Genomic DNA, 56,570 nt, shown 5'->3' on the forward strand with positions numbered 1-56,570 from the left:
CACGCGCTGAAGTTCAACACGGATATCCGCACGGTGGACGACTCCAAGGTCGAGCTCCGCGGCGACAAGAAGATCGTCGTCACCAAGAAGGGCGACGAGACGAACGAGATCGAGGCCGAGGCCATCATCGTGGCGACGGGCGCGCACTTCCGCCGCCTGGGCTGCGAGGGCGAGGCCGAGCACATCGGCCAGGGCGTCAGCTTCTGCGCCGTCTGCGACGGCGCCTTCTTCGAGGACCTCGAGGTCGCGGTCGTGGGCGGCGGCAACACCGCCGTGGAGGAGGGCGCTTACCTCACGAAGTTCGCGTCCAAGGTCTACATCATCCACCGCCGCGACGAGTTCCGCGCCGACCGCGCGGCCATCGCCCAGGCGCTCTCCAACCCCAAGATCGTCCCCGTTTGGAACAGCGTCGTCGAGAAGATCGAGGGCGACGGCATGGTGGAAAACCTGGTCCTGAAGAACGTCAAGACCGGCGAGGTCTCCAACCTGGCCGTCTCCGGCGTCTTCATGTTCGTGGGACAGGCCCCCGATGACGACTGCGTGCGGGGGCTGGTGAAGGCCGAGAAGGGCGGCTGGATCATCACGAACGACCACATGGAGACTTCCGTGGAGGGGATCTTCGCCGCGGGCGACGTCCGCAGCAAGTACCTGCGTCAGGTCATCACCGCCGCCGCCGACGGCTCCGTCGCCGCCATGGCGGCCTCCGCCTACATCAACGAGCAGGTGCACCTGCGCTCCACGCTCCTGGAGCCGGAGCACGTCAAGGCCTTCTTCTACTCCAGCATCGACGAGAAGCAGGCGAAGCTCTCCAACGCCGCAGAGGCCGAGGCCAAGGCCCGCGACGTCAAGATCCCAGTCATCGACGGCTATCGCAACTCCCTCATGGCGGACAAGCTGGAGGTCACCGCCAAGATGCCCGCGGTGGTCGAGCTCAGCAAGGGCAAGGTCGTCAAGGTGACGACGGTCACCTCCGAGGCGGACCTGAAGAACGCCCTGTAGCGCACGCCAAAGTCCTCCGCGGCCTCCTGCAGGGAGGCCGCGGATTTTAATGCGTCCGGCGGAAGACGGCAGGTTGCCCGGTCCATCCCGTGCAGGGGACGGGGGCAAAGAGTAAAAATTCTCTCCCGAACGGCCGACAATAATTACCAGGAGGGATATCGCCTATGGAAAACAGGAACAACGCACATTTTGCCTATCAGGCAACGCAGATATCGACGGCGACGAAGGAACAGCTCCTGCTGATCACCTACGACATCGGCATCAAGGCCTGCCGCATGGCGGAGGCGGCTCTGACGGGCGAGGAGTCCGAAAAGGACCTGAGCGCGGCCAACCGCGAGATCATTCGGGCCCAGGAGGTCATCCGTGAGCTCATGGTGACGCTGAACACGGAGCGGGGCGGCGAGATGGCCCAGGGACTGATGCGCCTCTACGATTACATGTACCAGCTCCTGGTGGACGCCAACGTCAAGAAGGAGCCGGAGAACCTGCGCACCGTGCGCACGATGCTGGAGGAGCTGAAGACCGCCTGGGAGGGCGCGCTGGTCAAGCTGCTGCAGGAGTATCAGGCCGCCCACCCGGAGGATGAGGACCTGAAGAACGCCCTGGCGGAGCTTCAGGGCACGGGGGCGTCGGGCGCGGAGACGCCGGCCCGACCCGGAACCGCCCCCACCACGCTCCCGCCACGAAAGGCGGGTGGGGTCAACCTTGCCGGCTAACCTCGTCCGCGACGCAAAGGGCCTGCTTGCACAGGAGATTCAGCTGTACAGGACCCTGAGGGCGATGGTTTCCCGTGAACAGGAGGCCATCGTCCTCAACGAGGACATGGAGGAACTGCTGCAGATCCTTCAGGAAAAGGACGACGTTATCGCCCGCCTCCAGCTTCTGGCGGACTCCTGGGGCGACCTCCTGGGCTCCGCCGGGATCGACGGGCCGGCCGGCACGGAGGGCTTCTGGGAGCGCTTTCGGGCCCTCTTCCCCGACGACCGCGAGGTGTCCGCGATGCTGGACGAGGCCCGCGACGCGGCGGAGGACCTCATGAAGGCCGGGGACGAGTCCAAGCGCCTGCTGGAGCGGTACTCCGCCGGGCTGCGGGAGCAGCTGACCTCCATGGCGAAGGGGCGCTCAGCGGCGACGAGCTACGAACGGATGGGAGGGGCGTTCCTTTGACGCGCTCAAGGGCCTTGAAGCGCGGCCTCTGCCGCCTCCTCCTGCTCGTCCTCGCCCTGGAAGCCCTCGTGCCCGCTCCGGCCCCCGCCGCCGCGAAGCCCAGGAGCAAAAGCGGCGCTGCGGCCCCACAGACGGTCGCGTCCGGGGACATCTTCGACGACCCCGACCTGGAGAAGGAGCGGGCCATCGGGCGAAGGGCGCTGGAACAGATCGAGCGGCAGTGGCCCCTGGAATCCAACCCCGCCGCCATCGCCCGCCTCACCATGATCCTCAACCGACTGGAACCCCACATGCAGCGCCGCATCCCCTACGAGATCCGCCTGGTGAAGACGGAGGCGCTCAACGCCTTCTGCCTGCCCGGCGGCTTCATCTTCTTCACTTCGGGTCTCCTGGACCTCCTGAAGACGGACTCCGAGATCGCGGCGGTGATGGCCCACGAGATGAGTCACGCGGACCGCAAGCACAGCCTGCGCATGGCGGCTGAGGCCAACAAGGTCTCGATCGCCGCGCTGGCCGTGATGCTCCTGAGCGGCGGGGCCGGGGCGCCCATCCTCCTGGCTCAGGTCGCGCAGCTCGCCATCACGAACGCCTACTCCATAGAGCTGGAGACGGAGGCGGACCGTCTGGGGCTGGAAGCCCTCATCGCCTCGGACTACTACTCCCCCACGGGGATGGTGACCCTGATCGAGAAGTTCATGGACCAGGACCTGCGACAGCCCATCCGTGACTACGGCATCTACATGGACCACCCCACCTCCAGGCGGCGTCTCGAGGCCGTCCTGAAGACGCTTCGTGAGCGCGGGATTCCCGTGCGCCGAAAGTACCCCCTGGGGCTCCTCAGGACCGGCTTCCAGGAGACGAAAGACCGGATCGACCTCACCGTTGACGGCCTGCCCGTGTGGGGCGGCAAAAAGACGCTGGCGGCGCGCGAGGCCCTGACGAAAGCCCGGGAGGCCCTCGACGCCGACCTCCAGCTGGAGCTTGCCCCCTACGACCTCCACCTCGTCGGGGACGCCCTGTACGTCGGGAACCACCTGCTGGCCAGGCCGACGGAGGGGATGGACGGCCTGGACGGCTTCCGCGAGAAACTGCTGGTCGCCCTGAACGCGGCCCGCCGAAAGTCCCCGTCGGCAAAGTATTTTCAGTGAACGTCCTGTCATCGAAAGGAGCGCCCGTTCCGGGGCTCCTTTTTGACGGCCCGCGCTCCGGCACGAAACGGTTCTTCTCGAAGTTTCAATAAATTGATTTGCATTTTCGCCGCCGTTTACGGTATACTTCTCTAAAATGGTCGTGTGCCGTAGCGCATTATCGTGGAAGGAGATGCTGCTGCATGTCGGGTAACTGGAAGGATACGCTTACGGATCAGCTTTGCGATGCGTTTCTGACGCTCAAGACGCAGGAGGAGGTTTACGATTTCCTGGAGGACGTGGCCACGATCAGCGAGCTCAAGGCGCTCTCTCAAAGGCTCGAGGTGGCTCGTCTGCTTAAGGAATCCAAGACCTATCCCCAGATTGCCCAACAGACGGGGGCGAGCACCGCGACGATCAGCCGGGTGAAGAAGTGTCTTGACTACGGCACGGGAGGCTATAACGTCGTCCTGGAGCGGATGCAGAAGTAGCCGCACCGGGGACGGACGACGGAAGGGGGCTTCGCGCAACGCGCGAAGCCCCCTTCCGTCGTCCCCTCACCCCGTCCCTTCGGCTGCGCCGGAGGGCTCCAGCCGGAGGAGGCGTCCCCCAAGCGCCGCTTCCGCGTCCACGCCGTGCACGACGGCGATCAGCGTGCGCCCCGCACGGGCGGCCCGGATAAAGGCGGCCGCGCGGTGGAGGTTCACCCAATCCAGACCGCTGAAGGGCTCGTCCAGCAGCACCAGTTCCCCCGGCGCCATGAGCGCCCGCACCAGGGCCGCGCGCCGCGCCATCCCTCCCGAGAGCTCCCTCGCGGGGACGTCGGCGCTCTCCCTCAGCCCCACCGCATCCAGTGCACGCAGGACGTCCTCCCGCGGAGGCGGACGCCGGCAGCCCAGGGCCACGTTCCGCGCGGCGGACAGGTCCGGCAGCAGGCGGTCCTCCTGAAAGAGGGCCGACCGGGCGTCGGGCAACCCCGATATTTCCCCCGAATCCGGCCGCTCCAGCCCCAGCATCATGCGAAGGAGCGTCGTCTTGCCCACCCCGTTCTCCCCCGCCAGCACGGTGATCTCCCCCGCTCGGAACGTCAGGTTCAGGCGCCTGAACAGCACCCTTCCGCCAAAGGACTTCGAGAGCCCTCTCACCTCCACGTCCCTCATCGGCCGCCCATCCGCAGCAGCCGGTAGAAGAGGGACAGCGCCAGCAGGGACAGCCGCTCCGCGGCCGCCCCCAGTAGCATGACGACGGCGGCCCAGGCGAAGAGCTCGTCCGTCGCCAAAAAGACCTTTGCCCTGTAAAGCGCCTCGCCGATGCTGCCGGGAGGGACGCCGATGACCTCCGCCGCGATGCCGGCCTTCCAGGCCATCCCCGCGGAGAGGCGGAGCGCGCCCTCCAGGTGGGGCCGGGCCGCGGGCAGGAAGAGCCAGCGCCATTGCCTGAGCCCGCTCCAGCGAAAGACCCTGGCCATCTCGATGAGCTTCGCGTCGGCGGCCCGGACGCCCGTCAAAAGCGCCGTGCAGAGGATGGGGAACGCCACGACGACCACGACGGCCAGCGCGATGCCGCCGCTCGAGAACAGGATGAGGAGCAGGATGGCGACGGCCGCGATGGGCACACTCTTCATGAAGGCGAGGAAGGGGGCCACGAGGAACTCGGCCGTCCCGGAGTAGAAGCAGAGCGCCGCGGCGGGCGACGCCGCAAGCAGCGCCAGTAGGAGGCCGCCCAGGACGTGCGCCGCCGAGGAGGCGAGGGCACTCCAAAAGGCCCCGGTGCGCGCGAGGCGCAGGAGGGCGCGCAGCGCGTCCGACGGCGCGGCGACGGCGATCCCCTCCGAGAAGCGGAGGGCCAGCGCGTGCCAGACCGCGAGGAAGAACAGGAGGGAGGCAACCCGGCGGAGGGACCGCCTATCGGGCATAGTAGAAGGTTTCGTCCGGCAGAACGCCGCCCACGGACCTCGGGTCGGCGTCGAACAGCACCTTGAGGTATCCGCTTAGCGCCCTCCGCATCTCCGCTCCCGCAAGAGCCGTGATGCCGCAGCGGGGAATGGCCCGCTCCGCGATCCCCGCGTCCTCCAGGACCTCGTGCTTCACGATGAAGCGCGCGGCCTCCGCCGGGTGCGCGTTGACCCACTCCGCGGACGATCGAGCCTCGCGCAGGAAGGCCGCAACCTCCGCGCCGTGGGAGTCCACGTAGTCCCGCCCCGCCGCGTTGACGGCCATCACCAGCTCGGAGCCCAGGTCAAGCCGCCGCCACTCCTCCGTCAGGTCCAGCGCTTCCCGCAAGCCCTTCACCTTCATCGCAGCGGCCTCGACGAAGGGATGCGGCAGCAGGGCCGCGTCCCCCTTCCCTGCGGCGAGGCCTGCGACGACGGCAGCGTGTTCGCTGAGCCACTCGACCTTGCAGTCCGTCCCCGGCTCCAGGCCGTTCGACCTCAAGAGGAAGTTCAGCACGTACTCCGGGGAGGCCCCCCGGCCCGACGCCAGGATGGTCCTGCCCCTCAGGTCCCCCATGCCGTGGATCGCGTCCCCCTTCTCGACGACGGCCAGCACCCCCAGCGTGCTGGCGGAGAGGACCCGCACGCCGCCCTGCGTCCTGTTCCACAGGATCGCCGCCATGTTGGAGGGCATGGCCACGACGTCCGCAGCCCCCTGAACGAAGCGGGCCATCAGGTCCTCCGGCGAGACGGCGAGCTGAAACTCGTACCGGTTCTCCGTCCGTCCCGCCTCCGCTTCCTCCATGAGCCTGGCGAGCCCCATGCCCGTCGGCCCCTTGAGGCAGAGGACCCGAACAGGCCTCTCCCCTCCCGCCTCCGCCCCGTGCGCGGGCGCCGCGAGGAGCGGGGCAAGCACCGCGGCAGCGACGAACAGACCGGCGAAGGCGCGAGCCCACGCAAAAAATCCCATTGCCACCCTGCGTTTCATCGAAACCTTCCGCTTCATTAAAACTTCCTCCGTTTCTCCTCAGAATTTTTTCCTGCGGTTTTTGCTATAATAATCCTACAGCACCTTTTAAATCATTTTTTAAGGAAACAGGGTTAATCGGTTTTAATCTGCATTTAACCCGCCTCCTGAGCGACCTCCCCGAAGGGCGCGTCGTCCGTGCACCGGGGACGCGTCCCAAGTCGTCGCGTCAACGCCGACTAATCCTGTCCTTCCTTAAAAATCATTATACCGATTCAACAGGAATTTCGCGACGCGCTGAAGGCAGGAATCCGTTCCACAATTCTGCAACGCCAAAGGTAAGGGAGTGATCGTTTTGAGTCGTCTCAGCATCATCACGAGCAACCAGGCTCAGGCGACGGTCGAGTCCCTCTACAAGGACCTCGAACGCCGGATCATCGCGAGCCCGCCGGGGCTCTGTCCGCTGGACCTCGCCAGCAGCTTTCTGAAGCTCTGCGCCGCACAGACCTGCGGCAAGTGCGTCCCCTGCCGGGTGGGGCTGCCGCAGCTCGAGCGCCTCATCGAGGACATCCTGGACGGAAGGGGGACGCTGGACACCATCGGCCTGATCGAGCGCACGGCGGAGGCCATCTACGACTCCGCGGACTGCGCCATCGGGTTCGAAGCCGCCTCCATGGTCCTGAAGGGGGTCCGTGGGTTCCGCGACGACTACGTGGAGCACGTCACCAAGGGGCGATGCACCTTCGGGCTCTCGCAGCCGGTGCCCTGCGTCTCGCTCTGCCCCGCCCACGTGGACGTCCCGGGCTACGTGGCCCTCGTCGCCGCGGAGCGCTACCAGGACGCTGTCCGCCTCATCCGGAAGGACAACCCCTTCCCCACCGTGTGCGCCATGGTCTGCGAGCACCCCTGTGAGCGGCGCTGCCGCCGCAACATGGTGGACGACTCCGTGAACATCCGGGGCCTGAAGCTCTACGCGGTGGAGCACGCGGGGGAGGTCCCCATCGAGAAGAAGGCCCCCGGCACGGGCAAGCGGGTGGCCATCGTGGGCGGCGGCCCCAGCGGCATCACGGCGGCCTACTACCTCGCCCTGATGGGACACGAGCCGGAGATCTTCGAGCAGCGAAAACACCTGGGTGGCATGCTGCGCTACGGCATCCCCGCCTACCGCCTGCCGCGCGAGGCGCTGGACGGCGAGATCGACGCGTTGCTCTCCGCAGGGGTCAAGGTCCACCTGGAGACCCCCATCGGGCCGGACTACCCGCTCGAAAAACTGCGCCGCGAGTTCGACGCCGTCTACATCGCCATCGGCGCCCACATCGACAAGCCCCTCGACATCCCCGGCGAGGACGCGAAGGGCGTCATCTCCGCCGTCTCCATCCTGCGCCGGATCGGCGACGACGACTATCCGGACCTGAAGGGCAGGGACGTGGTGGTCATCGGCGGTGGCAACGTGGCCATGGACTGCGCGCGGTCCGCGCTGCGGCTCGGCGCCAGGAGCGTGGACATGGTCTACCGCCGGCGCAAGGAGGACATGACGGCGCTGGCCGAGGAGGTCGAGGCCACGGAGGTCGAGGGCTGTCAGATCTACGAGTTGGCGACGCCCCTGCGCGTCGAGGTGGACGAGGCCGGACACGCGAAGGCCCTGTGGATTCAGCAGCAGATGATCAGCGCCATCAAGGGCGGCCGCCCCACCCCGCGGCCTGCGAGCACCGAGCCGACGCGCCTGGCCTGCGACCTCCTGATCGTGGCCGTGGGACAGGGCATCGAGTCCAAGGAGTTTGAAAAGGAGGGCGTGGCCGTCCGAAGGGGGAGCATCGCCTCCCTGGACAGCGAGGAGGTGTCCGGGATGCCCGGCATCTTCGCCGGCGGGGACTGCGTCTCCGGGCCGGCCACCGTCATTCGCGCCATCGCCGCGGGCAAGGTCGCTGCGGCCAACATCGACGAGTATCTGGGCTTCCAGCACGTCATTCAGGTTCCGGTGGACGTCCCGACGCCCGCGCCCCACAACAGGACGCCCTGCGGCCGCGTGAACCTGCGGGAGCGTCCCGTCCCGGAGCGCATTCAGGACTTCGAGAAGGTGGAGTGCGGCATGAGCCTCGAGGAGGCCCGGCAGGAGTCCCATCGCTGCCTGCGCTGCGACCACTACGGATTTGGGGTTTTCAAAGGAGGCCGTCAGCTGAAATGGTAAACGTCACGATCAACGACAAGGCGATTCAGGTCCCCGATGGAACGACGATCCTGGAGGCCGCTCAGATGAACCGCATCGCGATCCCGCACCTGTGCTTTTTGAAGGGCCTCAACGAGATCGGAGCCTGCCGCGTCTGCGCCGTGGAGGTCGAGGGACTGGAGAAGCTGGTCCCCGCGTGCAACAACGCGGCCGAGGAGGGCATGGTCATCCGAACGAACACCCCCAAGGTTCGCCAGGCCCGCCGCGTCAACGTGGAGCTCCTGCTCTCCCAGCACAACGCGCGCTGCGCCGAATGCACGCGGTCCGGCAACTGCGCCCTGCAGACCATCGCCAACGACCTGGGCATCCTGACCTCGCCCTACCACGAGGACCAGCCCGACTTCAAGTGGGACACGAGCTTCCCCCTCATCCGCGACGCGCAGAAGTGCATCAAGTGTATGCGCTGCGTTCAGGTGTGCGACAAGATTCAGGACATGCACGTCTGGGACCTCTCCAAGACGGGCTCACGAACCACGGTGGACTGCTCCGGCAACAAGACCATCACCGAGGCCAGCTGCACCATCTGCGGTCAGTGCATCACCCACTGCCCCGTGGGGGCCCTCTACGAGCGCGACGACACGAAGGAGGTCCTGCGCGCTCTGGCGGACCGCGACAAGATCGTCGTCGCCTCCCTGGCGCCCGCCGTCCGCTCCTCCTGGGGCGAGGCGCTGGGCCTCACGCACGAGGAGGCCAGCGCAAACCGCCTGGTCGCGGCACTACGCGCCATCGGCTTCGACTACGTCTTCGACACGGACTTCTCGGCGGACCTCACCATCATGGAGGAGGGCAGCGAGTTCGTCCAAATGCTGAAGGACGCTCCGGCCGAGCGCTTCCCCCTCTTCACCTCCTGCTGTCCGGGGTGGGTGCGCTTCGCCAAGATGGAGTACCCGGACCTGGTCCCGCTGCTCTCCAGCGCCAAGTCCCCCCAGCAGATGTTCGGCGCCATCCTGAAGTCCTGGTACGCGAAGATCCTGAACGTCGAGCCGGGCCGAATCTACAACGTCTCCTTCATGCCGTGCACGGCGAAGAAGTACGAGTGCGGCGTCTCCGTGATGAACGGGTCCGGCGTGCGCGACGTGGACGTCGTCCTGACCGTCCGCGAGCTGGATCGCCTGCTGAGGTCGGAGAGCATCGACCTGAGGTCCCTGGAGGAGGAGGAGTTCGACCTGCCCCTCGGCCTCGGAAGCGGCGCGGGCGTGATCTTCGGGACCACGGGCGGCGTCATGGAGGCCGCCCTGCGCAGCGCCTGCTTCCTCGTCACGGGCAAGAATCCGGACCCGGACGCCTTCCAGGGGGTGCGCAACTACAAGGGGAGCTGGCAGGAAGCCCGGTTCGACATCGCGGGCCGGTCGCTGAACGTCGCCGTGGCCCACGGGCTGAAGAACGTGCGCCAGCTCTGCGAGGCGATCCGAAACCGGGAGGTCCGGTACGACTTCGTCGAGATGATGGCCTGCCCGACGGGGTGTGCCGGCGGCGGCGGCCAGCCCATCCACGACGGGGTCGAGATGGGAGAGGAGCGCGGACGCCTGCTGCTGAACCTGGACCAAAAGGCCCCCATCCGCTTCTCCCACGAGAACCCCTCCATCGTGCAGTGCTACGAGGACTACCTGGGCAAGCCCCTCGGCGAGCGTTCGCACCACCTGCTGCACACCGACCAGGCCCGTTGGGAGCTGTGGTAGCCCGGAGGCTCGACCGACGGAAGGCGGTCGGCGACGGGACCCCGCTGGCCAACCCACACGGCAGCGCACCGCGTCAAAAACGTCAAAAAAGCGGAAGGGCCGCAGCCCTTCCGCTTTTGTCCGTCCTTCGCCCGCGCCTGCCGGCGCTTAGCTCCTCCTCTCGATCCTGTACGTCAGATCGTACCGATACAGGACGCCCCTCTCGTACAGGCTGCCCTTCTCGTGAATCAGAAAGTACGCGGGGGTCTTCGGGTCGATGATCTCCATCGTGCTGCCGTCTTCGAAGGTGATCTTCGTCCCGTACTCGCCCTTCGTCCCCCTGCAGGGCGTATCCGCCTTGTGTCCGGTCTTGAATCCCCTCCTGGAGCCCCTCTCCTCGGACGCCCAATTCAAGGTCTGCATGATCATCACCTGTCCGGCGTACGGGCTGGGCGGTCGGATGTACGTGCAGGTCAACAAGGACGTCGATTTGAGGACCATCTTGTGGATTTCCCCGTTGGCCCCGGTGAAGGTGCCGCGCCCGTCGTAGGGCCTCCAGTTTCCGTTAAGCCTCGCGAGATCGACGGGCCCTCCCGGTGCGGGGGACGGTCCGGGGTTGAGGTCGGGGTTCGGCTCCTGGGGCAGCGCGGAGTTTACGCGCCGGAGCGTGTACCGAAGCTCCCCGACCTTTCCACGATCCAGCGTCGTCCCCGTTTCCACGACCTTGAGGGTCTCGCTGTCCACGACCGTAAAGGTCATGCTTCCGGACGTCTCCCCGGTCTCCTTGAACTTGAGGACAAAGACGTTTGCAGCGCTTTCCCTGGCCTCCGAAAACGCATTCGACGAGTACTCCTTCCCGCTTCCGAAATACTCGACGGACAGGGCGACCTGAGAGCTGGGAAGGACCTTCACGCGAACCACCTCCCCCGCCACGGAGTCCTCGCTCCCCTCCATGAGGAGGGTCCCCGCCGCATCCTCCGCCTTCCACTCCCCCCTGAAGTCCTCGAGGCGGTAGCCCCCCGACCCGGGGTTGGGCGCCGGCGCGGGGTTATCCCCTCCCTTATAGCCGCCTCCCCCGCCGCCGCACCCTCCCAGGGACAGCAGCGCCACGACCAGCAGCGCGATCAGAACGCGGGACCATTCAAAACGACGCATACTCCAACTCCTCCTTTCTGAATTCCAAACGATCTTCCCAGTCTCACAGGCGCAATTTTCGCCTTACGGGCCGGCGGCTGCCGTCAACGCATCCCCATGCGCAGCCCCATCCCAACGAGCAACAGCTGAAACGACGGGGACAGCAGCAGGGAGATGACGCCGATGACGATGCCGATGACGCCGAGAGCCACCTGCTTCTTGAAGGCCGCGATGAGCCCCAGCAGGACTCCAAGGGGCGCGAACACGAGCGCGGCCAGGAAGATGCTGACGATGCTGCACACGATGCTGCAGATGCCAAGGGCGTTGCTCTGTCCCGACGCCACCACCGCCTGTCCCTTCTCCGCTCCATTCGCCTGATTCACTCCGTTCTCCAACATACCAATCTCTCCTTTCGTCTTGCGGAAGCCTCTGTGCCTCCCGCCTGCGTTGTGCCCCTAATTTATCGCGAGGGCGTCCCCGCTGCAAATGCGTTTGATCGCCTCCCCGGTGGAGCCGGGCCGGCGTCCCCTCTCCGGTTCAAACGCATTTTGCCGAACGGTAAGGCGCAGATATAATTCGGGCTGCAACGACAAATGCCCGCCGCACGAGGCTGCGGGGGAAAAAGGAGGGTCTATTGCAATGGAACGCTGTGACGGCAACCTGCTGCTCCTCGGCGACGACGAGGAGAAGGAGAGGACATACGAGAGGCTGATCCGCACCTGGAATGGACGGGAGGGCGCCCTGGTGGTCTTCGACTCCAGGGGGTGGGGCGAGAAGTACGGCGATGGGCATCTCGCGGCATCCGGCGCGGGCAATGTCCCCGATTACCTGCAGCCCGTGCTGCAGCACCCCGAGCTCGGCGCGACCCCCGCCGCAGCCGCCGAGTACCTGGCCCCGATCTGCACGCCAAAATCTTTCAGGCTGAACGTGGGAAACGATGAGTTTTGGGAGAACATGGCGTTCCAGACCAACGCCCAGTACCTGGAGTACCAGGTTGCGCTCCTGAAGCAGGAGGACGACGGACACGCCCTCCGCACGGCGGCGAAGAGGCACAGGCTCCTGCTGGACGGCATGGAGGCGATCGCTCTCAGCAACAAAGATGAAATCGAAGGCCAGATCAAAAAAATCAAGGAGGAGTCGGCCGTCGATCGAGGCCCCGATCCCAGGATATTCCCTGAGGACAACTTCTTCCAGCCCGAATGGAAGCCGGCACCCCGCAGCCGATCGGAGCTCTCCCGCCCGGCCCAGGGGCAAAGCGCTCCGAAGGAGGACCGGCCGGAAATTAAAGCGCTGGAGACCATGGGGCTCTTTCAGTACACCGCTGCTCCCTTCAAGGGGACGCTCATGGGAAAGGGAGGGACACAGAACGGACACCTGGCGCTCTCGGCACTTCGCACGGCTCAGGCGCAGCACTCCTCCCTGGCGGCGCTTTTCAACGCCATGATTCGGGCGGAAAAGCGGGCGAAGCTCCCATCCGGCGCCCCATTCGACGTCAAAAAATTCGTCCGCACCCCAACGAAGCCCCTCTTCGTGCCGGCGCTGCGCAATCCGGAGACGAACGCCGGCCTGGCCCAGGTGGCTCTGGCGGGGCTTTGTGCGGCCGCCGACGCTGAGGAGCGCCGGGTGACGTTCCTCGTGCCGGACCTGGAACGGTGGGGGCTGTGGGGGGGGCTCCTTCACGTCCTGGACGTCTTTCCCGAGAGCGTGCGCTTCATCGTCGGGTACGGCGACCTCTACGCGCTGAGGCAGGCGCTGGGGCAGGCGCGCAGGGATGAAGTCGTCAGCCAGCTCCTGCCTCATGCCGACGCGGTGGCCTGGCACCACACTCAGGACCAGATGCTGAACGACATCTTCAAAGACAGGTTCTCGAACAGGGTTCGTGTCTGCGAGCTGAACATGCTCGAGGGGTACGTCGCGTGGGAGCGGAAGGGAAGGAAACTCGAATTCGTCCCGGAGGATGACTTGTTGGAGCCTGAGCGCCCCGGTCCGACCGGGGACGTTCCGGCGGAAAGGAGCGTTTGAGATGAGTGAGATGAGGTTGAAGGTCCTTCCCCCCAACTGCAGGAAATTCGGAAAGGAGCTGTCCGACCCCGATAACTTCCAGCAGGGCCTGCTGGTCGACGAAAAGCTTTTGGAGAGGCTGACGGGGATCCTGATGCAATCCGACCACAACAACATCGCCCTGGTCGGGGACCCAGGGGTCGGCAAGACGGCCACGGTCCAAGCGCTCGGTCAGTTTCTCGTCCGGACGAACCGGAGTTTCAGGCTCGCGGAGATCGATCTGAACCTGCTTTTTGCCGAATGTCCCACGTATTCGGAGCAGGGTCTGCGCCTGAAGCATCTGTTTCGGGAGGCGGAGGAGCACTCGATCGTCCTGTTCTTCGACGAGGGGCATCGGCTGTGCAACGATCACGGCAGCAACAGCGTCGCCAACATCGTGAAGCCGCTCGTCACGAACCCCAGGCTTCAGCTGATCCTGGCGACGACGTGCGAGGAGTACCAGCGCTACATCGCCACCGACAGGGCGTTTCGCCGCCGGTTCCGGGAGTTGGAGGTGGCCGAGCCCAACCCGCAGGATACGGCCCGCATCCTGGAGAGCGTGGCGAAGGCGCGCTACAGGGACATTGCGTTCGAGGACGGGGTCTTCGCCTTCATCGCGGAGCTCAGCCAATCGATCATGGAGGAGCGCTACAACCCGGACAAGAGCCTGGAGGTCCTGGACGCGGCGAGTGGCCGGCACCGCCTTCTGAACCCGGACGCCGCGCTGAACGTGGACGAGGTGAAAACGACGGTGCGGGAACAGTTTTCCGAAGCGGAGCCCAGGGTGGGATTCCGTGGGCACCATGGACTATAATTGGGGAGGAACGATCATGATCACAGGACGCAAGGGCGAGGGCCGCGACGTCTACAGCTGTCTCTTCGAGGACCGCATCGTCTTCCTTGGAAGCCCCATCGACGACGCGGTCGCGAACGGCATCGTCGCACAACTGTTGCTGCTGGCAAATCGGGACGAGAAGAAGGAGATCAGCCTGTACATCAACAGCCCCGGAGGGAGCGTGTCGGCCGGACTGGCGATCTACGACACGATGCAGTTCGTCCCCTGTCCGGTGGCGACCACCTGCATCGGTCAGGCGGCGAGCATGGGGGCCGTCCTCCTCGCCGCCGGAGCGAAGGGCAGGCGGAGCGCGCTCCCCCACGCAAAGGTCATGCTCCACCAACCCCTCGGCGGGGCGGGGGGCCAGGCCTCGGACGTGGCGCTCTTCGCCCAGGAGCTCATCAAGACGCGCGAGGTCCTGAACGCCCTCATAGCCCATCACACGGCCCAGAAGGTCGAGACCGTCGAGAAGGACACGGACCGGGATTTCTTCATGTCCGCCCAGGAAGCGCAGAGGTACGGGATCATCGACGAGGTCATTCGGAATTGAATCCGCATCGAGAGGCCCCGCGATTCGGGCGTCCTCGCCGCCGGAGGAAAAATCGACTTTTTCAAAACGTTCCATCATCGTTTATCCCCTATGGCGAAACGGGGTAAAATTTCGAGGAGGTCCTTGAGATGCCGGAGGTTCCGCTCTGTCTGAGCTCTGAACAGGTCGACAGGATAAGAGAATACTGCAGCAAATGGGTGGAGGCTCGAACGGTCGTTCGGCGCCGCATGGACGCCTACGAGGAGGACTACGCCGCTTTCGAGAAGGAAAAGGCGGAGAAGGGGAACCCCACCCTCCTCGACGACGACCCGGCCGGGAGGACGTGGTTCGAAAAGATACGCGATGAGCTCAACGGTGAATTCCAACTCGATAACAGCTGCGCCCTCATCGCAGATGGCCCGGACAAGGCTCGATATTGGGCGCCGAAAGACATCGCCGCGGTGATGAACCTGCACGTCACGACGATAACGCGCCGCCTGAAGGCGATCGGGAAGGCCCCCTCGGCGGACTGGCGGGGGCGACTGAAGGCCTGCACGCACAAGACGGAGAGACCTCCCGTATACAGCGACGGCATCTTCGACGTCTTGATGGATTGGAAGGCCGAGTACTATCTGAAGAGTACGATCCTCGGTCCGCACCACTACAAGGGGGAGAAAATCTCCCCGGAGGACGAACATCGTATCCGCAGCTTCTGGCAGGAGACGATGGACGAGGCCAGGAGAGAGTACGACGACAGGAAGGCCGGGGAGCCTGAGGTGAGCCCGGAGCAAGAGGAAGAGCTGCTGCGCTTCGTCATGGACCTTTCGGACGAGGATCGGTCGGTGTGGTCGGTTCGGTTCCCGTGGGACAGGCCGTCTCATCGCGGGGACGTTCCGGACGAGGGAGAGCCGAGGGGGGCGGCACTTGGAGGGTTCAAGGACGCCTTCACGGAGCTTTGGCGCAGCATGTCGCACTGGAAGGGGAACCTGAGCGCCGCCGCCCTCCTGACGATCTACTCGGAGCTGTCCTACATCTTGAGCAGCCTCTACGCCTGGTTCCCCCTGATCGCTCTTCTGGTCCTCACGGCATGCTTCCTGTGCCTTCGGTACAGGGTTCCGCCGCGGCCCTTCTGGGGCGCCGCGGGGTCCACCGCGATCCTGTTCCTGGGTCTGTGGGTCCTCTGCTTCGTGGGGCGCGGCTTCTCCGCGGAGAATCCCAGCCCCCTGATGCGCATCCCTCTGATGAAGGACCTTCAGCAGGGCATCGCCCGTCTGGAGGGCATCGAGGCGAGGCGGACCGCCGAAACTCAGGCGATGTTGGAGGAGGCGCTGCAGGTCACCCACGCCTTCCTGCGGGAACGGCGCAGGACCGACACGCCCGTGTCGGAGGCGGAGTACCAGCAGATGCTGCACAAGACCGAGGCGCGGGAGACCCCGGAATCCCTCCGGCCTCTCCGCTCCGAGCTGCGCGTCAACGAGGCCCGAATCTACCTCCACTGGGCCTTCGACGATTACCGGTCGGGCCTCACCAAGCTCCAGGCGGCGGAACAGCTTCTGCTCCAGACCAGGGAGGAACTGACGCTGGCCGGACGAGGACACGACGTCCTTCAGGGAAGGACCGCCCTCGCACTGTCCGAGGTCCTCTACGCCGGCATGGAGCGCGGCCTGTGGGGCGAGCGCGCGGACGAGGCCATCCGCGCAGCCGACATGGCGTCGTCGCTCCTGCGGGACCGAGAGCCACAGGAGGCGATTGCGGCTCAGGAGGCCCGTTCCCACCTTTTCTACTTCCGCGGAGGACAGTCCATCGACCCGAACTCGGCGGACCTTCGTCAGGCCGAGGAGGCCGCGCGGGAGGGCCTTGCCCTCTCTGCGCGGAACGAGGGCTTCCTGTACCCTGAACTCGCCTTGGCACTGGGGCTTGCCCTGTCGGCCCAGGAGAACGCCAGAAAGGCCATTCAAGCCTTCACGGACGGCCTCCGGCACACGGACATGCAGCTCCAGCCCAACCTGTACGTCGCGCTCTCCGCGGCTCTGGCGGATGCCAACGCAGTGCTCTGCCTCGGCACGAAAGACCCCGCCTCGCGCAGGGATGCCGAAATGGCGCTGTCGGCGGCCTTCGGCGTCATGAACCGCTACGCTCATCTGACCTCGGACGCCTTCCTGCACTTCGCGCTGGCGCGGGCCTCCCTCGCCGCGGGGCTGGCGGCGCAGAACGGGGAGGACCTCGAGCAGGCACTTTCGAGCGTGAACCGGGTCCTCGACGTCTGGACGTTCACCCCCTACACGTCGAACCACATCCAGGCGGCCTGTACCAAGGCCGCGATCCTGACGGGGATGACCTTCCTGCCCAAAAAGCACGAGGACTTCGACAGGCTGGAGAGGGCGGGAAGCGAGATGGGCTCCGAGGCAGGCGACATGATCCGGAACGCCGCGCGCGACGCCCGTAGGGCGCGCATCCTGATGGACCAGGCCGTCAACCGCGAGGCCCTGCGCAAGGCCATTCAGACCCTGGAGCAGATCGCCTACTACGACCGCACCAACCCGACCCTCGCGCGGAAGTGCGCCACGGACCTGTTCAACGCCTACCTGGTCCTGGTGGAGGCCCACGCCGCTGCGGGGGCCATGGATAAGCTGTTCGGGCCGGAGGACGACGAGGACCACCTTGCCGCGGCAGAACGGGCCCTCCACCGCGCCCGTGAGCTGGCCGGAGGGCAGGGGACGAAGAAGATCGAGCGCGCGGAGTCGTCCTTGAAAAGACTCCGCCTGTCCTCCAGCGCGGCGCAGATGCTGATGCGCCTGTCCGGAAAGACGTCGCAGGACCTGAGGAAGCGCTGATTATACCAATCTGCGTCTAAAGGGAAAGGAAGGCCCCCCTGCAAGGGGGGCTGCCCCGAAGGGGCTGAGGGGTGTTTTTCATAAGACGCGCCTGTCTGACATTCCCCGTCAACGCCTCCACAAGGCAATCAATTGCCTTGCTTCGGCACAGCCGACCGACACGACGCCGACCGCCTGTCGGCGTCCGTAAGTCGTGTCGTCTGGCTGAACCCCTCCGGTTCGCTGACGCGAACCACCTCCCCTTTCAGGGGAGGCAATCTATATTAAACGCGAATTGGTATTAATCAGTGTTTCTCTGAACGGACGGCGCGCTGAAGCGACCGCGCGGAGCCTCGTAGGGGATGCCAAAGTCCGCGCAGATTCCCCGCGTAAAGAGCAGGTGGACGACCGGAACGCCGCGCGCGAGGTATTCATAGATCAGCCCCCGCTCCTCATTTTTGGGGATGGAGGCCGGCTTCCTCAGGAGCCCGTGTCCCAGGGTCAGGACCTCCATCCCCTCCGCTCCCTCCGCCCCAAGGCTCGTGGCGGGGCCGCCGCAACTGACAAAACACCGGACGCCGGGGGGCGCGTCGAAGATGTCGAGTCGCCGCCGAATGGCGCCCGACAGGGAGGGTTCCTCGATGCTGGGTTCGCTCCGCGAATCCAGCAAGGACCGCACCGTCGGCCAGGGGTCCTCCAGGAGCGTTTCCGCCAGCCGATCCCCTGCCCCACCCGGTGAGACCGCCGCAAGGCGCGTCCGCAGAAGCCCCCGTCGGTTCAAGAGGTCCAACATGACGGGGAACGTAAACCCCGGGGTCGTCCCGCCGTACATGGAGGACCCATAGGACAGAACCATCCGCACCTTGAGCCCCATGACCTCCGCGGCGCAGAGAACGGCAAGGGAATAGCCGGGGAAGGAGCCGCTGGCGTTGACGGCGATCCAGTCCCCCGATACCGTTCCGGCTCGCCGCAGGTACGCCTCCACCGCGTCCGCCATCTCGGGCCGCGCGGAGGCGCGCTTGTCCGCCAGGTCTCCGAGGGTGGTCGTCAGCGGGGAGAACTCCACGCCGATCAGGCCGCTTCCGTCGGGGTCCGTCTCCGGGTCGAACAGCCCCAGCCGAGTCCTCTCCACTCGAAGGACGTCCTCGCACCACCGCATGAGCTCCGCGGCCTGCCGCGCGGCGGCCGGCGAGGGGAACGGCGCCAGGAGCATCGCGCAGAACAACGCTGCCCAGGCCTTCCTCGTGAGCCCGCCCCCGCTTCGCCAAAAAGAGGCGGAGCGGCCCGAAGGCCGCCCCGCGACACGTTGAACGACGTTCATGACGCCCCCGTCTACTTCTTGGGGGCCTCCTTGGAGGAGCGACGCAGGGTGTCGAAGCCCACCGTCTTGTTCCACCACTCGGGATACGGCGTCGCCTTGACGTCCGTGTAGCCCAGGGCGTACTTGGAGAGCAGGCGATCTCCCAAGGACTGCCAGCGGTCGTGCCAATCCGTGGCGTGGCTGTAGGCGAAGTCCGTGACCAGGTCGATGGCGTCGTCCCGCTTGCCGTCCTTGATCAACTGCGCTGCGGCGTTCTGGATCAGCGGGGCCTGGAGGTAGAGGGGCTTCAGCTTGGCGTCGCGGGCCTTGTGGATTTCCTCGCGGGCGTCCTGGTAGCGCAGGCCCGCGATCTCCTGCACGCGGGTGCAGGTCCACCAGCCGGACTTGGGGTCGTAGGGATGGAAGCGGTCGCCGATGGAGTAGAGCGGGGGCAGTGCCCTCATGATCGGCCACAGCGGCGTGATGTAGGTGGTATCCGGCGCGCCATAGCCGTACCAGCTGATGCCGCGGACCTCCTCGGGAAGGTCCCCGCGAACCTGCGCGATGTGCACGTAGCAGGTGCGCATCATGTTGATGGAGCGCTCCCAGGAGGCGTCGGGGTTCTCCTTGCTGGAGTTGGCGAAGCGGATGGGGTTCCCCCACGGGCCCGCCTGGATGCCCTGGCTCAGGTCGAAGGACGTCCCCGCGTACCAGTCGCCCTTGATCATGAAGAGGTCCTGAACGGTGAGCTTGCGGTCCGGCTTGACGGACATCGGGTAATCGTACTCGTCCGGGCCCATCTTGAAGCTCTCCGGCGCCAAGAGGGACAGCGCGCGCCACTCGCGGCGCGTCGAGTAGAGCTCCGTCGAGGGCGAGTAGACGTCGGCCGGGCTGAAGTCCTTCTCGTTCACGTCCTTGGCCTCGATGAAGCCGTTCTTCACGGCGAAGTCCACCAGGTCCGGGCAGTACATCACGTTTTCCTTGTCCGTCAAGTCAAGGTGGCGCAGGCGGGCACGGTTGGCCGCCACGAACACCTCGTCGTCCGGCACGCGCCACGCGGCCCAGATCTTGTTGCCGTAGAACTCGATGACCCACGTCTCGTTCCCGTCCGTCAGGGGCATGGTCTCGCCGGCGTCGTACCAGCCGTACTTCTCCACCAGGTCGCCCATGATCTTGACGGCCTCGCGGGCGGAGGCGGCCCGCTCCAGCATGACGTCCTGAATGAGCCAGGCGTCGAGGGAGCCGGCAGCGTCCTTCTCCATGATCTGCTGGATCTTTTCGCTGCGCGCATCGGTCACCTGCACGCCGTTGGTGGCCTCGGCGATGGCCACCCCCTTCTCGTTCATGAAGGAATAGCGGGAGAAGAAGTAGCGGTACGTGTGCGGGACCTGAGGGATCTCGTCCAGCTGCTGCGCGTCCCCCTCATAGCCATGCGCGTCCTTGATCAACGGGCGCATGGAGCCCTCCGGCCAGTCGGCTTCGGGCACGATGAAGAGACGGGAGTTCGCGGTGCGCGAGTCGTCGTTGTGCGTGATCATGGCGCTGCCGTCCGCCGTCGCGTTCTTGCCCGCCGCGATCACCGTGCAGGCAAACGCTGCGCCCGACAACAGGCCCAGGAGCAAAAGAGCGGAAAAAAAGACCTTCAGTGCCCTGAAATTTCTTCGGTACATGGTTCTCCTCCTCCTAAAAATGAAACGAATCCAACAAAAGATCATCCCTCAACGCGCACTGCACGGCCAAGATCGGCCGGTTCGTCCCTAATTCCAGAAGACCTTCGAGGGGTCCGCCCTGGACGGATCGTGATAAAAGGCCCCCAGCCCCTTCTCCTTGACGTCCGTATAGGTCGGGAAGGAGAGGCGAAGCTCCTTCTCCGGGTCCGCCGCAAAGTCGTTCATCTGGCGGATCATGGCGAGCGTTCCGGAGAGGTGGCGGCCGACGCGGTCCCACATGGGGCAGCCCACGGAGATGTCGTAGGCGCAGAACAGGAGCTCGTGCTCCGCCGCGGTCTGCAGGAACTCGTCCTTACCCGTCATCATGAGGTCCTCCGTGATCTTTCCGGCCACGCGGTCGATAAAGGGTTCTGGGGTCTCCATCAGGATGACCAGCGCATCACTGAAGTCCCCCACCTCGCGATGGGTCAGGCCGCGAAGGCTCTTGGGCGACGCCTCGCACTTCATGGGGAACTCGGAGTCGGTCAACTCCATCGCCGCCATCATCGCCATGTCCTGCGCCCTGTCGTGGGCCACGTAGGTCGCCACGACGGGGTACATCAGGGACGCCTCGTGGGAGTCCACAAAAAGCGTGATGTTCTCCTTGCGCGTCAACTCCATGAAGGCGAAGGCAAGCTGTTCCGTGAGGTTCCCGTCCGGGCGGCCCGGAAAGGTCCGGTTCAGGTTGCGGGAGTCCGTGTAGTCCAGGTTCTGACCCGACGGGTAGTGTACGTAGGTGAACGGGTCCGGCCACTGGTCCAGCGGGGAGCTGTTGCGGTCCCCGATGCGGTAGGCCTTGGGGCCGAAGGGCGTCTCCACGTGGAGAAACTTCGGGTAAGCGTTGCCCAGCATCCCCACCGTGGACGCGCTGCGGTTCGCGTGGGGGCAGACGAAGACCCTCCCCTTCTCCACGCTGAGGTTCTCCATGATCAGGTAGGCGGAGAGGGACGTGGCCGGCTCATAGGGATGGGTTCCCCCCAGGTAGAGCATCGATCCGCCAGGGACGCCGGAGTCGAAGAGGTAGACGGGCGTGTCCATCTCCGTCCCCTTGATGGGGGGGAAGTAATCGCTCAACATGAAGGTCCGCGTAAAGGCGTCGGAGACCACGACGGACTCCTTCATCTCGCGGAGCTCGACGAACTCCCGCCCACCCAGCCAGGCCAGCCCCAGCGCGCAGCAGAGCAGGATCAGCTGGCGCAGCTTTGCGCCGCTCTCGTAGCTCATCATGTCCGCACCCCCGCTACTTGATGTGCAGCGCGCGCAGCAGGAAGGGGATGAGCGTGTAAGCGTAGACGATGTCGTACACGATGCTCCTGCGCGTCTTGCGAGCGAATAGGCCGCGAAGCAGCAGGAGGGCGACGCCCCCCGCCATGATGAAGTAGAACTGGTGGATCACCTCGTTGGCGAGGCGCAGAAAATCTTCCATCAAAAAACCTCCTTGGTCTAGTTGAAGATCAGCCACTTGAAGTCGTTTGCGTAGATCAGCATCCCCACCGCAACGAGCCCCATGAAGATGGCCGGAACCAGGATCGAGCGCAGGAAGGACAGGTAAGAGCCCTTGTACCCCGAAACCTCGATGGCCACGCGCCCCGATATCCTGGAGGGAGGCAGACAGTCCCCCAGCGGGAAGATGAGGCTCAGAGCCGTCGCGACGATCGTGACGTTGACTCCGATGGAGTTGAAGAGGAAGATGAGGGGCGTCCCCAGGATGATGCCGCTGCTGTAGCTCAGGGCGCCCTGGGCAAAGGGCAGGACGAACGGGGCGAAGGTGTAAATCAGCCTCACGGGAAGCGTGACGAACGTGATCGCGATCAGGCCGCGCACCCCCGTTGCCGCCATGATGTTGACGAGGACCCCAACGCTGATGACCGTGGCCAACAGGGGGAACACCTGCTCCGACGTCTCGGAGAGGACTCCGCACCATCCCGAAAGGCCCAGCTTCCTGGGGGAGAGGAGCATCGCAACGGCCGTGCTGATGATGAAAATCAACGGGATTCCAAGGATCGGAATGTAGAACGCCGCGTACTTCGAGAGGACCAGGAGCAGGATCAGCACGATAAGGGGCGTCGCGATGCGGAAGGCCGTCATCCCGTCGGGAGGCACCGGCAGGGAGGCCAGGACCTCGTCCTTGGGCTTCGGCTCGCCGCCCCGCAGCAGGTAGAACACCGTGAAGACCGTGATGACGGCGATCGGAGCCAGAAGGGGCACGTCAAACCCCACGTAGGGCATGTTGGCCTGTGCGCACATCAACATAACCCACAGGTTGATGGGCGGCGCCACGGCCGCCAGCATCGAGGTGACGTAGATGAAGGCCACGATCCTCGTCTCGCGAATCCCCATAAAGCGCAGCACCGTGGCCACCATGCCGCCGACCACGAACATCGAAACGCTGCCCGCCCCCGTGAGGGCGCCGGGGATCAGCATGATGACGGCCAGGAGGAAGAAAAGCACCCACTTGTGCTCGTAGAAGCGGCCCACCATCCGGCGGACCAGCGCATCCATAGCGCCCGTGGCGGAGTAGAAGTTGATGAAGATCGAGGCTGTGAGGAAGGTAAAGGCCACGTCGAAATACGTGAACGTCCCCTCCACGAAGAGGCGCACCGGGAACCCCAGCTTGCCGACGAGAGCCCCCACAACGGCCGTGACCACCATGGAGAGCTCGGGGGACTTGAGCTTCCAGCTCGCCAGGGCGAAGGTCACGACCATTGCGGCAAGGACTTGTGACGTTTCCGCGTACATGTCGACCCCCTCAGGCTATTTGCCGTACATCGCCTTCGCGAAGGCGTTGAGCTCCATGGCGCTCTTCAGGTAGGTGATCGGAACGTTGTGCTCCTCGGCGAACTTCGTGAACTTGCCGTCCTCGTCCCCCTCCCGGTTGACGACGATGTGGCTCGCAAAGGGAAGGATCGCGTCAATGGAGCGCTCGTCCGCGCTGCCCGGCTTCCCGCGGCGCGCCTTGCCCTCGATGTGGGCCGCGATGACCTGAAGGTTCAGCTCCTTCGCCTTGGCCATCAGCGCGTTCAGACGCTCGATCTCCTGATCGATCGTGATGCCCGAAGCGCCAAGGCCCTTGGCCGATGAGCCGATCACCACGAGGACGGTCTTGTAGCCGCCGCTTTCGAGGTCCTCAGGCTTGGGCTCCGCGTTGTAGGTCAGGTCGTTCACGACGCCCGCACGGGTCACGAGAAGCCGTCCCATCTTGCCGCCGGGTCCCTGCCCCGCGTTGGTGATCAGGAGGGGCTCCTGCCCCTGCGGAGGCTCCGCCCCCTCGAGCTCGGCATACGCCAATCCAGCCGTGACCAACAACAAAAGAATCGCAAGCAGACCGATTTTCTTCATTTCCAAAGAAAACCTCCTTAAAAAATTAAAGATATTTTGAAATTCCCCCCATCGCTGCGGCGAGGCGCCGCCCTGGGGAGGACGCTTCATCCGGATACCCTGCACCGACCGTCAGGTCCATTTCCGGAATTCAACGCGAAAAAGCGAAAAACGAACAAAAAACGAAATCAAAAGGACACCTTTTTATGGCTGATCTTATCGTAGTTATTATAAGGGATTCATCGGGTAAAAACGGCTTCCCGGTAAAAAATATATTTTCCAAAAAGCCGCTCCCGCAGTGAGCGCCCCGCGCTGCCTCCGCCGGGGCTTTCCTTTTTTCGCGGGGTGCGTTAAACTTCCTGCATGAATACGACTGCCCTGCGGCATGAGGAAGTCGTGGGTTCCGTCGCGGAATTTTTGACGAACGGGAGGCCTTCTGCAATGACAAAGCAGGATCGCATTTACCTCTCCCCGCCCCACATGAGCGGGGACGAGGCCGTCAGGGTGAGCGAGGCCTTCGCCTCCAACTGGATCGCCCCGCTGGGCCCTCACGTCAAGGCCTTCGAGAGGGAGGTCGCGGAGCGCGTCGGGGTGCGCGCCGCCCTGGCCACCTCGTCGGGGACGGCCGCCCTGCACCTGGCCGGCGCGCTCCTGGGCATCGGCCGTGGGGACCTCGTGCTGTGCGCCTCCTTCACCTTCGCGGCCTCCGTCGCCCCGGCCTTTCACGCCGGCGCGGAGCTCGCCTTCGTCGACTCGGAGCCCGGATCGTGGAACATGAGCCCCAACGCGCTGGAGCGGGCCCTGGCCGACTGCGCCCAAAGGGGAAAACTGCCGAAGGCCGTCATCCTGGTGGACCTCTACGGCCAGAGCTGCGACATGGACCCGCTGCTGGCGCTCTCCGCGCGCTACGGCGTTCCCGTGATCGAGGACGCCGCCGAGGCGCTGGGGTCGGCGTACAAGGGACGGCCCAACGGCTCCTTCGGGGCCTTCGCGGCGCTCTCCTTCAACGGGAACAAGATCATCACGACGTCCGGGGGTGGAATGCTGCTCTCCGACGACGAGGAGGCCATCGCCCGCGCGCGCTTTCTGGCGACGCAGGCGCGCGACCCCGCGCCCTGGTACCAGCACTCCACGCTGGGCTGGAACTACCGTCTCAGCAACGTGCTGGCCGGCATCGGCCGCGGGCAGCTGGCGCACCTGGACGAACGGATCGCGGCCAGGCGCCGGATATTCGATCGCTACGTCGAGGCGCTGGGCGACGTTCCGGGCCTCTCCTTCATGTCGGAGCCGTCCTGGAGCCGCAGCAACCGCTGGCTCTCCACCGTCGTCCTGACGGACCGCGTCAAGGCCTCCCCGCTCTCCGTGCTGGAGCACCTCGAGTCTCTAAACATTGAGGGGCGGCCCCTCTGGAAGCCCATGCACCTTCAGCCCGTCTTCAAGGGGGCGGACTACTGGCCCTGCGAGACGAGACGGGACGTGTCGAAGGACCTGTTCGAGCGCGGCCTGTGCCTGCCCTCCGGCACGGCCATGACGGAGGAGCAGCAGGACCGCGTCATCGCCGCCGTCCGGGAGGCCGTCGGCGCGCCGAAGGTCGTCGCCGTCTAGCCCGATGCTCAAACGCCTTCTGGACGTCGCCGGGGCCGCACTGGGGCTCGTCCTCCTCTCCCCCGTCATGCTGGCCGTCGCGGTCTGCGTGCGGCGGCGCATGGGGTCCCCCGCCGTCTTCGTGCAGACGCGAGCCGGGCGCGGAGGCAGGCCCTTCGCCCTCTACAAGTTCCGCTCCATGACGGACGAGCGCGGCCCCGACGGGAACCTCCTGCCGGACGCGGAGCGCCTGACACCCTTTGGGCGGTTTCTGCGCCGCACGAGCCTGGACGAGCTGCCTCAGCTCTGGAACGTCCTGCGGGGCGACATGAGCCTCGTCGGGCCCCGCCCGCTCCTGACGCAGTACGTGCCGCTCTACGACGCCCGGCAACGAAAGCGCCTCGACGTCAGGCCGGGCATCACGGGCTGGGCGCAGGTCAACGGGCGCAACGCGCTCTCGTGGCCCGCGAAGTTCGAGTTGGACGTCTGGTACGTGGAGCACCGCTCGACGGGGCTGGACCTGAAGATCATCCTGCTCACCATAAAAAAGGTGCTGGCACGCGAGGGCATCGCCGCGTCGGGCGAGGCCACCATGCCGCCGTTCGAGGGAAATAGATCATGAAAGTACACCACATTGGCTATGCCGTCAACGAACTGGAAAGCGCGGCGGAGAAATTTCACCGTTTGGGGTATTCCCCCTCCGGCACGCCCGTCGATGACGCCATACGAGGGGTGCGAATTCAATTTTTTGAGGACAGGTGCGGAGTAAAGGTAGAATTGGTGGCACCGCTCAAAGAATCCTCCCCGGTCAGTGGCTGGCTGAAGAAGAATGGAAACTCCCCATACCACATCTGCTACGAGAGCCTGGACATCGAGCGGGACATCGCCGCCATGCAGGAACAGGGTTTCATGCTGCTGGAGCGTCCTGCCCCTGCGCCAGCGATGGGGCAAAGGCGCGTGGCATTTCTTTACAGTCGGCCGACAGGGCTCCTGGAGTTTGTCGAAAATGTTCATGGGCCCCTCGACAGCGGCCCTGAAAGGAACGGTTCTCTCTTATGAAATTCTGTACTCTCTCAGGCGTTAAAATCGGCGGCGTCGCCGCCTGCGTGCCCAGGGACAGGGTGGACAACGGGACTGCGGGCGCGGAACTCTTTGGCTCCCGCCTCGCCGACACCATCAGGGTGACCGGCATCCGGGAGCGCCGCGTCGCGCCTCCGGGCGTTACGTCCCTGGACCTCTCCGTCGCGGCGGGGAAGCGGCTCCTCGACGCTGCGGCCCTGGACCCTGCTACGGTGGGCGGCGTGATCTTCGTCACGCAGACGCCGGACCACGACATGCCCAACAACTCGTCGCGCGCGGCGCACCTCTTGGGCCTGCCGAAGGACTGCTCCGCGGTGGACACAAACTTCGGCTGTTCGGGGTACGTCTACGGGCTGTGGCTGGCGGGGCTCATGGCGCGCTCCCTCGCCGCCCCGGTTCTCCTGCTGGACGGGGAGACGCAGTCGCGCTGCACCTCGCCCAGGGACCGCTCGACGGCCCTGATCTTCGGAGACGCAGGCTCCGCGACGCTCGTCCTGCCGGACGAAGGGGCCGCGCCCTGGCACTTCGGCTTCCTGACGGACGGCTCGAAACACGAGGTCCTCATCATCCCGGAGGGTCGTTCCCGACAGCCCTTCAACGAACGGTCCCTGGAATACCGGGAATGGCCGGACGGCAGCGTCCGGCGCCCCATCGACATCCGCATGGACGGCATGGCCGTGTTCGACTTCGTGGTGCGGAACGTCCCAGGATGCCTCAAGGCCCTGTTGTCCGGCGCGGGCTGCTCCGCCTCGGAGGTGGACCTTCTGCTCCTGCACCAGGCCAACCTATTCATGATTCAGCAGACGGCAAAGCTGCTCAACGTCCCGCTGGAGAGGATGCCTGTGAGCCTCGACCGTTACGGCAACTCAAGCTCCGCCACCATCCCCGTGACGGTATGCTCCGAGGCGGCGCAGCAGGTGGCGGGCCGGGCGAACCGCGCCCTGTTGGCCGGCTTCGGGGCCGGGCTCTCCATCGCAGCGGCCCTGATCGACCTGGGGCCCTGCGTCTGCCCGCCCCTCATCGAATACGACGAGGGCTCGATGGCATAACCCCTTATATTATTTTTTAATGGAGGTTCTTTTAAGAATGACGAACGAGGAAAAGCTGGCACTCCTGATCGAGACCATCGAGGCCGACCCAAAGGACGTGAAGCCCGACACCCTGCTGGAGACGCTGGACTGCTGGGACTCCCTCAGCAAGCTCTCCGTGCTGGCGATGTTCACCGCGCGCTTCAATCGCGACGTTGGCGTTGACGCCGTCCGGGGCTTCAAGACGGTGGACGATATCCTGAAGGAAATGCACGAGTAGATGAGCGCCCTTCAGGACACCCAGCCCGGAATCGAGGCCATTGAGTACTGGCTTCCGGACCAGGTCGTCACCAACGAGGACTTGGCGCGGGAATTTTACGACTGGGACCCGCAAAAGGCCTGGCGGGCGACCGGCATTCGCGAGAGGCGCGTTGGGCCGGAACCCGCTTCGGACATGGCCGTACAGGCCGCAGAAAAGCTCTTCTCGCTTCACTCCGTGGACCGCAGCTCCATCGACTTCCTCCTGCTGGTTACGCAAAGCCGGGACTATCCCATGCCGGCCACCGCCTGCATCGTGCAGGACAAGCTGGGCCTCCCGACGTCCTGCGGGGCCTTGGACCTCACGCTGGGCTGTTCGGGCTACGTCTACGGCCTTTTCATGGCCAAGGCGCTGTTGGCCTCGGGCAGCTGCCGCCGCGTCCTCCTGCTCACGGTGGAAAAGATATCGCACCTGCACCCCGCCGACAGGAGCACGCGCGTCCTCCTCGGCGAGGGGGCCTCCGCGACGCTGCTCTCCGCGTCGGACCCCATCGCCTCCATCGGAAACTTCGACCTCGGGACGGATGGCCGTGGGTACGCCAACCTCTTCGTCCCCGCCGGAGGCACCGCCCTTCCCCACTCCCCGGAGACGGCACGCTCCATTGCGGACCCGGCGGGAAACGTCCGCAGCCAGGACACGCTCTTTATGGACGGCATGGAGATCTTCAGCTTCTCCGTGCGGGAAGCGCCGAAGACCTTCAGGGCCGCCCTGGAGAAGAACGGAATGAGCAAGGAGGACGTCGCCCTGTTCGTCTTTCATCAGGCGAACCGAATGATCCTGGAGACGCTGCGGGCCAAACTGGACATCGACCCAAGTCGCTTCTGCATCGACCTCGAGCGCGTGGGCAACACCTCGTCCAGCTCCATCCCCATCGCCCTGCGGGACCGCATGGACGCGCTGAGGCCCGGAGACAACGTCCTGCTGTGCGGCTTCGGCATCGGATACTCCTGGGGGAGCACCGTATTGAAATGGAGGCGTTCTCATGACTGATCCCTTCGCTCTGGAGGGGCATCTCATCCTCGTGACCGGCGCGTCCTCCGGCATCGGGCGCTGCGTCGCGATACGGGCCGCCCAACGGGGGGCAAAGCTCATCCTGACCGGCCGCGACGAGGCGCGGCTCGCTGAAACCGCCAGCCAGCTCGACGGCACGGGGCACCGGTGGGTCCCGCTCGACCTGAGCCGGAGGGAGGGCCTTGAGCCGGCCATCGCCGAGGCCCTCGGTGGCACGCCCCCTCTGTCGGGCTTTGTGCACAGCGCAGGCGTTGCGCCGACGGTCCTGCTCCGCGACCTGAGCGCCGAAGCCGCGGAGGAGCTGATGCGCGTCAACTGGCTGTCCTTCATGGCACTGGCCAGGGCGATCTGCCGGCGCGGGCGCTACGCTCCCGAAATGAGCGTCGTCGCCGTGGCCTCCATCTCCGCGACGGCAGGACAGACGGGGCTCAGCGCCTACTGCGCCACGAAGGGCGCCCTCATCGCCGCCGTCCGATCGCTGGCCGCGGAGTACGCCCCGCGGGGGATCCGCTTCAACTGCGTGTCCCCCGCCCCCGTAGACACCCCCATGCAGCACGCCACCCGCGAACGGCTGGGCGACGGGTGGTATCAAAAGGAGGTGCTGGACAGGGCGAAGCTCGGCACGCTGGCCCCCGAAGACGTGGCGGACCCCATCCTCTTCCTCCTGTCCGACGCCAGCCGCCGCATCACGGGCGTCAACCTGACGATAGACGGCGGCTGGTCCTTCGCCTGACGCCGCGGGCCTCGCGTCCCGAACGGACCGGCCCTTCAAATCGGGGGCCGCGTGATAAAATAGAGCTGGGTCGAGGCCCGTGGCGCGACGCCGTTCCTGCGGTCCGCAGGACAGCCTCGACAGGGCCGTGCGCTGCCCTTGCCGCGTTTGGGGCGCGCTTTAGCGTTGATGTTTGTGAAAGGAGTGAGCGCAGGATGAGCTTGAGTGAAAAGAGCTGGGCGTTTGTGGCGGGGCTCGCTGCCGGCATCGGAGCCGCCTGTTTTGTCAAGAGCAAAGCCGGCCGCGCTGCGGCCGTGGCCGTGGCCGTCAAGGGGATGAAGCTGAAGGAGCAGGTGGCCGGCTTCGCCGAACGCGCGAAGGAGAGCCTGGAGGACATCGCCGCCGAGGCCCGCCAGAAGGCGGACGAATAGGGAAGCCTCGGCGCAACCGGGCCGCCGGACGTCCGGCGGCCTTTTTTTCTGACCTCCGTCCAAAATCCATGGTGCCGCTTCCGAAAGGAGGCGGCACCGACAACGAGTCTGACGGCTTGACCGTCAGCCAGCCAAAGGAACGAAGCGTAATGGAATACACCATCGAACACCAACTTCCGGGGCGCATACGGCTTCGATGTCCCCCAGGGTCCTTTTCACAATCCGAGGCCTACGCCATTGCGGCGATCCTCGAGACGCAGAGCGGCGTCCTCGAGGCCCGCGCCTCCCACAGGACGGGAAGCCTTTTGATCCGCTACAGCGAGGGGCACCGCGACGAGGTCCTCAAGGCCGTGGACCTCCTGGACCGCTCCTTTTACGGCCCAATCGACGGCGCCGCGCTGGCCCCCTCCCCCGGCGGGAGCATCGGAGAAAGCCTGGCCTCCGTGTTCGTCGGGCTTGCCGTCCGGGCCCTCATGCCGCGGATCATTCGTTCCGCGCTGACGATCTTTCGCGCGATGCCCCTCTTGAGAAAGGGCCTCCACAGCCTCCTCGCCCGCGGACAGGTCAACGTCTCCGTGCTGGACGCCTCGGCGGTTGGCGTCTCTCTGATGCGCCGCGACTTTCGCACCGCCACCGTCATCACGACGCTCCTGACCCTGGGGGACATGCTGGAGGAGTGGACGCACAGGAGGTCCCAGGAGAGCCTGGGCGACAGCCTGACGCTGAAGGTCGATCAGCTCTGGATCAGGCGCGACGGGTGCGAGGTCCAGATCCCCATGAAGGAGCTCGCCATCGGGGACTGCGTCGTCGTCCGAACGGGCAGCGTCATCCCGGTGGACGGCGTCGTCGTGGACGGGGACGCCATGGTCGATCAGTCGGCGATGACGGGCGAGTCCACCGCCATCCGGCGCACGCCCGGCCTCTCGGTCTACGCCGGAACGCTCGTCGAGGACGGGGAGCTCGTCGTTCGCGTCACGGCCTTTGACAGCGATACGCGCATCCACAGGATCGCGGCGATGATCGACGAGTCGGAGGGCCTGAAGGCGGAGGTCCAGAGCCGGGCGGAGAGGATGGCGGACGCCATCGTCCCCTGGAGCTTCCTCCTGGCGGGCGGCATCTACTTCCTGACGGGAAGCGCCGTGCGGGCCGTCTCGGCGCTGCTCGTGGACTACTCCTGCGCCATCAAGCTCGCGACGCCACTCGCGATCCTGGCGGCCATGCGCGAGGGCCTGAAGCGCGGCGTCTTGATCAAGGGCGGGCGATTCCTCGAGGCGATCGCCTCCGCCGAGACGTTCGTCTTCGACAAGACGGGGACCCTGACGGTCTCCACCCCCTCCGTGGCGGAGGTGGTCCCCTTCGAGGGATACGACCGCGACGAGGTCCTGCGGACCGCGGCCTGTCTGGAGGAACATTTCCCCCACTCCCTGGCGCGGGCCGTCGTGAGGCAGGCGGAACTTGAGGCGCTGTCGCACAAGGAGAAGCACTCCACCATAGAGTACATCGCGGCCCACGGCATCGTGTCCCACATCGGCACGGACAGGGTCCTGCTGGGGAGCGCGCACTTCGTGTTCGAGGACATGGGCATCGTCCCCTCGCCCGAACAGCAGGCGATCATCGAACGAAAGCGGGGGGAGCGCTCCATGCTCTACCTGGCGATCGGGGACCGCCTGGCGGGCTTCCTCTGCATCGAGGACCCGCTGAGGCAGGACGCTGCCGAGACGATCCGGCGCCTTCACGACACGGGCGTCAAACGCGTCGTCATGCTCACCGGGGACAACCCCCACGTCGCGCGGGCCGTCGCCGGAAGGGTGGGGGTGGACGAGACGATGGCTCAGCTCCTGCCGGAGGACAAGACGAGGCTCGTCCAGCAGTGGAAGCAGGAGGGCGGCAGCGTCGTCATGGTGGGCGACGGCATCAACGACTCCCCCGCGCTGGCGGCCGCCGACGTCAGCATCGCCATGCGCAGCGGCGCGGACATCACCCAGGCGGTCGCGGACATCGTCCTGACGGACAACCGCCTGACGGCCATCGCGGACGCCCGGCTCCTGGGGGCAAAGGTCATGCAGAAGATTCGTCGCAACTACACCTTCATCGTCGGCGCCAACACGCTCCTCCTTGCGCTGGGGACGGGCGGCACCATCACCCCCGGCACGGCCGCGCTGCTGCACAACCTGGTGACGCTGGGAGCCGGCGCCTTCAGCCTGACGCCGCTTCTGCCCTCCCCTTCGACCTCCATGGAGGCAGACGCATGATCGAGAGCTTCATCGAGGGGCGCGTTCGCCTGCGCTCCCCCCTGCTGCACGACGAGGAGCTGGCCCGCCGCCTGAGCGAGGGGCTGCTCGCCATCGGGGGGGTGCGCCGGGCTCAGGTCAACCGGCGCACGCAAGGCCTGCTCCTGGAGTACGACAAGGACCGGCTTCCCCTGGAGCGCCTCGCGCCCGCCCTGCCGATCTTCGACCGCATCAACGCCCTCGAGCGCCGTCCCGCGGACGAACGCCGCGCCGCCCTTGATGCGGCGCTGACGGACCTGCGCCACCTGCTGGGCTGACGCCTACCGACCGCTGCATCGCTGCGCCGCGCCAGCGGCGCTTTTTTCATCTTCACCGCCTCCTCTCGCGCCCAACGCCCTGCACGGAAGGGGGAAAAGGGGGTAAAATGGTGTCGGTGCTTTTGAACGATCAATTTAAGGGTGATCTTACATGCAGGTCATTGCACAGACCATTTTACAGATAGCCTCCGACGTCCTGGGCGCTCCCCTGGCGGAGGAAACGGTCATGACGGACGTTCCGGAGTGGGACTCACTGAAGACGCTTCAGATCGTCATGGCCCTGGACGAGGCGGGCCTTTCCATCCCGCTGGAGAGGATCGCGGAGGTCAGGGGCGTCCCGGACCTGATCCGCTTCGCGCAGCAGTGCCATGCATGACCTCGTCGTCTACGGCGCCGGAGGCCTTGGGCGCGAGGTGGGAGAGATGGTGCGCCGCATCAACGAACGTCACCGCTTCTGGCGCCTCCTGGGCTTCGTCGACGACGGCGGAGCCTCCGGCGACCTGGGCGGCTCCGAATTCCTCGGCGGACTGGAGTTCATCAAGGGGTTCAACGGCCCTTTGGACGTCGCCATCGCCATCGCCAACCCGGCAGCGAAGCGCCGGCTCTACGAGACGCTGAAGCGGGACTGCCCCAACGTGACATTCCCCAGCGTGATCGACACGGAGGCCCGGCTGTCCTCCCGCGTGAGCCTCGATGAGGGCGTCATCATCTCCCACTTCTGCTCCGTCTCCGTGGAGGTCCGGCTGGGGCGGTGCGTCTTTCTGAACACGGGCACACACGTCGGCCACGACACCACGATCGGGGACTTCAGCTCCGTCATGCCTAACGTGGACATCTCAGGAAACGTGACCGTCGGGAGCGACGCGCTGATTGGGGTGAACTCCGCCATCCTTCAGGGGGTCGCCGTCGGCTCGGGCGCGACCGTCGGCATGGGGGCCATCGTCATGACGCCGGTGCCTGAGGGCTGCACGGTCCTGGGCAACCCGGCACGAAAGTTCTGAGGCGGGCCATGAGGCAGACCGACAACGGGCCGCTCATCCTCCTTGCGAACTTCACCGCCGAGAGCCTCGCCATGCGGCTCTGCGGCGAGGGCGTTGACGCCCGCACCACGCCGGGCTTCGACACGTGGCGCATGGAGCTCCTTTCGGAGACGTCTTCCATCTGGCAGGAGCCGCGGGGCGTGCTCCTGCTGCTCCTGCACGGGCCGGCGCTCTTCCCCGACGGGGTCGATGCCGGCTTCGCGGGCGTCCTCGACGACGCCCTGACCCTCATCCGGAGGGCGCGCGACGCACACCCGGACCGCACGCTGGTCGTCTCCACCCTGGACCTCCCCTCCCCGCCTGCGCTGCCCCTGGCAGCGGCGGACCCGGCGCGGGAGGCGTCCCATCGCTGGCGCTCCGGCCTGGCGGCCATGGACCTTCCCGTGCTGGACCTGGAATCCCTCGCCGCGGAGGTCGGCAGGGCGCGCTTCTACAACGCAAAGACGTGGTATTTCGGGGCCCTCCCCTTCTCGGCGGAGGGCGAAAAGCGCCTGGCGCAGGAGGCGTCCCGCGTCCTCCGCGTCCTGACCTGCAGCCGCAGGAAGTGCCTCGTGCTGGACCTGGACGACACGCTGTGGGGCGGCGTCGTCAGCGAGGACGGGCTGGAGGGCATCGCGCTGTCCGACCACGGCGTCGGGGCGGCCTACCGCGACGTTCAGGCCCTCGTCAAGGCCCTGTCGGCGCAGGGCGTGCTCCTGGCCATCAACTCCAAGAACGACGTCGAGGACGCGCTGCTGCCCTTTCGGAAACACCCGCACGCCGTCCTGCGTGAGGAGGATTTCGCCGTCGTCCGCGCCAACTGGCGGCCCAAGCCCGAAAACGTGCGGGACATTGCCGGCGCGCTCAACATCGGCATGGACTCCCTGGTCTTCATCGACGACAACCCGGCGGAACGGGCCGCCGTGCGCGCGGCCTGCCCGGAGGTGGAGGTCCCGGAGTTCCCGCCGGACACCTCCGCCCTGCCCGCCTTCATCCGCGAGGTTGCAGACCGGTTTTTCACCGCTCCGTGCCTGAGCGCCGAGGACGCCGGCAAGACCGCGATGTACCGGGCGGAGGCCAGAAGAGCGGAGGCGCGCGCCCACGCCTCGCTGGGGGACTACCTCGCCTCCCTGGAGATGCAGCTCAGCCTGCGCCCCCTGGGCGAGGAGGAAATCCCGCGGGCGGCGCAGCTCTGCGCCAAGACCAACCAGTTCAACCTGACGACGCGCCGCTACTCCGAGGCGGACCTTCGGGCCATGACGCAGGACGAACGCCGCAGGGGCTGGATCGCGGGCCTCAGCGACCGCTACGGGGACTACGGGCGCATCGCCCTCGTCATCGTCGAGTTGGACCGGGGGGGGACCTCCGCCTCCTTCGACACGTTCCTGATGAGCTGTCGCGCCATGGGGCGCGGGGTCGAGTCCGCTCTGCTTGCCTGGGTGGAGGAGCTGCTGGCCGCCGAAGGGGTCACCCGCCTCACGGGGCGCTACCTCCCCACGGCGAAAAACGGCCCCGTGAAGGACTTCTGGCGGGACATGGGGTACGCCCAGGACGGGGACGCCTGGACGCTCAGCGCCCCCTTTCCGGAAAGGAGGTCCTGCCTGTGCCGAAACTCCTGATCGTCACGACGGTGGCTTCAACGCTCAAGGCCTTCCTCCTGCCCTACGCGCGCCACTTTCGCGCCCTGGGGTGGCAGGTGGACGCCCTGGCGCGGGGAGCGTCCTCTGAGCCGGAGTGCCTCGAGACCTTCGACGCCTGTCACGAGGCCGCCTTCACCCGAAGGCCGTGGCAACTGAAGAACCTCAGGGCCATGAACCGCGCCCTTCGCGACCTCGTGTTGCGCGAGGGGTACGACATCGTACACGTCCACACGCCGGTGGCGTCCTTCGTCACGCGCATGGCCCTCCGGAAGCTGACGGGCCGAAAGCGCCCCAGGGTCGTCTACACCGCCCACGGATTTCACTTCTTCCGGGGAGGGCATCGACTGAAGAACCTGCTCTACTTCGCGCTGGAACAGAGGGCCGCCCATTGGACGGATTACCTGATCGTCATCAACCAGGAGGATTACGACGCCGCCTTCGCCCATGCCCTGGTCCCACCCAACCGGCTGGCGCTCCTCCCCGGCATCGGCCTCGACCTGGCGCTCTGGAATCGAACGTCCGTCAATGCAGCCGGCGAAAGCGATGTACGGCAGGAATTGGGCCTCGCCCCCTCGGACAAGATCTTCCTCATGGTGGCGGAGTTCAACCCCGGCAAGCGCCACCGGGACGCCTTGGAGGCTCTCGCCATCGCGGGGCGAAAGGACCTGCACCTGGCGTTTGCGGGCCGCGGCCCCCTGGAGGATGCGGTGCGGGAGCGCGCAGCAACGCTTGGGCTCCTGCCCCAGGTCCACTTCCTGGGGCAGCGAAACGACGTCCCCGCCCTGATGCTGGCCTCCCTGGCGACGGTGCTGCCCTCCGAGCGCGAGGGCTTGAACCGCAGTGTCATGGAGTCCCTCGCTCTGGGCGTCCCCGTCCTGGGTGCGGACGCAAGGGGCATCCGGGACCTCGTCACGGCTCCCTCGCGCGGCGCCCTCTTTCCCGTCGGCAAGCCCGCGGCCCTGGCGGCGGACATGCTGATGATGGCTACCGATCCGCCAACGGAGCGCCCCATCCCGGACCCGCGCTGGGACGTCCGGGAGCTCCTGCGATCCCATGAGAAGATATACTCTCTCCTTCTGAAAGAACGGGGGTAATCGGGCTGGCTGGTCGTAGTGGACCGGCCAGCCCCAGCACCACTGCGCCCCGCAGAGGAGGACGGGGCAGAACGGGATGGCCGAGCGGCGTAATGGGATGTGATACCAATTCAAGAGAGGAGTAGTTTTTGGCCCCCCTGCAAGGGAGGCTGCCCCGAAGGGGCTGGGACTGACGGCCCGTGAGCGGTAGCGAACGGCAGTCGGAAGGCTCCCCGAAGGAGAGGTGTTTTTCATAAGACGCGCCTGTTTGACATTCCCCGTCAACGCCTCCACAAGGCAATCCATTGCCTTGCTTCGGCACAGCCGACCGACACGACGCCGACCGCCTGTCGGCGTCCGTAAGTCGTGTCGTCTGGCCGAGCTGCGGAAGTCCCCCGGACTTCCTTCGCCCTCAGCCGACCAACCGGCCGCCGCAATCCTCCCCAAAGATCGGCTTGCGTGAGGCCGGTCGTCTGGCTGAACCCCTCCGGTTCGCTGACGCGAACCACCTCCCCTTTCAGGGGAGGCAATCCATATTAAACGCGAATTGGTATTAATCCAATCGATAAGGACGAACGAAGCAGGGCCTTTGAAGGCCCTGCTTCGTTCGTTGCGTCATAAAACACCGTCGTTATAAAGCCGTCACTTGAGCCGGCGGAAGATCGGCGAGAGGAAGAAGATCAGCCCCGCCAGAGGGAGCACCCCCAACAGAAGAAGCGTACTGTAGAGGCCGAAGCGGTCCGCAAAGCCCCCCGTCGGGTACAGCGCCGCATTGGCCGTCCCCCAGGCCAGCCCCATCACGATCGCGCTGGCCGCGCTGCGGGCCTGAGGCATCAGCGTCTGTGCGGCGACGATGGTCAGGGGCATCGTGGAGTAGATGCAGGAGACGCCCGCGATGTAGAGCGCGAAGGAGAGGGCGCCCCCGGACAGGGCCGCAGCGGTCAGGAAAAGAGAGCACAGGACCATGGAGAGGAACATGGTCCTCTTGAAGCCCAGTCGTTTGGAGACGCGCTCAGCGGGGAGCATCGCCAGGGAGCCCCCCAGGGTGATGCAGAACACGACCGTCCCCACGCTCTCAAGGGACCCGCCCTGCTCCGCCACCTTCAGCGGCAGGAAGAACCGCACGCCCTGAAAGACGAAGTCCCGGACGAAGGCGAGGCCCCACAGGGGGAAGAGCACGGCAAGGACGGAGAAGAAGCCGCCCCTGGACGACGGGGCAATCCCTTCGGGAGCCCGCAGCGTGGGCATACAAAACCACAAGAGCGGAGCCAGCAGGAGGGGGGCACGAGCGTGATCCAAAGCCCCTCATACCCCAGGCTCCTCACCGTTGCGATGGCGACCACGGGGCTGACCAGCACGCCCAGCGTCCCCATGATGTTGAACAGGGTCAGGGAGGCCGGGAGCTTCTCCGGGCTTGAGACGTACCCCACGCCGCCGCTGCCCTGGGGATGGTACAGAGCGCTGCCGATCCCCCACAGCCCCGCTGCGAAAAGCGCCCCTCCGTAACTCCCCGCGTTGGGGATCATCACGGCTCCTGTCCCGCAGAGGATGGGGCCGATCACGATCAGCCACGGGCGACTCAAACGGTCCGACAAGCAGCCGATGACCGGCTGCCCGATGATGTGGCAGAAGCCGACGATCATGCTCAACATCCCGGAGAGAGCGTAGTCCAGCCCCAGCGACGCCTTGATATAGGGAATGAACGTGGGCAGAAACGCCGCGTACATGTCGTTGATCCCATGGGCCAGGGAGATGAGGAACACCCGAACGTCCGGCAGAAGCGACGCGCGCCTCCCCTGCGCGCCCGCAATCAGGCCCTGCCCCTCCCGATCACACGCGCCCATGGGCGTTCCTCCGAATGCAGACCGCCTTCATCGGCAGCGAGACGATGCCGTCCAGCGGCGGGTCCACGTGGGAAATCCACTGGGAGACCAGGGCCTCCCGGTCCTCCGCGGGCGGGACGATCACGCCGACGGGCAGCGTCCCCTGGGCGCGGAAGTGGGCAAAGAGCTCCTCCATCGTCCTTCCCTCGAACTCCGGAGGCACGTCGAAGGAGGCGAAGCTGTGCCCGTCGTCCGAGGTGGAGAGGATGTCCTTGATGAAGGAGGAGATGCCCTCGAAGTGCGTGCAGATCCCCGTGATGTCCGCGATGAGGCTGTCCGTGTAGAGGATGTCGTCCACGTGGGCGTAACGGGCATAGCGCTCGTTCTCCGGGTTGTGGAGCTCCATGACGGAGTAAATTTCCGGCGCGCTGCTCTCCACGGCCAGGCCCGTCAGGATGGCACGCGAGTCGTCGTCCCCGAACTTCGGGTCCCAGAGGATGACCGCCGCCCTGGCGCGCTCGACTCCCGCCTTGAGCAGGGAATCCCTGTCCGACGGGTTGCCCTGAACGAAGAACACGTCGGCATGAAGGCCCGTCGGCCGCTCTTCGGCCACGACGGCGATCTCGCTCCCCGATGCCATGAGCTGCCGCACGAGGTACGGCCCCCGCGTGTTCCAGCCGCAGATCACGGCGTGCCCTTGAAATTTACAGGTACTCATGCCCAACATCTCCTTCAGCCGGCTGTTGATCAGGCGCTGCATCACCTCCGCGAAGACAACCCCAAAGAGGGCTACGCCAAAGATCGAGAGGAAAAAGACGATGATGCGCCCCACGAAGGTCTGGGGGTGGGACGCAAACTCGCCCTGCCCTATCAACGTGAAGAGGACACTCCAGAAGGCCCCCCAGAAGGACCCTTTGAGCCCGTCCTCCTGCCACCACACGAGCAGCGTGGCGAGAGTGAGCAGCAGAAGGAGGATCGCCGCAGCCCCAAGAAAACGGTGCTTGAACTTCCTGGAGAGAGCGATCCCCCGTTTTGCATTTTTCACGGTCTTCGTGAAGCGGACGCTCATTCCACGGGACCGCGTCAGTTCATCAGGACCAACTTCAGCTGTCGGTCAAAAAAGAGCGTCTTCAGCCTGCGCCTCCCCTGCATCAGGTAATAGGAATAGGCTGGCTCCAGGAGGGAACGGGGCCGGTACCGCGGTCGCATCACGAGGGTGTAGCCCACGTGATCCGCAATCATGACGAGCTTATCCAGCTTGTCGCCCACGTTCGCATCGCTGATCGGGGCGATGAGAGGGTCTCCCACCAGCGCGACCCGCGAGGGGGCCGCGTCGTTTTCCTTCGTCCCGGCGACTTCAGCACTCCTTCCACCGTTTCCGGGGAGCGTCCCCGCAGGGAAGCCCGTAAAGGTGGTGGCCGTCTTTTTCGGGGTGCTAATCGCCGCCAGATCCGATCCCCGGCCCACGTCGCCCGTCAACTTTTCCTCAGCCGCCCGCGCGGCAGCGGCCCTCTCCTGGGTGTCGCGCGTAGCGCTGCGCTTCGGGCGAACCGCCCCAGGCGCCACACAGGCGAGACAAAAAACCATCAATGCAGCCAAAAACAGAACGCGGATCACTCTCATCCTTTGCAATCACATCGCCTCCGAACCATATCACATTAGAGCCAGAGCACACTCACAACGACGCCAGGCCCCAAGGCCTCCTAATCCAGGAAATCCTTCAGCTTCCGGCTGGGCTGACGAAGCTTTCGAAGCGCCTTGGCCTCGATCTGCCGGATGCGTTCCCGGGTCACGTTGAATTTACGTCCCACTTCCTCCAGGGTGTAGGAATGTCCGTCTTCAAGGCCAAAACGAAAGTGCAGGACCTCCCGCTCGCGGGTTGAAAGGTTCGAGAGCATCTCCTCGATCTGCTCGTGCAGGAGGTGCCCCGCCGCTGCCTCGTCGGGGCTGGGCAGCTCATGGTCCTCGATGAAGTCGCCCAGCTGACTGTCCTCCTCCTCGCCGATGGGGGTCTCCAGGGAGATCGGGAGCTGCGAGATGCGGCGGATCTCCTCCACCCGGGACGGGTCGATGCCCATCTCCCGCGCAACCTCCTCGTCCGTCGGCTCCCGCCCCAACTGCTGCACCAGCTGCCGCGAGACGCGCACCATCTTGTTGATGGTCTCCACCATGTGGACGGGGACGCGGATGGTCCGCGCCTGGTCCGCGATGGCCCGCGTTATCGCCTGCCGAATCCACCACGTGGCGTAGGTGCTGAACTTAAAACCGCGCCGGTAATCGAACTTCTCGACGGCCCGGATCAGTCCCAGGTTTCCCTCTTGGATGAGGTCCAGAAAGAGCATCCCACGGCCGATGTACTTCTTCGCGATGCTGACGACGAGGCGTAGGTTGGCGTCTATCAACTTTTGCTTCGACTTGACGTTGCCCTCTTCCATCTGCTTTGCCAGCTGGACCTCCTCGGCGGCCGTCAGGAGCGGGACCTTCCCGATCTCCCGCAGGTACATCCTCACCGGGTCCGTCAGAGGGATGTCATCCAGCCTGCCCAGGTCCCCGTCCAGCGCGGGGATAAACTCATCGTGTCCGGCGGTGGTCGGCGAGATCTTGTCCAGCTTCTCCTCCTCGACGACCTCGATCCCCATCTCCTGAAGGTTGCTCAGGATGTTGTCCAGCGTATCGGAGTCCCAGGCCTCCACGGGGATATGCCTCTCGATGTCTCGATTGGTCACGAAGCCGCGTCCCTGCCCCTCGTGGACCAGGCTGCGCACCTTGCCCAGGTACGCAGCCTCATTCTGCGGGGTATCGTCCGTCTTCTCCAGCGGCTCTCTATCGTCCTGCACAGCCATACCTCCAGTTTTTCTCAGGGACTGCTCCTCAACCCGCAGCGGCCAGACCGCTGCGAGCCCGTTCCGGCGTCATCCCAAAAATTGCGGAAACCGGCTCTCCGGGGACGGCCCCACCATCTGCCTCGTCTCCGCGAACTCCATTTCGTAAAGCAACTGACGGATCCTGAGCTGCAGGGGATCGTCCGTCTCATAGGGCACACAGAACCGACGATACCCAAACTTTTCGGCAAAAAAGGGGACCTCGTCCTCTCCCTTTGCCTCAAAGAGCCGCTTTTCAAAGCCATTCAGAAAATCCGCCTCGTCGAAGAACGGCTCCTGGCTCACCACCGCGATGACCTTCATCGACCCCAGCAGGATGCTGTCGTTCCACAGGGAACAAAAGGCGACGCCGGCAGAGAGCTTCTCGTGTTCCGGCCCCTTCAAAAGGGAACCCACCAGGCGTTCCATGCGCGGGGAATACCCCAGGATCATCAGGAAGCCCAACGTCGGAAAGCTGAAGGGCTCATCCCTGTAAAAGTTATCCCTCACCAGGCTCCCGATGCACCCCGCCCGCAGGGAGGACATGAAGAAGAACTCGCTGTCCAGCTCAAGACAGCGGGCAGCGATCTGCTTCAGCTGCGGGCTGTAGAGGCGGTTGATCGAGATCGGCTGATAGTCCACGCCGAAGGGAAACCACGGGGCAATTTCCAGGGCCAGGTCCGAATTCCAGTAGGGCAGCAAGGCGACCTCTTTTCGTTTTTGTACTGGGGCCGCGCCTGACGGAGCTCTCGCTTCCCTGTCGGCACGGCTTTCCGCAGACGCTTTTCGGAGGGCCGCTTCAAACGACGCACGGCACAAGGCAAAGGCGCCTCGTGCTGGCGGAACGGCGGTTCGAAGCGCGGAGCATCCCGTCGGTTACGGCCTACTCCCCGACCGCGACCCGCTTTTCCTCCTTCTCCTTGATGACCTTCACGACGCACTCCACCAGCTGATTGATCTCGGGCTTCGTGACCTGATAGTTCGCGCCGACGCTCGCGGCCTTGTTCTTGATGTCGTTCGCCATGATCGAGGAGAAGACGACGACGGGGATGTTCTTCGTCTCCAGGTTCTCCTTGATGCGGCGGGTCAGCGTGAGCCCGTCCAGCCGGGGCATCTCCACGTCCGTGATCAGGAGATCGCAGTCCTCCCTGTCCTTGACGATGGCGTCGTAGGCCACCTTTCCGTCCGGACAGATCTTCAGGTTCGTGAAGCCGCTGGCGGTGAGGGCGTCTTCGACCTGCTTGCGGATCAGGGGAGAGTCCTCCGCGACGATGATGCGATAGTCCGCCGGGTGTCCGACGTCCTCCAGCATGGCCCGGGTCTTCGCCGAGTCCGCCGCGTTGTGCTGGATCACGAGCTGAGGGCTGATCGTCTGGACGATGGCCTCGTAGTCGAGGAGCAGGACGTTGCGGCTATCCCGTTTGATGACGTAGAGGATCCAGTCCCCAAGGTACTTGCCCGTCATGGTGGAGTCGAGGTCCTCGGACTTGATGCGGTAGATCCTCTCCACGGCATCGACGACGAAGCCCAGCTTGACCTCGTTGAACTCGGCAATGATGACCTTGCTCTGCTCTATGGCGGTCACCGGCTGAATTCCAAGGAAGACGCGAAGGTCCACCATCGGCAGGACCTCCCCCCGCACCGAGGTGATCCCAATCAGGGCCGCCGGCGCGTCGGGGATCGCACGGCATCCGGGCCATCGCAGGATTTCTCTCGTCTTATCGACGTTGATCGCAAAGGACTGGTCCCCCAGCACAAAGACGACAAGCTGCCATTCGTTGGTGCCGACCTCAGTTGTAACCTTCTTAACTTCCTGCATTCAGACCCCTCGTTTCCTGAACGACAAATGCCCCTTCGCCATCTGCGAGGGCACTCGGACGTGAACGTCTAGTCAAAGCTTATCTTACCACTACATCGCCCAAACCGCCAAATGGATTGCCAGAAAATCACGCCTCGGCGCATCGTCATCGTTTCGAGGGGGGGGGTATCCGCTAAAGCCCCTCGGTCAGCCCAGGGTCTCCAGAACCCGCATCCAGTTTTCGCCCAGGATACCCCTCGCGGCCCCCGCCGGGAACTCCCGGCGCAGCGCCTCGACGAAGGGGACGACATGCCGGTACGTCGGAAAGACGCTGTGGGTTCGACAGTCCTCCGGCTTGCTGAACTCACAGAGGTCCAGCCCAAGTCCCAGGTGCTCCTCTCCCACGAGGTCAACGACGTGGTGTGCGTGTTTCAGAAGGCCGAGCCACCTGGGCTCGTCCGGGGGAAAGTCGTCCTGCCGCACGAAGGACGTCGAGTTGTTGAGCCCCATGACGCCGCCGCGCGCCGCCAGCCTGCGGATCTGGTCGTCCGTCAGGTTCCGCGCGACGGGGCAGACGGACCGGCTGTTGGAGTGGGAGGCGATGACGGGCCCACCAAAGAAGCGGAACACGTCCTCAAAGCCGACGTCGTTCAGATGGCTGACGTCCACGATCATCCCGAGGCGCTCCGCCTCTTTCAGGAGGGCGACGCCGAAGGCGGTGAGGCCGCCGGTCTGCCCTTCCTCCAGGGGGTGAAAATGACAGCCGTCCGCCGCGAAGTTGCGCCGGCTCCAGGTGAGCCCGATGAGGCGAACGCCGAGCTCGTAGAAGACGGACAAGAGCTGCAGGCTGGCCCCCAGGGGATCGACCCCCTCGAAGGAGAGGAAGAGGGCGATCCCTCCTCCCTCCACGACGCGCCGGGCCTCCGCGGCGGTGCGGCAGAGGGCGAACTTCCCCGGAGATTCCCGCATCTCCGCGTGCAGGTTGCCGATCTGCTCCAGCGCCACGCGCAGGGCCATCTCCGGGATGTACTCGCTCGAGACGAAGAGCGAACAGACGAGGACGTTCACGCCCGCAGCGCGGAGGTCGTCCAGGTAGAACCTCTCGATGACCTTCGTCTCCCCCTGGCGGCGCAGGCGGGCCACGTCCATCAAAAGGTCGTAATGCGCGTCAACGATCAAAGAACTCGAAAAAGAACTCAAATCCACAACCCCTCCGCATCAAAGCGTCAAAAATCGCGTCTTAAAAATCACGAATAGAACGTTATCACGGCGTCACGTCCAGAGCGGCGATGACCGCTCTGCCCCGCAGGACCCGCACCGTCGCCCGGTAGTTTTTTCCGTCCCGGGCCGCGCGCTCCAGAGCCTGTCCCGTGCCCTCCGGGACGTAGAAACGCCTCAACCCCTCCCCAAGGTCGACGTGCATCGTACTCCTGGCCTTTCTGAAGTCGATCCGTCCCCGCAGGTACACCCCGTCCTCGGGCTCCGTCAGGGTCACCAGGGAGGGGCCCCACAGGCCCGACGGCTCCGGAGCAAGCGTTACGAAACACTCCCTGCCGAAAGCCGACAGCTCGAAAGCCGGTCGAAAGGCGGCGTCGGGCACCGACGCGGCATCCATCTCAAGCGCAACGTAATCGCCCCGAAAGGGGTCACGTGGGTCAATGGGGCGGGCGGCAAGGCAGATTTCACGCCCCCAGGTCAGGACGCAGATCGGCTCAAGGGGCAGCCACAACAGAACGCAAAGCGGCAGGAGCGCCGCGGCGAGATAGCGAAGGGAGCTCCTCATGCCTCGCCGTCACCGCCTTTCTTCTCAGGGTTGTCCTCCCCACGCTTCAGGCGCTGCTCCAAGAGGAAGCCCAGGGCGAGGAGGGCCGAGCCGGCGATGGAGAAGCCCCAGGCCTTGGACGTGAACCTCAGGAAGTTGTCAAAGAAGTAGCGGGCGATCAGCAGCAGAAGAAAGAAGACGCTGATGCCGCGCCTTCGCCCCAGGTGCAGCAGCATCAGGACCGCCACCACGGCCGCATCCACAAGGGCAAGGACAGCCGCAAACTGCGCCTGGCCCGTCCAGGCCCACAGGTCGGACCAGGTCAGCAGGAGCCCGAAGGCCCCCGCCGTCAGGAGGCCGAGGTCTGCCAGGTCACTCCGCAGGGGCCGGTCCTCTCTGCGCGGCGCCAGCAGGGACAGCGCGAGCCCCACAAGAGCCAGGGCCAGCAGGGCGATCTCGTCGTCGAAGCCCTCTTGAAACCTCTCCCCAAGCAGCAGGAGCGACAGCAGGGCGTTGAGGCGAAAGACGGTTCGCCCGCCGCACAGGCGCCACAGCCCCCACAGGGCCGCCAGGATGAGGAGTTCGTCCGGATTCCTCAGGAAGGGCTCAAGGCAGTCCCAAAGCGGAGTGCTCCCCCAGGTGACGACGTTCCACACCCGTCCGGGGTGAAATAAGGGGTTAAACAGGAGGTAGAGGGCCGTGAGCCCCTGCAGCAGGACGGCCTGCCAGCGGTCGCGAAAGAGGCCTGCGGTCGGGATCAGGCCCACAATCCACCACCCTACGGCGGAGCGCCACTCCCCGCCCTGATGGAACATTTGCCCCATCAGGAAGATGCCGCCGCCATAGATGAAGCTCCCGACGAGCAGAAACGCGCGGGAGGTGCGGGGGAACCTCTCCCGGCACCCCCAGGAGGCGACGAGGGACGCCGCATAGCCGGCAAGGATCAGAAACGTGCGCAGAAGGCGGGACATGTCGAGCCAGTTCGCCGCGACGAAGCTGAGTACCCCCAACCCCACCAGCGTTCCGCCAAGCCCCAGCAGCGCGTTCTGAAGCCTGCCCCGCCTCGCGGAGTACAGGCCGCGGATGCCGTCCGCCTGCTCCGCGCTGATCAGGCCAAGCTCACGCCAGACCTCCGCCTCGCGCAGCAGGAAGCTCATGTTGCCCCTGCTGACGAGGCGCTTCTCATCTCCTGACGTCATCTCAGCTTACGAGGCTTCCCAGCGGGATGTCCCCCTCCGGGGCCACGAGGGTCAGGGCCTCGCTCTCCCCGCCCACCTTGACGCTGGCAGCCAGGATCATCCCGTTGCTATCGATCCCGCAGAGCTTTGCCGGCTTCAAATTCGTCACCAGGATAACGCGCTTTCCAACGAGCTCCTCCGGCGTGAAGAACGCCTTGATCCCGGAGCAGACGGTGCGCCTCTCGTAGCCTAGGTCCACCTCCAGCTTGTAAAGCTTTCGGGACTTCGGTATCTCCTCCGCCTTGACCACCTGCGCCACGCGCATCTCAACCCTTCTGAAGTCGTCGATCGAGATCTCGTCCCTGCGCTCCTCCGCCATGGCTTTGTCCTCCTTCGCCGTCACGGCCTTCTCGCCGTGGGCCTTCTTCCACTCCCTGACGTCGATGCGCGGGAAGAGCACCTCCGCCCTCCCCACGCGCGTCCCCGCCGCGGCGCCCCACCGGAAGTCGTCGTAGAGACACTTCAAGGGATCGCCCTCGAGGCCGAGCTGCCCCCATATCCTCTGGGCGGTCTCCGGCATGAAGGGGGCGACCATCAGGGCCGAGAGCCGCAGTGCCTCATAGAGGTTCAGCAGCACGGAATCCAGCGCGTCGCCGCTCCCCTCCTTCGCCAGCCTCCAGGGCATGGTCTCGTCGATGAACTTGTTGGCCCGGCCGATGAAGGACCATATCCGCTTCAGGGCCTCGTCAAAGCTGAAGTCCTCCATGGCCTCATCCGTTCCTTCAAGCGCCGCCTGGGCCTGGCACTGCAGATCGCGCGCCTCAGGCATCTCCCGAAGGGATTCCGCGGGGACCGTCCCCTCGCGGTAGTCCTGGATCATCTTGAGCGTCCGGTTCAGCAGGTTCCCCAGGTCATTGGCCAGGTCGCTGTTGATGCGCCCCACGAGCGCCGCCTCGGAGAAGTCCCCGTCGTGCCCGAAGGGGATCTCGCGCAGCAGGAAGTAGCGGAACGGGTCCAGTCCATACTCCTCCACCACCCTGCAGGGGTCCACCACATTCCCCCTGGACTTGCTCATCTTCTCCCCGTCCACGGTCCACCAGCCGTGGGCGACGATGGAGACGGGCAGCGGCAGCCCCAGCGCCAGGAGCATCAGGGGCCATATCACGCAGTGAAACCGGATGATGTCCTTCCCCACCACGTGCCGGACGTGGGGCCAGTAGCGGTCGAACGTCGACCGGTCGTCCAGGTAGCCGATGGCCGAGGCGTAGTTGATCAGGGCGTCAAACCAGACGTAGATCACGTGCTTCTCGTCGCCCGGCACGGGAATGCCCCACTTCAGCGTCGTCCGCGACACGGACTGATCCCGAACCTCCCCTTTGAGGAAGCTCATGATCTCGTTGTAGCGGATGCGTGGCATCACGCCCTTCAGGTGCTTCTCGTAGTGCTCGATCAGCTGCGGGACGTACCGCGACCCACGGAAGAAGTAGCTCTCCTCCTTCATCACCGTCAGGGGGCGTCCACAGTCCGGGCAGGTGCCGCCGGGCCCCATGCTGGACTCCGGGACGTAAGCCTCGCAGGGGACGCAGTACTTCCCCTCGTACTCCCCCTTGTAGATGTCCCCCTGATCCATGAGCCGCTTGAACATGTCCTGAACGACGCGGACGTGGCGGGGCTCCGTCGTTCGGATGAAGTCGTCGTTGCTGACGTTCAGGACGCGCCACAGCTCCTTGAAGTTGAGGTGTATCCGGTCCACGAGGTCCTGCGGCGCAACGCCCCGCTTCTCCGCCGCGGCCTGAACCTTCTGTCCGTGCTCGTCCGTTCCGGTGAGGAAGCGCACGTCGCAGCCCTTCATGCGCTTGTAGCGGCTCATGGCGTCGCAGGCGATCGTCGTGTAGGCGTGCCCGATGTGAGGGACGTCGTTGACGTAGTAGATGGGGGTCGTAATGTAAAAAATCCGTTCGTCCATTCCGTCCATAAAAAGACCTCCGTACATTGATTCTGAAGATACGTTAGTGAAAGGTCACCCAGGCCCGCCGATCCAGCTCCACGACGGCTGCCTGAGGGGACAGCCTCTTGAGGTTGAAGCACGTCAGGGCGTCGTTGACCTCGTCGATGTCAAAGACGCCCTGTTCCAGACAGTAGAGGAGCACGATATCGCTGACCTCGCACTTCGAGAACTCGTAGCCCGCAGCCAGAAAGAGGTCCTTCGCCTGCTCCGGCGTCAGCGCGAGCTTCAGGGCGAGCACGGACAGGAGCTCCCGGCTTGGAAGCGACGGGCTCCTGCGGCGCAGGGCGTGGACGTCCTCCGCGAGGCAACCGAGCTTCTCCGCCAGCTCCACCTCGGAGACGTCTCCCTCGTCCAGGAGCTTCGCGATGGCGGCGGCGAAGTTGCCCGCCAGATCGCGGTCGGCTGACCTCCCCGAAATGGCCTCGTTCGGGGAAAAACCTGCCGCGTCCCCCTCGCCTCCGGGCGCCGAGGCCCGCCTGAGCAGCTCCTGCTCCGTTAGCTTCACGCCCTCCTGAATCCGCCTGGCGAGGTCCATCAGAAAATCCGAGGATAACATGACACGCCTCCAAACGTGAGTCCGCCGACAAAACAGCGGCCCCGGAAACGGGGCCGCCTCTTTGGGAGAAAATCCGCCCTCGGGGCCCTGGCGTCCGGTTCCCGCCTAGCCTTCCTCCAGGCCGGTGATGTTCAGCATCTGCCAGTTCTGTTTGTTGATCTCGGTCAGGATGTCCTCAAGAACCGCGTCGGCCTCCCCGTAGGGCACCTGACAGGTGCCCACCCTGCGGTGCCCGCCGCCTCCATGCTTCAGCATCAGCTTGCCGACGTCCACCGTCGCCGTGCGGTTCAGGATGCTGTACCCCACCGAGAACACGCAGAACTCCTTGTTCTTCCCGTCGAAGACGCGAACGGAGACGTTCTGGTCCGGAAAGAGCGCGTAGATGACGTGACGGTTGCCCACGTAGGTCTCCTCCACGCCCCGCAGGTCCGTGACCACGGCGGTGTTCCGGGTCCACGAGTACTTTTTCATCATCTCGACGAAGAGGTCCTTGTGGGCGTCGTAGAGGCGAACGCGCTCCTGGAGGTCCTCCAGCTGCATGATCTCGTCCACCGACATCGTGCGCAGGTAGTCGATCAGGCAGTCCATGAGCTGATAGTTCGAGATGCGGAAGTCCCGGTAGCGTCCCAGCCCCGTCCTTGGGTCCATGATGAAGGACAGGAGCACCATCCCCTGCGGGTTCAGCACCTCGTCGCGGGTGAAGTGCGCCGAGTCGCACTTGTCGGCCTCGACCACCATGTCCTTGAAGCGGACGAGGGCACCCCGACCGCCGCCGTAGTACTCGTAGATCACCCGCGCGCAGCTGGGCGCCGGCCAGGACGCCCCCGTGTACTTATACTGGTGCATCACTCCCCGCGAGTCCTCGCTCGTGTGGTGGTCAAACCACATGCCGCACCCGGGGGCATAGGGGATGTTGACCAGGATATCGTTGGAGTTCACCTCGATGACTCCATCCTGGATGTCCTTGGGGTGTACAAACTTTTTATCGTCGAAGAGATCCAGCTCCTTCAGGAGCACCGCGCACATCAACCCATCAAAGTCGGATCGTGTCAGAAGCCGCACATCCATTCACCTCCGCGTAATGGTCAATCGTCGACCGTCCGTCGTCCCGACGGCATCGGCCCTCTCAGTCCTCTGACTGACAAGCGGGGCAGTGAACAATTCATAACGCGGCTGCAGTGCACTCCCTGCGGCCCGACCTCTCCCCGACGATCCTCAGCAGTCAACGAACCTGTCCGCCCGCTTAATTGTAACTCAAAAACAAAGGAAGCGGAAGTGCTCAGCCTTCGCCCAAATCCACGGGAACGCAAAGCGCGGGCAAAGTAAAGGGCCAGGCAGAGGAAAAGTTTTAAAAAATGGGCTGTTCACCCCTCCGCTGCCTTCAAATACGGAAATATCTTCCCGTTCTCACAATAACCCCGTCAGCGTGGGCTCGCACCCACACCCCCTCTCGGCTATTGGCCCAGCGTTCTCCTGCTCATTCCAGCGAGATAGCCAATTTCTCAAGCTTCCGGTACGCTCCCAGAAACCAACTCCCCACAACTCCCCCTTTCACCTGCAGCACCATGCGGCGCGCATGGCGCACCATACGCCCTATGCTCGTGTAAAACAAAAATCGCAGCGTCCTGGGACGGTAACTCCTCAACGCTTCAGGCAGAAGCAGGCGCTTTAACAAACTGTGCAGCGACAGAGACAGCACCGACACATTCCACCAGAACGCGTTCGACCCAAATCGGTGCGAGATGACGTGCCCGCCGCCCAGGTCCTCCTTCAGGATACGGTGCACTTCCTCTGACTTGCCGCACCGCTCACGATACCAACGGATTACCGCTCCTCCCTCCCAATCCAACAGGTTCGTCACGATACCAAACACCTTGTATACGTGGCCGCCAAGCTCCGTCAGATGTAGCTTCTTCACCCTGGCTTTCTCAGACTCCAGGTCGTCGATCAGCTCTGGTATGAACAGCTGCCGTGAGTCCTGCAGCTCCTGAGACAGTCGAAGCTTCTTTCCCGATCCCTCCAACTCGAATGCCTCGCGAATGGCAAGAAAACGGTACGTCGGACCTTTCCTGCCGAGGCTCAAAGACTGTGGCGCATAGACGACCTCCGCCCATTCCTGGCCGTTGCCCAAAGGGCGCCAATCCTTCTCACAAACTGCCTCCACCGCCTCCCTGAAATCCCTGTATACAGGACACGATATCGCAAACTCGATCACCCCGAAACGCGCATCCTGACCCTCCGCCAGATAGCGCAAAAGACGCGTCTGGTAACCCGCACTGTCCGAACGGTACCTTACCTTCCTCACTCCCGCAGGAAGATGCGCCAGTACCCCCTGCAGCTGCTCCAGCTGTCCGTGCCCAGGCTTCACATTCCCGTCCCGGTATTCCGTCGCCACAGGCAGGTCGTACTCCGGACAGTACACGTTCAACGCCTCATAACTCCGTTTCCCCTGGTAGTTGTACAACGCCCCGCTCGTCTCCGTCTCGATGAACGTCGCGTCCTGGTCCAGCGTCAACTCCTCCTGCGCAGACGCCTCGAACGCGCACCTCAGAAGATGGCGGTGCACCTCCTCAAATCCCCTCAGCGCCTCATTCGATGCCGGGACAAAGGAACGGCCATGACCCCGCTCCCGGTCCTCCGATTCGTTGTGAAAACAGCTGGCGTAGTCCCGGGCCGACGTCGGAGATGGAAACGGCAGGGAGATTTTCTTCAGCCCCGCCTGCTCCTTCAAAAACTTCAGGTGTTCCACGGCTCTGCCGCCGCTGAGGTTCAGCAGGACCATCGACAGAAGCTGCTCGGAGTCCCGGTACCCTTTGTCCTTCCTGATTCCTATGAAAGTATCGATGATTTCGTCAAGATGGAGCCGATTCCAAAGTTCGATAACGGGGAAAAGACCGGCAAAAGGGGTGATGTCCTGCATCTTGTCCGTCGTCTTAACCTCGATTTTTAGTCGTTTGTATGGCATAATGGTCTTCGCACCTCGCAGGTGATGGCTTATTGTTTGGTGACTTAAGCTTAACACTGTTTTTACAAACAGTCCCTGCAAGGTGCTGTTTTTTTGCCCGCGGGTTGGGGCTTCGTTGTCCAACAAAGTCCGTATGTGGGTCAGTATGTGGCAGGCCCGACAAAAAGTCAAGAAACTGCCCAACGCTTCCTCTCTTTGAGAGGGGCGCGGCGCACTCCGTACAGGACGTCCGTTCCAAACGACTTCCGCCGACGCAACCGTTGGATTTTCCCGTTGAAATAGCGTAAAATTAAAAATAAGGAAGCGCTGATTAATCTTAAAGAGTTGTTGAAAGCAATCAAGGTTCATCAAAAGTAAGGGTCTCCTTCAGCGCTTCCTTAAAGTCCCCACGCGCTTCGCGCGGCCTGATAAAGTTTCAGGTACTGAAGGGAGCTCATGCGGTTGACAGTTCTCAACGAACTTAATCAGGGTTTTCATAAATCACGTCGCCACCTTCCCCCATCGGGAACGAAATATCCCGAACCCGCCACGGCGACCGGAGGCCGCTTTCCGGACCTTCCCCGCGGCTTACAGACCTTTTGACGTAAGGAGTAGATTCCTCATGCTCTCAATGAAAGGACTTTTTCGCGTTCCAGAGGTTTTTCCATGGGGTGCAAAGCGATTCGGGGCGCTCGTGTCGGTCCTCGCCCTCAGCCTGACGCACCCTGGCCTCCCGGCGGAGGCGGCACAGCCAGGCATCCTCATGGCGGGGGAACCGCACGTGGGCACGGAGGTCGTCCTCACGGCAGACCCCGCCTCCGTCCCTCCCGACGCCGTCATCGAATGGGCCATTAGCGGCGACGTCAAGCCCGTCCTGCTGCGCGCGGGGGGGCGCGAGTGCGCCTTCACCCCCGTCAACACCCTTCCCATCAAGGTAACGGCCATCGTCCACGACCATAGCGGAGCTTCCCTGGGCGACGCCGAGACGACGGTGACGCCAAAGGAGTACGACGTCGAGATCGTCGTCGTCTCGCGCGACCTCGTCACGCTGTGGGACGCCACGGAAAAGACGAGCGTGTCCGAGGACGCGCTCATGACGAATCGCCCCATAAGGCTTCGAGCTCAGTTCGTCCCCGCCTTCAGCGGGGAGGCCTCCTTCTCCTGGATCGCCGATCCCTCCACCGCCATCCTGAGTGCAGACGGGGGATCGGACCTCGTCATCTTCCGCAGCGAGGCGGGGGACAGCGAGGTCGCCGTCAGCGCATTCAACCGGGCTGGAGTCTTCCTGGGGAGCGGCAGCAGTACGATCGGCGTCACCCTGCCCAGCGCGGTCCTGCAGGAGTCGGAGGTCGCCCGTCGGGCCTGGGAGACCTGGGAGCGCGCCGAAGAGGCCTGGGACGCGAAGGACTACGCGAAAGCCATGAGGCTGGGAGCCGAGGCCCAGGCGGCAGCCCCAAGGGACCAGGACATCGCAAAGGGCTTCAGGGCGATGGCCACCAAGCACTCGCGCTTCCTGCGCGCGCTGGACTTTCGCGACAAGGCGGCGGATCAGATCGCAAAGGGATTTCATGACGACGGGCTGAAGAGCCTTCGCCTGGCTCAGGTCGTGTGGCCCACCGAGGAGGGGGAGGCCCTCATCCGGAAGGAGGAGGAGGAGATCGACGAGCTCCGCGTCAAGCGGCAGCGGGCGGAGTGGCTGCGCGACACCGCCTCCGCCTACGACCAGGAGAGGCTTTTTGAGGACGCGATCGCCTATTACGAGAGGTCCGCCGCCGTCCTCTCCTCGGACGCCATTCAGGAGAGGACGGCGCGCATCCGCCAGCGCCTCGAGCTCATGGCCGACGCGAACCGCTATGCGAGCGAGGGCAGCGCGATGGAGCGCGACGACGACATCGAGGGGGCCATCGCCCACTACTCCGCAAGCATCGTGAGCAACCCGGACGCCGCGTTGAAACAGCACATCGATGAGTTGCGCGTCGTTCTGGAGCGCCGAAAGAGGCAGGCCGCGGCCCTCTATCAGGAGGGACAGGCTCTGGCCAGGAAGGGCAACGCAAAGGAAGCCCTCATCCGATACCTCGAGAGCCGAAGGGTGTGGGACACGGAGGCGGCGCAGAAGCGCATCGACGAGCTGGAGAGGGTCGTGAGCGTCGACTCCGAGCCGCGCGGCCCGGAGGACTTCGGCATCGGCACGAGGGCGGATGCCGCGCGGCTTGCGCGCTTCGCGGACGCCCTGTACCTCAACCGACGCCTCGAGGAGGCCGCCCCTCTCTACCGCAAGAGCCTGGCGATCTTCCCCAACGAAGAACTGAAGGCGTGGGTCGAGCGCGTCGAGGCCATCCTGCACGACCGCCGCGCCCTTCAGGCGGCCAACGCGAAGGTGCGCGAGGGCAACGCCTTCCTCAACGCCGGCAAGACCGCCGAGGCCATGGCGTGCTATCGGGAGGCCCTTGCCATCCACCCCAACGCGGAGGTCGAGGCGTTCCTGGCGCGCAGCGGGGAGCACCCCACGCAGGAGGGCCCCGCCCCCGCCTCGGCGGGCAGGAGAAAATAGGGGACTGTCCCGGCATCTTTGGGACGCCCAAGGCGGACTGCGGCCTGCACGAAGAACGAATAGGAGTGTTTTCTTTGTTGACGATAGGCTTTTGCAACCTGAAGGGCGGGGTGGGCAAGACCACCGCGTGCCAGAACCTGGCCGTCGCCCTCGCCCGAATGGGCAAGAAGGTCGCGGTGGTGGACATGGACCCCCAAAGCAACTTGAGCACGAGCTTTGGCGTCACCGTCGCTCCCAACACCCCGCAGGTTTTCGACCTGCTCACGGGAAACGCATCCTGGGACGACATCAGGACGGTGCATGAAGGGGTGGACGTCATCCCCAGCTCCCTGGACCTCATCATGGCGGAGCTGAACCCGGAGGGCCCCTTCGGTCGCGACACGCTGCTGAGGGAATCCATGGCCGCCCTCCCCCCCAGCCGCTACGATTACGTCCTGCTGGACAGCCCGCCGCAACTCGGCGTGTTCACCCGCAACGTGCTGACCGCGGCCGACCGCCTCCTCGTCCCCATGGACGGGGGGTTCTACAGCCTGGCGGGCCTGAGGCTCCTGAACGAGGCCATCCCCCTGTTCAACGAGCGCTTGAACCCTGCCCTCACGCTCCTGGGGATCCTCATGACCCGCCACAACCCAAAGATCTTCATCGCCCGCGAGGTCGAGCGGGAGGTGGCGAACTTCTTCGGCGGCCTGCTCTTCAAGAGCTACATACGCCAAAACGTCAGCCTGATCGAGGCATCGAGCCTGGGGCTTTCCATCTTCTCCTACGCGCCCGGCTCCACGGGCGCCAGGGACTACAAGGCGGCCACCGAGGAGTTCCTCGATCGGTGCGAGGGAGCCGCTGTGGCACCGGAAACGCCCGCCGCAGCTCCGTTGCCCCGCCCCTCGCAGGGCGCAGACCACAAGGGGGAAAACTAGATGTCCAGGAAAAAGAGGCCTGACCTGAAGGACTATCTGCGCACCGGGGTCATTCGCGTCTTTGACTCCGCCGAGGAAGAGCGGGAGCCGGGGCCTGTGGAGGCCGCCAAGCGGAAGGAGGCCGGAGAGGCGGCGCAGTCCGCCGCGCCTGCTCAGCCCGTGAAATCGTCCGTCGCCCCGGAGGAGGGTATAGCCCTCCAGGCAGAGGCTCCAGGGCCGAAGCCGGAAGTCCCCAGGGGCGTCGCTCCGGAGGAGGTGCTGGCCCTCCTGTCCGAGAGGGATCGGCCCATGTGGGAGACGATGCTGCAAGCCGCCACCGAGATCATTTGCCATCCCTTCGACGCGGAGGCGGCGCGGGCGGACTTCGCGGAGGCGGACCCAAGCCGCTTCACCTACTACCTGCTCCCCTCCGAGGGCGCGGCGCTTTCCCCCGTCCGTTCGGCCGGCCAGCTCACGGACGACACCAGGGCCGTCTTAAAGTGGGACGAGAACGGAGCGGCAACCCTCTGGCTCCGCGCGTAAGGCAAGCGAAAGGCCGGCGCTTTTAAGCGCCGGCCTCGTCTTCGCGAGTCTGAACGACGGTTTTTACCCGGTTCAGTCGGGAAGAGGGCTGTTCCTGAAGATCTCGTACCCGGCGTCAAAGGCCGCCACGTTGAGGTCCGCGATCTTGGGCACCGGGAAGTGCGCCTGAATGACCTTGCGCAGGGAGTCGGGCGAGGCGATCTTTTCGAGCTCCAGCACCCGCCCCACGCAGCCCAGGGCCACCATGTTCGTGACGATCTCGCGCCCCAGCTTTTCGCGGGCCGTCTTGATGATCGGCAGGGAGTAGACGCGAGCGTCGATGCCCCCGTGGGCCTCCACGCTGCCGGCCCCGCTCTCCAGGTTCATTCCGGGGATGTCCGTGACGAAGAAGTCGTCGTACACGATGCGCCCGCCCGGCATGGTGTCGGGGGCGAACTCGTCCGCAGCCGCCTGGGTTAGGATGATCTGCAGGCTTGGGGCGATGACCTTGGGGTAGTCGATCGGCTTCGAGGAGATGACGACCTCCGCCTTGGACTTCCCTCCCCTGGCCTCCGGTCCGTAGGCCTGGGACTGCACCACGTAGAGCTCCGGCTCGTGGTAGGTGATCGCCTGCCCGATCAGCTCCGTCGCCAGGATGACGCCCTGCCCACCGGAGCCGGCGATACGAATCTCATATCTCTCATCAGCCATGTCCTTACCCCCTCGCCTTATCGATGACCAGCTTCTGATACTGCTCCGTGTACTCGGGGGTGTCCTTGTTCACAAACTCCCCACAGACGATCTTGCCCGCCAGCTCCTCCGGGCTCTTGTCCTTCGCCAGGGCAAGAGGGATGGAGTTCTCCTTGAAGTACTTGTAGTTCTCGATGGGAAGCCTGCGGTTGTTCTTACGCCCGAACTGCGTGTGACAGTGCGTCACGATCTCGATGACGGAAAAGCCCTTCTTGCGGATGCCGTTTGCGATGAAGGTTTCCGCCTGTTTGGGGTTGGCGATGGTCGTGCGCGCCACGTAGGAGGCGCCGGCCCCCTCTGCCAGCTTGCAGATGTCGAAGGTCGGGTCCACGGCGCCGTAGGGCGTCGTCGTCGCAAAGGCTCCGACGGGCGTCGTGGGACTGGCCTGACCGCCCGTCATGCCGTAGATGTTGTTGTTCATGACGATGGCCGTGATGTCGATGTTGCGGCGGCAGGCGTGAATGAAGTGGTTGCCGCCGATGGCCGTGCAGTCGCCGTCGCCCATCACGTTCACCACCGTCAGGTCGGGCCGGTGCAGCTTGATGCCGGTGGAGAAGGCCAGGGATCGGCCGTGGGTCGAGTGGAGCGTGCAGGCGTTGATGTACCCCGCCATGCGGCTGGAACAGCCGATTCCCGAAGCCAGAACCGTGTTCTTCCGGTCCGCGCCGATGCCGATCAGCGCTCGGATGATGGCGTGCATGATGACGCCATGTCCGCATCCGG

Annotated in this window: 55 protein-coding genes (2 of these 55 running past the window's edge); 28 read left to right on the forward strand and 27 right to left on the reverse strand. The window is 65.0% G+C overall.

The window, feature by feature from the left end:
- From trxB to ACK28C_RS10845, 5 genes are all read left to right on the forward strand, one after another.
- Positions 1-999 carry the 3' portion of a thioredoxin-disulfide reductase gene (gene trxB / locus ACK28C_RS10825; protein WP_015556614.1) on the forward strand. Its footprint begins 201 nt before the window's first position, so 999 of the gene's 1,200 nt are visible here — the last part of the coding sequence; the start codon falls outside the window, past its left edge; its stop codon occupies positions 997-999.
- A 164-nt stretch (positions 1,000-1,163) separates the two neighbouring features.
- The gene (gene fliS, locus ACK28C_RS10830; protein WP_015556613.1) at positions 1,164-1,715 is read left to right on the forward strand and encodes a flagellar export chaperone FliS; all 552 of its coding nucleotides are present in this window, start codon (positions 1,164-1,166) and stop codon (positions 1,713-1,715) included.
- Positions 1,705-2,166, forward strand: a complete 462-nt coding sequence (gene flgN / locus ACK28C_RS10835; RefSeq protein WP_208873227.1) for a flagellar export chaperone FlgN — start codon at positions 1,705-1,707, stop codon at positions 2,164-2,166. Before fliS ends, flgN begins: the two co-directional genes overlap by 11 nt.
- Positions 2,163-3,314 (forward strand): M48 family metalloprotease, encoded by a 1,152-nt coding sequence (locus tag ACK28C_RS10840; protein ID WP_208873226.1) that lies wholly within the window; start codon positions 2,163-2,165, stop codon positions 3,312-3,314. Before flgN ends, ACK28C_RS10840 begins: the two co-directional genes overlap by 4 nt.
- A 182-nt stretch (positions 3,315-3,496) precedes the next feature.
- Positions 3,497-3,784 (forward strand): YerC/YecD family TrpR-related protein, encoded by a 288-nt coding sequence (locus tag ACK28C_RS10845; RefSeq protein WP_015556612.1) that lies wholly within the window; start codon positions 3,497-3,499, stop codon positions 3,782-3,784.
- A gap of 66 nt (positions 3,785-3,850) precedes the next feature.
- On the opposite strand, the gene ACK28C_RS10850 is transcribed toward ACK28C_RS10845, so the two are convergent.
- The 3 genes from ACK28C_RS10850 to ACK28C_RS10860 are packed head-to-tail and all read right to left on the reverse strand — an operon-like array spanning position 3,851 to position 6,232.
- A complete protein-coding gene (locus tag ACK28C_RS10850; protein ID WP_015556611.1) occupies positions 3,851-4,453 on the reverse strand; it encodes an ATP-binding cassette domain-containing protein in 603 nt (200 codons plus the stop codon).
- Positions 4,450-5,208, reverse strand: a complete 759-nt coding sequence (locus tag ACK28C_RS10855) for an ABC transporter permease (protein WP_409152167.1) — start codon at positions 5,206-5,208, stop codon at positions 4,450-4,452. The genes ACK28C_RS10850 and ACK28C_RS10855 overlap by 4 nt, the downstream gene beginning before the upstream one ends.
- Positions 5,198-6,232, reverse strand: coding sequence for an ABC transporter substrate-binding protein (locus tag ACK28C_RS10860; protein WP_015556610.1), 1,035 nt, complete (start codon positions 6,230-6,232; stop codon positions 5,198-5,200). Before ACK28C_RS10860 ends, ACK28C_RS10855 begins: the two co-directional genes overlap by 11 nt.
- Positions 6,233-6,539: 307 nt before the next feature.
- On the opposite strand from ACK28C_RS10860, the gene ACK28C_RS10865 reads away from it, so the two are divergent.
- Together ACK28C_RS10865 and ACK28C_RS10870 are read left to right on the forward strand one after the other, a co-directional pair.
- Positions 6,540-8,381: an NAD(P)-binding protein gene (locus ACK28C_RS10865; RefSeq protein WP_409152168.1), complete on the forward strand. Its 1,842-nt coding sequence runs from the start codon at positions 6,540-6,542 to the stop codon at positions 8,379-8,381.
- Entirely contained in the window at positions 8,375-10,099 is a 1,725-nt protein-coding gene (locus tag ACK28C_RS10870) for a [FeFe] hydrogenase, group A (protein ID WP_409152169.1), read from the forward strand. The genes ACK28C_RS10865 and ACK28C_RS10870 overlap by 7 nt, the downstream gene beginning before the upstream one ends.
- Positions 10,100-10,246: 147 nt before the next feature.
- On the opposite strand, the gene ACK28C_RS10875 is transcribed toward ACK28C_RS10870, so the two are convergent.
- Positions 10,247-11,233, reverse strand: a complete 987-nt coding sequence (locus tag ACK28C_RS10875; protein ID WP_409152170.1) for a hypothetical protein — start codon at positions 11,231-11,233, stop codon at positions 10,247-10,249.
- Between the two features lie 83 nt (positions 11,234-11,316).
- Positions 11,317-11,610 (reverse strand): hypothetical protein, encoded by a 294-nt coding sequence (locus tag ACK28C_RS10880; RefSeq protein ID WP_015556609.1) that lies wholly within the window; start codon positions 11,608-11,610, stop codon positions 11,317-11,319.
- A 241-nt stretch (positions 11,611-11,851) separates the two neighbouring features.
- Between ACK28C_RS10880 and ACK28C_RS10885 the strand changes: the two genes are divergently transcribed.
- The 4 genes from ACK28C_RS10885 (at position 11,852) to ACK28C_RS10900 (ending at position 17,450) form a co-directional block, all read left to right on the forward strand.
- Positions 11,852-13,234 carry a hypothetical protein gene (locus ACK28C_RS10885; protein WP_409152171.1) on the forward strand — a complete coding sequence of 461 codons (1,383 nt, stop codon included), beginning with the start codon at positions 11,852-11,854 and terminating at the stop codon, positions 13,232-13,234.
- 1 nt (position 13,235) lies between these two features.
- A complete protein-coding gene (locus tag ACK28C_RS10890; RefSeq protein ID WP_015556607.1) occupies positions 13,236-14,066 on the forward strand; it encodes an AAA family ATPase in 831 nt (276 codons plus the stop codon).
- A 16-nt stretch (positions 14,067-14,082) separates the two neighbouring features.
- Entirely contained in the window at positions 14,083-14,637 is a 555-nt protein-coding gene (locus ACK28C_RS10895) for an ATP-dependent Clp protease proteolytic subunit (protein ID WP_015556606.1), read from the forward strand.
- A 128-nt stretch (positions 14,638-14,765) separates the two neighbouring features.
- Positions 14,766-17,450: a hypothetical protein gene (locus ACK28C_RS10900; protein ID WP_015556605.1), complete on the forward strand. Its 2,685-nt coding sequence runs from the start codon at positions 14,766-14,768 to the stop codon at positions 17,448-17,450.
- A gap of 280 nt (positions 17,451-17,730) precedes the next feature.
- On the opposite strand, the gene pgsW is transcribed toward ACK28C_RS10900, so the two are convergent.
- From pgsW to ACK28C_RS10930, 6 genes are all read right to left on the reverse strand, one after another.
- Positions 17,731-18,654, reverse strand: a complete 924-nt coding sequence (gene pgsW, locus ACK28C_RS10905; protein WP_409152172.1) for a poly-gamma-glutamate system protein — start codon at positions 18,652-18,654, stop codon at positions 17,731-17,733.
- Between the two features lie 107 nt (positions 18,655-18,761).
- Positions 18,762-20,399 (reverse strand): dipeptidase, encoded by a 1,638-nt coding sequence (locus ACK28C_RS10910; RefSeq protein WP_015556604.1) that lies wholly within the window; start codon positions 20,397-20,399, stop codon positions 18,762-18,764.
- Between the two features lie 87 nt (positions 20,400-20,486).
- Positions 20,487-21,665: a deacylase gene (locus tag ACK28C_RS10915; RefSeq protein WP_409152173.1), complete on the reverse strand. Its 1,179-nt coding sequence runs from the start codon at positions 21,663-21,665 to the stop codon at positions 20,487-20,489.
- Between the two features lie 13 nt (positions 21,666-21,678).
- The gene (locus tag ACK28C_RS10920; protein WP_015556602.1) at positions 21,679-21,864 is read right to left on the reverse strand and encodes a hypothetical protein; all 186 of its coding nucleotides are present in this window, start codon (positions 21,862-21,864) and stop codon (positions 21,679-21,681) included.
- Positions 21,865-21,881: 17 nt separating this feature from the next.
- Positions 21,882-23,177 carry a citrate transporter gene (locus ACK28C_RS10925; RefSeq protein ID WP_208873202.1) on the reverse strand — a complete coding sequence of 432 codons (1,296 nt, stop codon included), beginning with the start codon at positions 23,175-23,177 and terminating at the stop codon, positions 21,882-21,884.
- 15 nt (positions 23,178-23,192) lie between these two features.
- Positions 23,193-23,777, reverse strand: coding sequence for a DUF6305 family protein (locus tag ACK28C_RS10930; protein ID WP_015556600.1), 585 nt, complete (start codon positions 23,775-23,777; stop codon positions 23,193-23,195).
- Between the two features lie 420 nt (positions 23,778-24,197).
- Between ACK28C_RS10930 and ACK28C_RS10935 the strand changes: the two genes are divergently transcribed.
- The 14 genes from ACK28C_RS10935 (at position 24,198) to ACK28C_RS11000 (ending at position 36,222) form a co-directional block, all read left to right on the forward strand.
- A complete protein-coding gene (locus ACK28C_RS10935; RefSeq protein WP_409152174.1) occupies positions 24,198-25,361 on the forward strand; it encodes a DegT/DnrJ/EryC1/StrS family aminotransferase in 1,164 nt (387 codons plus the stop codon).
- A gap of 4 nt (positions 25,362-25,365) precedes the next feature.
- On the forward strand, positions 25,366-25,962 hold the full coding sequence (locus ACK28C_RS10940; RefSeq protein WP_015556599.1) for a sugar transferase: 597 nt from the start codon (positions 25,366-25,368) through the stop codon (positions 25,960-25,962).
- On the forward strand, positions 25,959-26,399 hold the full coding sequence (locus ACK28C_RS10945) for a VOC family protein (RefSeq protein WP_015556598.1): 441 nt from the start codon (positions 25,959-25,961) through the stop codon (positions 26,397-26,399). The genes ACK28C_RS10940 and ACK28C_RS10945 overlap by 4 nt, the downstream gene beginning before the upstream one ends.
- Positions 26,396-27,469, forward strand: a complete 1,074-nt coding sequence (locus ACK28C_RS10950) for a 3-oxoacyl-ACP synthase III family protein (RefSeq protein WP_015556597.1) — start codon at positions 26,396-26,398, stop codon at positions 27,467-27,469. The genes ACK28C_RS10945 and ACK28C_RS10950 overlap by 4 nt, the downstream gene beginning before the upstream one ends.
- A 37-nt stretch (positions 27,470-27,506) precedes the next feature.
- The gene (locus ACK28C_RS10955) at positions 27,507-27,728 is read left to right on the forward strand and encodes a hypothetical protein (protein WP_015556596.1); all 222 of its coding nucleotides are present in this window, start codon (positions 27,507-27,509) and stop codon (positions 27,726-27,728) included.
- The gene (locus tag ACK28C_RS10960; protein ID WP_015556595.1) at positions 27,729-28,757 is read left to right on the forward strand and encodes a 3-oxoacyl-ACP synthase III family protein; all 1,029 of its coding nucleotides are present in this window, start codon (positions 27,729-27,731) and stop codon (positions 28,755-28,757) included. It begins immediately after the preceding gene.
- Positions 28,750-29,511: an SDR family NAD(P)-dependent oxidoreductase gene (locus ACK28C_RS10965; RefSeq protein WP_409152176.1), complete on the forward strand. Its 762-nt coding sequence runs from the start codon at positions 28,750-28,752 to the stop codon at positions 29,509-29,511. The genes ACK28C_RS10960 and ACK28C_RS10965 overlap by 8 nt, the downstream gene beginning before the upstream one ends.
- A gap of 194 nt (positions 29,512-29,705) precedes the next feature.
- Positions 29,706-29,921, forward strand: coding sequence for a hypothetical protein (locus tag ACK28C_RS10970; protein ID WP_015556593.1), 216 nt, complete (start codon positions 29,706-29,708; stop codon positions 29,919-29,921).
- Between the two features lie 149 nt (positions 29,922-30,070).
- Positions 30,071-32,173 (forward strand): heavy metal translocating P-type ATPase, encoded by a 2,103-nt coding sequence (locus tag ACK28C_RS10975; protein ID WP_409152177.1) that lies wholly within the window; start codon positions 30,071-30,073, stop codon positions 32,171-32,173.
- A complete protein-coding gene (locus ACK28C_RS10980) occupies positions 32,170-32,469 on the forward strand; it encodes an HMA2 domain-containing protein (protein ID WP_015556592.1) in 300 nt (99 codons plus the stop codon). Before ACK28C_RS10975 ends, ACK28C_RS10980 begins: the two co-directional genes overlap by 4 nt.
- A gap of 151 nt (positions 32,470-32,620) precedes the next feature.
- On the forward strand, positions 32,621-32,845 hold the full coding sequence (locus ACK28C_RS10985) for an acyl carrier protein (protein ID WP_015556591.1): 225 nt from the start codon (positions 32,621-32,623) through the stop codon (positions 32,843-32,845).
- The gene (locus ACK28C_RS10990) at positions 32,838-33,470 is read left to right on the forward strand and encodes an acetyltransferase (protein WP_015556590.1); all 633 of its coding nucleotides are present in this window, start codon (positions 32,838-32,840) and stop codon (positions 33,468-33,470) included. The genes ACK28C_RS10985 and ACK28C_RS10990 overlap by 8 nt, the downstream gene beginning before the upstream one ends.
- A gap of 8 nt (positions 33,471-33,478) precedes the next feature.
- Positions 33,479-35,107, forward strand: coding sequence for an HAD family hydrolase (locus tag ACK28C_RS10995; RefSeq protein ID WP_015556589.1), 1,629 nt, complete (start codon positions 33,479-33,481; stop codon positions 35,105-35,107).
- Positions 35,092-36,222: a glycosyltransferase gene (locus ACK28C_RS11000; RefSeq protein WP_208873194.1), complete on the forward strand. Its 1,131-nt coding sequence runs from the start codon at positions 35,092-35,094 to the stop codon at positions 36,220-36,222. The genes ACK28C_RS10995 and ACK28C_RS11000 overlap by 16 nt, the downstream gene beginning before the upstream one ends.
- A 621-nt stretch (positions 36,223-36,843) precedes the next feature.
- On the opposite strand, the gene ACK28C_RS11005 is transcribed toward ACK28C_RS11000, so the two are convergent.
- From ACK28C_RS11005 to ACK28C_RS11070, 14 genes are all read right to left on the reverse strand, one after another.
- Positions 36,844-37,380 carry an MFS transporter gene (locus ACK28C_RS11005; RefSeq protein ID WP_409152178.1) on the reverse strand — a complete coding sequence of 179 codons (537 nt, stop codon included), beginning with the start codon at positions 37,378-37,380 and terminating at the stop codon, positions 36,844-36,846.
- On the reverse strand, positions 37,305-38,045 hold the full coding sequence (locus ACK28C_RS11010; RefSeq protein WP_409152179.1) for an MFS transporter: 741 nt from the start codon (positions 38,043-38,045) through the stop codon (positions 37,305-37,307). Before ACK28C_RS11010 ends, ACK28C_RS11005 begins: the two co-directional genes overlap by 76 nt.
- Entirely contained in the window at positions 38,032-39,069 is a 1,038-nt protein-coding gene (locus tag ACK28C_RS11015; protein ID WP_208873190.1) for a TrkA family potassium uptake protein, read from the reverse strand. Before ACK28C_RS11015 ends, ACK28C_RS11010 begins: the two co-directional genes overlap by 14 nt.
- A 38-nt stretch (positions 39,070-39,107) precedes the next feature.
- Complete coding sequence (locus ACK28C_RS11020; protein ID WP_208873187.1) at positions 39,108-39,656, reverse strand: hypothetical protein; 549 nt, start codon at positions 39,654-39,656, stop codon at positions 39,108-39,110.
- Between the two features lie 71 nt (positions 39,657-39,727).
- Positions 39,728-40,867: an RNA polymerase sigma factor RpoD gene (gene rpoD, locus ACK28C_RS11025; protein WP_208873186.1), complete on the reverse strand. Its 1,140-nt coding sequence runs from the start codon at positions 40,865-40,867 to the stop codon at positions 39,728-39,730.
- 69 nt (positions 40,868-40,936) lie between these two features.
- Positions 40,937-41,587 (reverse strand): hypothetical protein, encoded by a 651-nt coding sequence (locus tag ACK28C_RS11030; RefSeq protein WP_208873185.1) that lies wholly within the window; start codon positions 41,585-41,587, stop codon positions 40,937-40,939.
- A 181-nt stretch (positions 41,588-41,768) separates the two neighbouring features.
- Positions 41,769-42,704, reverse strand: a complete 936-nt coding sequence (locus tag ACK28C_RS11035; protein ID WP_015556587.1) for a chemotaxis protein — start codon at positions 42,702-42,704, stop codon at positions 41,769-41,771.
- Between the two features lie 186 nt (positions 42,705-42,890).
- Complete coding sequence (locus ACK28C_RS11040) at positions 42,891-43,883, reverse strand: dipeptidase (RefSeq protein WP_409152180.1); 993 nt, start codon at positions 43,881-43,883, stop codon at positions 42,891-42,893.
- Positions 43,884-43,947: 64 nt separating this feature from the next.
- The gene (locus ACK28C_RS11045; RefSeq protein ID WP_015556586.1) at positions 43,948-44,466 is read right to left on the reverse strand and encodes a GDYXXLXY domain-containing protein; all 519 of its coding nucleotides are present in this window, start codon (positions 44,464-44,466) and stop codon (positions 43,948-43,950) included.
- Positions 44,463-45,644, reverse strand: coding sequence for a DUF2157 domain-containing protein (locus ACK28C_RS11050; RefSeq protein ID WP_015556585.1), 1,182 nt, complete (start codon positions 45,642-45,644; stop codon positions 44,463-44,465). Before ACK28C_RS11050 ends, ACK28C_RS11045 begins: the two co-directional genes overlap by 4 nt.
- Position 45,645: 1 nt before the next feature.
- A complete protein-coding gene (metG, locus tag ACK28C_RS11055) occupies positions 45,646-47,598 on the reverse strand; it encodes a methionine--tRNA ligase (protein WP_015556584.1) in 1,953 nt (650 codons plus the stop codon).
- A 34-nt stretch (positions 47,599-47,632) separates the two neighbouring features.
- Positions 47,633-48,187 (reverse strand): hypothetical protein, encoded by a 555-nt coding sequence (locus ACK28C_RS11060; protein WP_015556583.1) that lies wholly within the window; start codon positions 48,185-48,187, stop codon positions 47,633-47,635.
- 105 nt (positions 48,188-48,292) lie between these two features.
- Positions 48,293-49,249, reverse strand: a complete 957-nt coding sequence (locus ACK28C_RS11065) for an exopolyphosphatase (protein WP_208873184.1) — start codon at positions 49,247-49,249, stop codon at positions 48,293-48,295.
- 415 nt (positions 49,250-49,664) lie between these two features.
- Positions 49,665-51,152, reverse strand: coding sequence for a hypothetical protein (locus tag ACK28C_RS11070; RefSeq protein ID WP_409152181.1), 1,488 nt, complete (start codon positions 51,150-51,152; stop codon positions 49,665-49,667).
- Between the two features lie 601 nt (positions 51,153-51,753).
- On the opposite strand from ACK28C_RS11070, the gene ACK28C_RS11075 reads away from it, so the two are divergent.
- The 3 genes from ACK28C_RS11075 (at position 51,754) to ACK28C_RS11085 (ending at position 55,118) form a co-directional block, all read left to right on the forward strand.
- Positions 51,754-53,682, forward strand: a complete 1,929-nt coding sequence (locus ACK28C_RS11075) for a tetratricopeptide repeat protein (RefSeq protein WP_015556582.1) — start codon at positions 51,754-51,756, stop codon at positions 53,680-53,682.
- A 74-nt stretch (positions 53,683-53,756) separates the two neighbouring features.
- A complete protein-coding gene (locus tag ACK28C_RS11080) occupies positions 53,757-54,596 on the forward strand; it encodes a ParA family protein (RefSeq protein WP_208873181.1) in 840 nt (279 codons plus the stop codon).
- Entirely contained in the window at positions 54,597-55,118 is a 522-nt protein-coding gene (locus ACK28C_RS11085) for a hypothetical protein (RefSeq protein ID WP_015556581.1), read from the forward strand. It abuts the gene before it with no gap.
- Between the two features lie 72 nt (positions 55,119-55,190).
- On the opposite strand, the gene ACK28C_RS11090 is transcribed toward ACK28C_RS11085, so the two are convergent.
- Together ACK28C_RS11090 and ACK28C_RS11095 are read right to left on the reverse strand one after the other, a co-directional pair.
- Positions 55,191-55,808, reverse strand: coding sequence for a 2-oxoacid:acceptor oxidoreductase family protein (locus ACK28C_RS11090; protein WP_409152182.1), 618 nt, complete (start codon positions 55,806-55,808; stop codon positions 55,191-55,193).
- A 4-nt stretch (positions 55,809-55,812) separates the two neighbouring features.
- Positions 55,813-56,570, reverse strand: the 3' portion of a protein-coding gene (locus tag ACK28C_RS11095) for a 2-oxoacid:ferredoxin oxidoreductase subunit beta (RefSeq protein ID WP_015556580.1). The gene runs 61 nt beyond the window's last position; only the last 758 of its 819 coding nucleotides appear in the window; its start codon lies off the right edge, out of view; the stop codon is at positions 55,813-55,815.

Source organism: Fretibacterium fastidiosum, assembly GCF_964642095.1.
Lineage (GTDB): Bacteria > Synergistota > Synergistia > Synergistales > Aminobacteriaceae > Fretibacterium > Fretibacterium fastidiosum.

Excerpts from the sequence above, each read along its gene's own strand:
- fliS (WP_015556613.1), top strand. The coding sequence starts at position 1,164 with ATGGAAAACAGGAACAACGCACATTTTGCCTATCAGGCAACGCAGATA.
- ACK28C_RS10845 (WP_015556612.1), top strand. The coding sequence starts at position 3,497 with ATGTCGGGTAACTGGAAGGATACGCTTACGGATCAGCTTTGCGATGCG.
- ACK28C_RS10850 (WP_015556611.1), bottom strand. The coding sequence starts at position 4,453 with ATGAGGGACGTGGAGGTGAGAGGGCTCTCGAAGTCCTTTGGCGGAAGG.
- ACK28C_RS10855 (WP_409152167.1), bottom strand. The coding sequence starts at position 5,208 with ATGCCCGATAGGCGGTCCCTCCGCCGGGTTGCCTCCCTCCTGTTCTTC.
- ACK28C_RS10860 (WP_015556610.1), bottom strand. The coding sequence starts at position 6,232 with ATGAAGCGGAAGGTTTCGATGAAACGCAGGGTGGCAATGGGATTTTTT.
- ACK28C_RS10870 (WP_409152169.1), top strand. The coding sequence starts at position 8,375 with ATGGTAAACGTCACGATCAACGACAAGGCGATTCAGGTCCCCGATGGA.
- ACK28C_RS10875 (WP_409152170.1), bottom strand. The coding sequence starts at position 11,233 with ATGCGTCGTTTTGAATGGTCCCGCGTTCTGATCGCGCTGCTGGTCGTG.
- ACK28C_RS10880 (WP_015556609.1), bottom strand. The coding sequence starts at position 11,610 with ATGTTGGAGAACGGAGTGAATCAGGCGAATGGAGCGGAGAAGGGACAG.
- ACK28C_RS10885 (WP_409152171.1), top strand. The coding sequence starts at position 11,852 with ATGGAACGCTGTGACGGCAACCTGCTGCTCCTCGGCGACGACGAGGAG.
- ACK28C_RS10890 (WP_015556607.1), top strand. The coding sequence starts at position 13,236 with ATGAGTGAGATGAGGTTGAAGGTCCTTCCCCCCAACTGCAGGAAATTC.
- ACK28C_RS10895 (WP_015556606.1), top strand. The coding sequence starts at position 14,083 with ATGATCACAGGACGCAAGGGCGAGGGCCGCGACGTCTACAGCTGTCTC.
- ACK28C_RS10900 (WP_015556605.1), top strand. The coding sequence starts at position 14,766 with ATGCCGGAGGTTCCGCTCTGTCTGAGCTCTGAACAGGTCGACAGGATA.
- ACK28C_RS10910 (WP_015556604.1), bottom strand. The coding sequence starts at position 20,399 with ATGTACCGAAGAAATTTCAGGGCACTGAAGGTCTTTTTTTCCGCTCTT.
- ACK28C_RS10915 (WP_409152173.1), bottom strand. The coding sequence starts at position 21,665 with ATGATGAGCTACGAGAGCGGCGCAAAGCTGCGCCAGCTGATCCTGCTC.
- ACK28C_RS10920 (WP_015556602.1), bottom strand. The coding sequence starts at position 21,864 with ATGGAAGATTTTCTGCGCCTCGCCAACGAGGTGATCCACCAGTTCTAC.
- ACK28C_RS10925 (WP_208873202.1), bottom strand. The coding sequence starts at position 23,177 with ATGTACGCGGAAACGTCACAAGTCCTTGCCGCAATGGTCGTGACCTTC.
- ACK28C_RS10930 (WP_015556600.1), bottom strand. The coding sequence starts at position 23,777 with ATGAAGAAAATCGGTCTGCTTGCGATTCTTTTGTTGTTGGTCACGGCT.
- ACK28C_RS10935 (WP_409152174.1), top strand. The coding sequence starts at position 24,198 with ATGACAAAGCAGGATCGCATTTACCTCTCCCCGCCCCACATGAGCGGG.
- ACK28C_RS10940 (WP_015556599.1), top strand. The coding sequence starts at position 25,366 with ATGCTCAAACGCCTTCTGGACGTCGCCGGGGCCGCACTGGGGCTCGTC.
- ACK28C_RS10945 (WP_015556598.1), top strand. The coding sequence starts at position 25,959 with ATGAAAGTACACCACATTGGCTATGCCGTCAACGAACTGGAAAGCGCG.
- ACK28C_RS10950 (WP_015556597.1), top strand. The coding sequence starts at position 26,396 with ATGAAATTCTGTACTCTCTCAGGCGTTAAAATCGGCGGCGTCGCCGCC.
- ACK28C_RS10955 (WP_015556596.1), top strand. The coding sequence starts at position 27,507 with ATGACGAACGAGGAAAAGCTGGCACTCCTGATCGAGACCATCGAGGCC.
- ACK28C_RS10960 (WP_015556595.1), top strand. The coding sequence starts at position 27,729 with ATGAGCGCCCTTCAGGACACCCAGCCCGGAATCGAGGCCATTGAGTAC.
- ACK28C_RS10965 (WP_409152176.1), top strand. The coding sequence starts at position 28,750 with ATGACTGATCCCTTCGCTCTGGAGGGGCATCTCATCCTCGTGACCGGC.
- ACK28C_RS10970 (WP_015556593.1), top strand. The coding sequence starts at position 29,706 with ATGAGCTTGAGTGAAAAGAGCTGGGCGTTTGTGGCGGGGCTCGCTGCC.
- ACK28C_RS10975 (WP_409152177.1), top strand. The coding sequence starts at position 30,071 with ATGGAATACACCATCGAACACCAACTTCCGGGGCGCATACGGCTTCGA.
- ACK28C_RS10980 (WP_015556592.1), top strand. The coding sequence starts at position 32,170 with ATGATCGAGAGCTTCATCGAGGGGCGCGTTCGCCTGCGCTCCCCCCTG.
- ACK28C_RS10985 (WP_015556591.1), top strand. The coding sequence starts at position 32,621 with ATGCAGGTCATTGCACAGACCATTTTACAGATAGCCTCCGACGTCCTG.
- ACK28C_RS10990 (WP_015556590.1), top strand. The coding sequence starts at position 32,838 with ATGCATGACCTCGTCGTCTACGGCGCCGGAGGCCTTGGGCGCGAGGTG.
- ACK28C_RS10995 (WP_015556589.1), top strand. The coding sequence starts at position 33,479 with ATGAGGCAGACCGACAACGGGCCGCTCATCCTCCTTGCGAACTTCACC.
- ACK28C_RS11010 (WP_409152179.1), bottom strand. The coding sequence starts at position 38,045 with ATGGGCGCGTGTGATCGGGAGGGGCAGGGCCTGATTGCGGGCGCGCAG.
- rpoD (WP_208873186.1), bottom strand. The coding sequence starts at position 40,867 with ATGGCTGTGCAGGACGATAGAGAGCCGCTGGAGAAGACGGACGATACC.
- ACK28C_RS11035 (WP_015556587.1), bottom strand. The coding sequence starts at position 42,704 with ATGCAGGAAGTTAAGAAGGTTACAACTGAGGTCGGCACCAACGAATGG.
- ACK28C_RS11045 (WP_015556586.1), bottom strand. The coding sequence starts at position 44,466 with ATGAGGAGCTCCCTTCGCTATCTCGCCGCGGCGCTCCTGCCGCTTTGC.
- ACK28C_RS11050 (WP_015556585.1), bottom strand. The coding sequence starts at position 45,644 with ATGACGTCAGGAGATGAGAAGCGCCTCGTCAGCAGGGGCAACATGAGC.
- metG (WP_015556584.1), bottom strand. The coding sequence starts at position 47,598 with ATGGACGGAATGGACGAACGGATTTTTTACATTACGACCCCCATCTAC.
- ACK28C_RS11060 (WP_015556583.1), bottom strand. The coding sequence starts at position 48,187 with ATGTTATCCTCGGATTTTCTGATGGACCTCGCCAGGCGGATTCAGGAG.
- ACK28C_RS11070 (WP_409152181.1), bottom strand. The coding sequence starts at position 51,152 with ATGCCATACAAACGACTAAAAATCGAGGTTAAGACGACGGACAAGATG.
- ACK28C_RS11075 (WP_015556582.1), top strand. The coding sequence starts at position 51,754 with ATGCTCTCAATGAAAGGACTTTTTCGCGTTCCAGAGGTTTTTCCATGG.
- ACK28C_RS11085 (WP_015556581.1), top strand. The coding sequence starts at position 54,597 with ATGTCCAGGAAAAAGAGGCCTGACCTGAAGGACTATCTGCGCACCGGG.
- ACK28C_RS11090 (WP_409152182.1), bottom strand. The coding sequence starts at position 55,808 with ATGGCTGATGAGAGATATGAGATTCGTATCGCCGGCTCCGGTGGGCAG.